This is a genomic window from Paraburkholderia phymatum (genome assembly GCF_040965635.1).
GTDB lineage: Bacteria > Pseudomonadota > Gammaproteobacteria > Burkholderiales > Burkholderiaceae > Paraburkholderia > Paraburkholderia phymatum_B.
This window is the reverse complement of record NZ_JBFRCH010000009.1, coordinates 57305-114975: the sequence shown is the minus strand read 5'-3', so window position 1 is coordinate 114975 and position 57671 is coordinate 57305. Positions and strand designations below refer to the sequence as shown.

Below are 57671 nucleotides of genomic sequence, written 5' to 3'. Positions count from 1 at the left end.
AGCGGCGAGCGCTGCATCGACTGCGGCCAGGTAGTGCCGAAAGCCAGCCTGCAGCAGCACGGTTCGCACACGCCCAAGCTCGCATCGCACGGCTTCGTCCGCGGGCTCCTGCAGGGTACGCGCGAGCGCGCGGCCGCGCGCCGCGAACAGCTCGGCCCAGGGCAGCGGTTCGCGCCGCGTGTAGTCCTCTAGTGCCGTCACGTAGCGCAGCACGCCGGCGGGATCGTGGGCCGACAACATCGCTTCGATGGCGTCGCGGTAGAACCAGAGGTGGTTGTGGCCGACCGCGCCGAGGCGCAGCAGGTCCTCGCCTTCCGCCAGGAGCCGCGCACGCTCGTCGTTCTCGTCGACCACGCGGGAGAGGGCGCCCAGGACCTTCGGCGCGCAGAACTGCGTGCCCACTTCGCGCGAGATCGCGAGCGCCTCGTGAAGCGCTTTCACCGCTTCGCCGCGGCATCCGTCGTCCAGCCATACACGTCCCTGCATTTCCATGTTCTGCGCTTCGAACCGGCGCGCGCCCAACTGCCGGATCACCTGCATTTCATGCTCCAGATGGACCCGCGCAGCCTGTACATCGCCTAGCTCGTAGCAGGCGAACACGCCGAGCGTCTCACCCAGCAATTGCGCGCGCGGCTGCCCGATCAACCCGGCGGCGCGCGCGGCGGCAACGGCGTCTTCGCGAGCTTGCCGCGCATCGTTCAGATAGATGCGGCTGAAGCCCTGCATCGGACGATTGGCGACTTCGATGCGGCTGAACCCGTGCTGGCGGCTCAACGCCACGCAATCGCTGAAATGGCGGAACGCCGTCCGCATCCGCCCCTGCGCGTACGCGGCATCGGCGAGGCCGCCGAGCGCGCGGGCCTCTGCCTCCGGCGAGCCGAGGCGCCGCGCATAGGCGAGCCCGCGTTCGTGTTCGGCGCTGCAGGCATCGATCTTCCCGAGCGGAAAAAGGATGTTGCCGCGCAGATAGTGAAGACTCGCGAGCTCGGTCAACCGGTCGTCGCGCTCCGCGATCCGCTGCGCGGCCGCGAGCAGGTCTAGCGCTTCGTCGAGACCTTCGCTCACGCGCAGGCCTTCCGCAAGCCCGAGCTGGCAGCGGCACAGACTGGCGTCGTCGGGGGCGGCCGCCAGCGCCGCGCGATAAGTGGCGGTCGATCCCGCGATGTCGCCGAGGTCGCGCTGGAGTTCGCCCTTGCAACAGCTCAGGGCGTGGCGGTCCGCGTCTGTCCGCGCGATCTCGAGGCCCCGCTCGGCAAGGCGCAGCGCGGCCTCGGCCAGGTGGGACGTGTACTGCGCGCCCGCGGCGGCCAGGTAGGCCTGCGGCGCGCGTTCGTCCTCGGCGCGGTCGAGATGCTGGGCGTGCAGCGTGGGGTCGCCGTGCGCGAACCAGTCGGCCGCGCAGCGGTGCAGTTCGCGTCGGCGCGCGCGCAGCAGCGTCGAATATGCGCTCTCCTGGATCAGTGCATGGGCGAACAGGAAGTCCTCGCCCTCCGGCAGCACGAGCGCATTGGCGAGCAGGCCGTCGCAGACATAGCCGGGATCGTCGATGAGCCGCCGAAGCAACGCAATGTCGAAACGCTTGCCGATCACGGCGGCCGCCTGGAAGGCGAGGCGGTCGCGGGGCGCAAGCCGGTCCATCCGCGCGAGCACGAGGCTGCGGATCGAACTGGGTACGGCGCTGCCGCTGCCTTCCTCGGCGTTGCGCAATAGCTGCTCGAGGAACAGCGGGTTGCCGCCCGCGCGCTCGATGCAGGCGAGCGCGACACGCTGTGTCGCGTCGATGAAGTTGCCCGCGAGGGTCAGGGCCTCGTCAGTTCGCAGCGGCCCGAGATCGATTGTCGTGAACGGCGTGTCCCTGCAGCACGCGCGCCACGTCGCATCGATGGGATCACCTTCCACGCGCGAGGTCGTCACGAGGACGCCCGGGCCGTTCGCGATGCCCGAGGCGAAGGCCGAGAGATAGCCGAGGACTTCTGGGTCAGCCCAATGCAGGTCTTCGACGATGATGAGAGTCGCCGCCTGCCTGCACACAGCGTCGGTCACTCTCGCGGCGAGCGCCTGCTTGCCGCGCTTGCGCGCTCCGTGGTCCATCGCGTCGTAGAGGGCTCGCCATTCGCCCGCAAGCGGCAGATCGAGGAGGTCGTGGAGAAAGGCGTGCTGCTCGGCCTCGACGACGCCCTCTGCGGCGAGACGTGCGGCGGCGGCCTGCCGCGCCTCGCTCGACGCGACGGCCGGCAGGCCGAGAAGGCTGCCGACGATCGCGTGTACGGGGTCCTGCCCCTTGCCCACGCCGAAATCGAGCACGAGGCCCCGATGGATTGCGAAGCCCTGCGACTGCACGTAGCGGCGCATCTCGTCGACGAGACGCGTCTTGCCGATGCCCGCTTCGCCGCGCACATGGACGACGTGGCCGGCCCGTCTCGCGACGCATGTGTGGACGATACCGTGAAACTGCTCGAGCTCGGCCTGGCGTCCGACGAACAGGCTCTGACTCGCCTTCGCCGATTCGCTCGCGATGGCGCGCAGCCGCCATGTCCGCACCGGCGTGTCGATGCCCTTGAAGCACTGCTCACCGTTCGCGTCGCAGACGGCGGCGTCGCCGAGCGCGCGCGCCACGTCATCGGAAAGCCAGGTCTCACCGGCCGCTGCCGCGACCTGGAGCCGTGCGGCCAGGTTCACCGGATTGCCGGTCACGGTGTAGTCCCGCGCATCGACACAGCCGAGCGCGCCCGCGACCACCTCGCCGCTCGCGATGCCGATATGCGCCTGCAACGTCCGCGCCGCCTGCGCGCTCAACTGCGTCAGCGCGTCGTGGATGTCGAGCGCCGCGCGGGCCGCGCGCAGCGTGTCCGTTTCGTGCGCGCGGGGTGCGCCGAACAGCGCCATCACTGCATCGCCGATGTGCCTGTCGGTCGTGCCACCATAGGCAAGCACGATGCCGTCGACGAGCGCCGTGAAGCGGCCGATCAGCGCACGCAGTTCCTCCGGATCGAGCGTGCGCGACAGCGCCGTGAAGCCGCAGAGATCGGCAAAGAGGATCGTGACCTGCCTGCGCTCGTCGGTAGGGGTGTCCACGGCGAACGTCGCCTGCGCCGCCGGCGCCGAGTCTCGCGCGGCCGCGGCGAGAATGCGTTTGCGGTGGCCGAGCGACTGCACCCCGAGCTCCTTCAGGTCCACTTCGGTCAGCTGCGCGAGCAGCGACAGATCGATATCGTTCGCCGCGAACGCTTGCGCGTACTGCTCAAGACCCAGGACGTGCAGCCATTGCTCAATATTCATGTTCGCCGCCTGCATCCAATGCCGGGCGGCGCGCGCCATTCTGCCGCCCGGGTCCGCTTCCTTCCCATGGACTCAAAGCGCAGACGAAAAGCGCGCGCCCGTTGCCGATGCGAACGGCACCAACCCCGTCCGGGATCGTGCCGATGAACCCAGTGTAGGCGTGAGCCGCGGACCGCGCATAGCCCGCGTATGGCGTTTGACAGGATTCCGATCGAGGACGGATAAGGGCTCTATACTGGCCCATACTGGCTCTCCATCGCGCCTTCGCATTTCACCTGGAATTCACGTGAAGCCGGGCAAGACCGTTTCCGTTTCCGACGTCCCGCCGCGCTCGCGCGTCGCGGAGCTGCCCAGCGATCTGGCGGCCGGGGCGATATCTTCGCTCATCATGCTGTGTTACGCGATGAGCCTCGGCACGATGATCTTCAGCGCCGATCTCGCCCGCTACGCGATGCTCGGCGTGCCCACAGCGCTCGTCAGTTGTGTCGTCACGGCGCTCGTTATTTCTTTGACGAGCTCGATGCGCCTGAACATCGGCGGCCCCGACAGCAACGCGGCGGCGTTTCTCGCGGGCGTGGCGGCAGGCGTCGCGAGCAGCGTGCGCGCGGACGGCGGCTCCCCGCAGACCCTCCTGCTGACCGTGCTGATCGCAATCGCGCTCTGTTCGCTCGTGACCGGCATCGTGCTCTACGCGATCGGTTCGTCCCGGCGCGGCCGCTCGCTGCAGTTCCTGCCTTACCCGGTCCTCGGCGGATTCCTCGCCGGCACGGGCTATCTGCTCCTCGCCGGCGCGTTCCGCGTGATGACGGGCGAATCCCTGCAATGGCGGACGCTCGCGCTGTTGACACATCTTCACTGGTTCGCGTGGCTTCCCGCGCTCGTCGTAGGCGTGCTGGCGACCATCCTGATGCGCACCTGGAAGCACGTCGCGGCACTGCCGCTCACGCTGGCCTTCGGGGTCGTGCTCTTCTACGTCCTGCTGCGCGCCGCGGGCCTGTCGATCGACGAAGCGCGCGGCATGGGGCTGCTGCTGCCGCGCGGGGCGCTGCGGCTCGCGATGCTTCCTGAGCTGCACCTGAGCGCGCAGCTCACGCAGGGCGGCATCGACTGGTCGGCGATTACCGCACACCTTCCGGAAAGCCTCGTGGTTACATCGGCCTCGGCTGTCACGATCCTGATGAATTCGACGGCGATTGGCGCGGCGACGGGCGAGGATGTCGATCTCAATCGCGAGATGCGGGCCGCAGGCCTCGCCAATCTCGCGAGCGGGCTTTTGGGCGGAATGGTCGGCTATCAGTCGTTCAATCGCTCGATGCTCAACGCGCGCGTTGGCGCGACGAGTCGGATGGCGGGCGTCTTTGCGTCGCTCGCGTGCCTCGTCGCGCTTGCCGCATCGCCCGGTCTCGTCGCGCTCTTTCCCGTGCCGGTGCTCGTCGGCCTCCAGCTTTTCATGGGGCTGCGCCTGCTCGAGCAGTGGGTTGTCGGCGCTTGGGCGAAGCTCAATTGGTACGAGTACCTGCTCGTGCTCGTCATTCTCGGCACGATCGCGGCCTGGGGCGTGATCATCGGCGTGGTCGCAGGCGTCGTCGCCGCGTGCGTGATGTTCACGCTGCTGTACGGCCGGGTCAGTTGCATACGCATGGAGTTCGACCTCCGCACCCGGACATCGAATGTCGAGCGCAACATCGAGGAGACCGAATCGCTGCGCGGACTCGGCACACAGGTGTGCGGCATGTGCCTGCAAGGATTTCTCTTCTTCGGCACGGCCAATTCGATCCTCCAGCGCATACGCGAGCGGCTCGCCGCGCGCGATCCGGCGTCGGTGCGCTTCGTCGTGCTCGACTTCGCGTCGACCCAAGGCATAGACGCGTCGGTATCGAACAGCTTCGTGAAGCTGCGGCAACTCTGCGCGGCGACGGACGCGGACTTGATCTTGACCGCACTGCCGCCGCGCTCGCGCGATCTGCTGACTAAAACCGGCACGCTCAATTTGCGGATTCGTGAATTCGACACGCTCGATGCGGGCCTGGAATGGGTCGAAGACACATTGCTCGCGTCACGCGCGCTCGCGCCGAAACGCGGTGACGACCTCCACGCGATGCTTGCGCCGCATTTCACGGCCGGAGCGCTGAACACACTGTCCGCCCGGCTCGAAGTGCATGAGCTGCTAGCAGGCCAGCCACTGTTTCTTTGCGGAGAGCCGGGCGATGCACTGTATATCATCGAGCGCGGGCGGGTCGCGGTTTCGCTGCCGCTCGGAAACGGGCGCTCGGTGAGGCTGCGCGCTTGCCGCCCCGGCACGGTGGTTGGGGAAATGGCCGTGTATACGCAGCAGCCACGCAGCGCCGACGCGTTCGCGGAGGTGCCGACGCGCGTGCGCAGGCTTTCACTGGCCGCGCTCATCACTCTCGAACAGGACAACCCCGCAGTTGCTCAGCAGTTTCATCGCTTTCTGGTGAAGGTCATCGCGTCGCGGCTCGCCCTCGCCAGTGAGGCCCTGCGCGCGGCCTACTGAGCGGTGGCGGGGTAACGTTCGGGGCAACTACCGTGGCGCTTGGGAGGCGGTCGCGTCAAGTAATATCGGATAGCGGACTCGCCGCTTAAGCACGTCCGTATTGCCGCATCAGCGCGGGATTGGGGATGTGCCTCATAAGGTGACGATCGGTGCCGCGGCTCCTGGTGCGAACCGAACCTTGAACTCAACCTTTCCCACTCATCTGATCCATCATCGCGATCAGATCGGCAAGAGCCACCTTGCACCTGGCCTGTTCCGGCGACTTCTCGCGCAGCGCTTCGAGCGCGTTGTCGATGGCCTTGTCGAGCTTATGCCAGTCAGCGGCGGCGCGCGGCTTGAGCGAAGGCTCCGCTTCATCCCATGATGTTTCGAGATCCTTGATCCGCTTTTTCGCGCCGGCCAGATCATTCGCGTCGACGAGCTTCGACGTGTCGGTCGCAATCGTGCGAAACGCCGACAGATCGCCGAGCTTCGATTGTGCAGTAGTGGCATGTGCCATCGAAATCGGCGAGAGCGCAGACAGACGTTGCGACATTGAAGCCATATGCGAATCTTCCATCGTATAAGCTGCGAATGCGGCAACTGCGAGTACAGGAACTACCATGCGTCGGTTCATAACCGATCCTCCGTTTGAAGATTCGATAACTTCGTCAGTTCCGGGCGACGCGGACTGAAATTCGATGTGTGCTACGTGGCCTGACTCTGGCGCGTTCTGACCGAAGCGTGAATGCCCACGAGCACGACAATGACGGCGAGGAACACTACGCTGGTCATGACGGTGCCCATGCCCAGCCCGCCATAATTTCTCGACTGGGACAGCAGATCGCCAAGCGACGCGCCGAAGGGCCGCGTCAGAATGTAGGCGAACCAGAAGATCAGTACATGGTTCGCGCCGAGGTATACTGCGCAGCCCATGAGCAGGAGCAAGATGCCGAACACAACGACGCCGAGGCTAAAGCCGAGGCCGATTGCTTCCGTCGCGAGATCGCCGGCTGCAGTACCCAATGCAAACGTGACAAGAATCGCGGTCCAGTAGAACAGCTCGCGTTTGCGTGTCACGATCGTGTTAATGGAGAGTGTTCGTTCGTTCCGATACCAGGTAGCGAAAACGCCGCAGAGCAGAAGGGTAAAGACCGCGGTACTAATGTATAGACTGACACCGAGCACGTCGCTCAGCACATCGGTCAATTGCGTGCCCACGACACTCACGAGCACCACAGTGAGCCAATAAAACCACGGCACGTAAGTGCGTTTGCGCAATTGCGTGACCAGCGAAACCGCAAGCAACGACAACGTGATAGCGATCGCGACGGTGGTGCCGAGCCCCACGTGTACGGCAAGATAATCGGCGCCTGTCTCGCCGACCGTCGTGGACAGGATCTTGATCGTCCAGAAGGCGGCCGTAACTTCAGGCACCTTGTTTTGCATTGGTGTGACGTTCGCGCCAGACATTCTTTCTCCACTCCTTATTCAAAGGCGTTGAATAGACACGTTCAGCATCAACGTATTCGATTCGAAGTTCGTACTGTTGCGCCACACTATGGCGGTGTGAACCTTATCGAATGCTTAGGTTGCGATACGCTTTTGATGTGTTGCGTGGTTGCCTCAGCCAAATCGTCAAATGGCGCTCGATGGCGTGTGGAGAAGGGAGAGTCGCGCACATCGTTGAGCACAATGCGCAAGTGCCTGACAGAGGGCAAATCCGATGCAAGCACATCGTGTGAAAGCGATTCATCGAGCGTCCAAATAAGCTAGCGGCGCCTGTATGCCACTACATCACCATCGACGGATAGCTGAAGACACATCGCCGATACGCGACGCCCGATGCCCCGGCACACTGGAGTGGATCGACGCGAGGTGAGGGCCCGTGTGAAGCGTGACGCTCGCGTCCGGGCCGTTACGGGTCGGGCAGCCTCAATGAACAACCGGGAAATCCTTGCCCTCTGAAATCCATAGGGAAAAGCCCCAGTCTTATTGACCTGAGCGTGAAAGCGGGAGGAAGGTTTCACCCACTTAAGATGCCGCATCGATACAGAGGTAGCCATTCGCGCTGCCGCCAACAAAGGAGACACCACGATGCGTCACACCTTCCGTAAGCTGAAGCAGATCGCGCTCTGCGCATCAGTGCTATCCGTCGGCCTCGCTCAACACGCCTATGCAGCAGACGACGGCAAACTCAGCATCATGGTGGGCGGCGCGACGAAGATTATCTATCTCCCGGCGAAACTGACCGAACAGCTCGGCTATTTCAAGGACGAAGGGCTCGACGTCGAGATCCTCTCGCAACCCGCCGGCGTCGACGCGGAAAACGAGCTGCTGGCTGGCGCGGTTCAGGCGGTCGTCGGCTTCTACGATCACACGATCGACTTGCAAAGCAAAGGCAAGCAGGTCAAGGCGATCGTGGTCTTCGGGCAGGTGCCGGGGGAAGCGGAAGTGGTCGCCACGAAGGCAGCCGACGGCATCAAGAGCATGGCCGATGTAAAAGGCAGGACGCTTGGCGTGACAGGTCTGGGTTCCTCGACCAGCTTTCTGACGCAATACCTCGCCGAGCGTAACGGTGTGCACGCCGACCAGTTCACGATGCTCCCGGTCGGTGCCGATGCGAGCTTCATTGCGGCCATCAAGCAAGGCCGCATCGATACCGGGATGACGACCGAGCCCACCATCTCGGCACTCGAGAAGTCCGGCGACGCAAAGGTGCTCGTCGACATGCGTACGCTGGCGGGGACGAAGGCAGCGCTCGGCGGCACGTATCCGGCGGCGAGCCTGTATGTGCAATCCGCCTGGGCGGACACGCACAAGGCGCAGGCAGCGAAGCTTGCGCATGCCTTCGTGAAGACCATGCAGTTTATCCACACGCACAGCGCGGAAGAAATCGCGGCGAAGATGCCGACGGACTATCAGAAAGACAAGACGCTGTATGTCAACGCCCTGCGGGCGTCGATGCCGATGTTCACCGCGGACGGCAAGATGCCGGCGGACGGCCCGCAAACCGTGCTGAAGGTGCTCTCCGCATTCAGTCCCTCGGTGAAAGGCAAGCACATCGATCTCACCAAAACCTACACGGACGAGTTCGTGGAGGCGAAGTAAAGGTAGGGCCGGCGATCGCCTGAGCCGGGTTGTTTGTCGTTTTCATCCATCTCCTCCTCAGGGGGTGCCGGGGTCCGCATCCGGGCACCGGCCCCCCATTTTTCTGGTGAGTTCCTGATGAACAGAAGTATTGCCGGGCACGCACCTGCCATCGAGTTTAGCGATGTCAGCTGCCGTTTCGTGAGCCCGGATGGCAAAGCGACGATCGCGTTGCGCGACTTCAGCATGTCGGTGGCCAAGGGCGAGTTCGTCGCCATCGTTGGTCCCACGGGCTGCGGCAAGTCCACGACGCTCAGCATGATTACGGGCCTGCTCAAACCGACGACGGGCGAAGTGCGGGTGATGGGCGCGCCCGTCGATGGCATCGACCCGCGCATCGGTTTCGTGTTCCAGGCCGATGCGGTGTTTCCGTGGCGCTCGGTGCTCGATAACGTGGCGGCCGGCCCGCTCTATCGCGGCCGCGAGAGAGCGGCCGCGTATGACGAAGCGAACGAATGGCTGCGCCGCGTCGGGCTCGACAAGTTCGGCAAGCACTATCCGCATCAACTGTCGGGCGGCATGCGCAAGCGGGTCGCGCTCGCGCAGACCTTCATCAACAAGCCGGAAATCCTGCTGATGGACGAGCCGTTCTCGGCGCTCGACATGCAGACCCGCACGCTGATGCAGGACGAGTTGCTGCAGCTGTGGTCGGGCAATGCGGGCTCTGTGGTGTTCGTCACGCACGATCTCGAAGAAGCGATCGCGCTCGCGGACCGCGTCTTCGTGCTGACCGCACGCCCGGCGACGCTGAAGGAGGTCTACGAGATCGATCTGCCGCGTCCGCGCATCACTTCCGAAATCCGCTATGACCCGCGCTTTATCGAAATCTCGCGCGATATCTGGCACGACCTGCGCGAAGAAGTGCAGATCGGGTAATCGACGTCTGGAAATCACATGACAACCCCACAACACGCGCTGGCCGCGCGCATGAGCCGGCAAACGTCCATCTCGCCAACGCCGGACGAAGCGATCGGGCGACGCAAAGTCCGCTATCGTGATCTGCTCGTCCTCACGTTGCGCGTGCTGGTGCTCGTCGTCGCGCTCGGCGGCTGGGAGCTCGCTGCGCGCCTCAGGTGGATCGATCCATTCTTCTTCTCGATGCCGTCGTCGATCTTTGCGCAGATCGTCGACTGGTTCGAGCACGGCACGGCCCAAGGGCCACTTCTCTTGCAGGTCTGGGTCACGCTCGAAGAGACGGGCCTGGGTTTCATCATCGGCTCGGTGGCAGGTGTGTTCTGCGGCATCGTGCTGGGCCGCAACAAGCTGCTTTCCGATGTCTTCAGCCTCTACATCAAGATCGCGAACTCGATACCGCGTGTCGTGCTCGGTTCGGTGTTCGTGATCGCGCTCGGCCTGGGCATGGCGTCGAAAGTTGCGCTGGCCGTCGTGATGGTCTTCTTCGTCGTGTTCGCGAACGCGTTTCAGGGCGTGCGCGAAGCCGACCGTTACATGATCGCCAACGCACAAATTCTCGGTGCCTCGCGTCGTCAGGTGATGACGTCCGTGGTGATTCCGTCGGCATTGAGCTGGATTCTCGCCAGCCTGCACGTCAGCTTTGGCTTCGCACTCGTAGGCGCAGTGGTGGGCGAATTCCTCGGCTCGAAGCAGGGCATCGGCCTGTTGATCTCGACGGCACAAGGTGCGTTCAATGCGAGCGGCGTATTCGCGGCAATGATCGTGCTCGCAGTCGTCGCGCTTGCTGCCGATTTCCTGATGACGTCGCTGGAGAAGCGTCTGATGGGTTGGAAACCGTCTCGGCAATAGGTTCAAAGCAGGGTCGACGTTCTGTGGTTATGGCATGGCAGCGCGTGTGCGCTACTGCACGCCGGTGGGTTGAGGTTCCGTCCACGGCGGCACAACAAATTGTTCAACGCAGTGAAGAGGAGACGATAGTGACGAAGAAGCATTTCGCAATGGCCGCGACGGTAGCGGCCATTGCAGTCGTGGCGGGCGGCGCGCATGCGCAATCAAGTGTCCAGCTCTATGGCCTGATGGATCTGAGTGTGCCGACCTACCAGTCGCATGCCGATGCGAACGGCAACCACGTCATTGGCATGGGCATCGGCGGCGAGCCGTGGTTCAGCGGCAGCCGTTTCGGGATGAAGGGTGCGGAAGACATCGGTGGTGGCACCAAAGTGATCTTCCGGCTCGAAGCGGAATACCGCGTGGCCGATGGCCAGATGGAAGACCCGGGCCAGCTTTTCGACCGCGACGCATGGGTCGGCATCGAGAACGATTCCCTGGGCAAGCTCACCGCGGGCTTCCAGAACTCGATTGCGCGCGATGCGGCCGCGATCTACGGCGACCCGTACGGCAATGCGAAGCTGACTACGGAAGAAGGTGGTTGGACCAACTCCAACAACTTCAAGCAGATGATCTTCTACGCGGCTGGCTCGACCGGCACGCGTTATTCGAATGGCCTGGCGTGGAAGAAGCTGTTCAACAACGGCATCTTTGCAGCTGCCGGCTACGCATTCGGCAACCAGACGAGCTTTGGCCTGAACTCGGTCTATCAGGCTGCGCTCGGGTACAACGGCAATTCGTTTGCCGCGTCGACTTTCTACAGCCATGTGAATAAAAACGGCTTTGCGAACCAGTCGTTTTCGGTCGGTGGCAACTACACGTTTGGCATCGTGCGCGCGAATGCCGGCTATTTCCGCTACTGGGGCGACCAGGGTTCGCTCGGCCAGCGTCAGGACAACGCGTGGACCGTGTCGCTCAAGCTCGCGCCGAAGGGACCGCTCGACTATGAACTCGGCTATCAGCAGATGCGCGTGCACAACGCGGCGTACAACGCAGACGGTGACATTCCGAACGCCAACCTGGGCACGTTCGATCCGACCTCGGGCCTGCACAACGGCTTCAAGGAAACGCTGTACGGCTCGGTGTTCTATCACCTCTCCAAGCGCACAGAAGTCTACGTGGCGGGCGACTACATGAGGCTGCACGGCGGCTATACGGTCGGCAGCACGTTCGGCGCATCCAATCAGCTCGAACTGACAGGCGGCATTCGCACGCGCTTCTGAAGCCAGCACGCCGGCAGGGCGTTCACGTGATGTCGAGCGTGGACGCCCGGCGCGAGCTTTTTTTGGCCATCCGTGGCAGTGACGCAGATTTGCGCTCGCTGCCTTTTTTATGTGGTCGACTCGCGAGACTCGAGACGATGAGCATTCGCAGAATTCTGTCCGTATTGATTGCCTGCTACACGATCGCGCTGGCCGTCGTGGTGGGCATCTCCGTCGTTTCGCTGCGTTCGGCGAATGCATCGCTCGAAGCAACGTATCGCAACGAAACCGCTGCGCTGCGCAAGCTGGCGGCGAGTACCGAATGGCTGCTTCAGGTGCAGGTCGATCTCGGTGGGTACGAAGCGCTGGTCATGCAGGGCAAGCCGACGGATGCGCTGCTTGCGCGCATTCACGCGGAACTCGCGAGCAGCGACCGCGAGCTTGCTGGCTATCTTGGCCAGCCCGTTTCCGGGCCCATCGAGCAGGCGCTTGTCGATGCTTTCACGGCGAAGCGCGCTGCGCTGATGAGCCAGGCGATGACGCCCGAGATCGCCGCGCTGGATCAGAACGATTTTGCATCATACCGTTCCGTGCACCGTCAGGCCCCCGATTCGTTATTCACCGACTACCGGCATGCGGCGCTCGCGCTGGAGGATTTTCAGTTCCAGCAGCAGAAGATGCACTTCGAGTCCGCCGAGGCACGCTTCTATCGATTGCTGCAAGTGTTCGGCGTGGTGCTTGCCGTCGCATTGCTGGCGGGCGCATGGGCGAGATCGCTACTCATCCGTTCCATCGTCCGGCCTATCGATCGCGCTATCCGTCACTTCGACCGGATCGCGTCGGGCGATCTAACGGTGGCTGTCGATGCGCACGGAAAGAACGAAATGGGTCGCCTGATGCATGCGCTTTCGCGGATGCAACAGGCACTCGCGGCGTCCGTCGCACAGATTCGCGGTGCAACCGCGGTCATCTCGCTGGGCGTCGCCGAGATCGCGCAAGGCAATGCGGATCTGTCGAGCCGGACTGAACAGCAGGCGGTGGCGCTACAGCAGAGCGCATCGAGTACCGGGCAGTTGACCGACGCCGTGCTCCGCAACGCGGACAATGCACGCGTGGCGAGTACGCTTGCCATTGACGCTTCGGGCATAGCCGGCCAGGGTCGCGAAGCGGTGAGACGCGTGGTCGGTACTATCGAGGATTTGTCGTCGAGTGCGGACAGGATCGTCGACATCATCGGCGTCATTGAAGGGATCGCGTTCCAGACCAACGTGCTTGCGCTCAATGCGGCCGTTGAAGCGGCACGTGCTGGTGACGCGGGCCGCGGCTTTGCCGTGGTGGCGGGCGACGTGCGGACGCTCGCACAGCGCTCGGCGGGCGCCGCCAAGGAGATCAAGGTGCTGATTGCCGAGTCCCACGGCAGGGTTGGGAAAGGGCGTGAGCTCGCGGCAGCGGCCGGCGAGACGATGACGCAGGTGGTCGATGCGGCGCGCAAAGTGGCGGACATCATCGGCGAGATCAGCGAGGCGTCGGGTCAACAGTCGCGTGGCATCGAACACGTCAATGGCGCGGTCGCGCAGATCGAGCAGACGACGCAGCAGAACGCGGCCCTCGTCGAGCAACTCGCCGCGGCAGCGGCATCGCTCGACGAACAGGCGCGCGGACTGGACGAAGCGGTGTCGTCGTTCCGGCTCGACGGGGCGCACACAACCAGAACCGAACTTCATCATCTTGCACCGGACCAGCCGGTGGCTTTGCTGCGTTCTGCAGGGACAGGTGCTGCATGACGCATTATCTGATCAGCGGAAACACTCGCGCTCGTGGGCCGTTTCGCCCGAACGATTGGGCCGAACGCCTTGCGGGTGTCGTATCGATTTTCGTGAGGGAGCGGGCTGACGCGTCGCACGTTTGTGCTGTCAGCTATGCGATGCCTTGCGTGGACGGCGATGTAAAATGCCTTAGAGTTGCGGGCGCGCTGCAGGAAATCTGCCCCGATGCATTCCGGTTTGTCCTTCAGTTTGCTGACGAAAACGATCTGCCGGTGAGAGCGCTTGATGTATCGCGATCTGCCGGAAAAAGCTGAGCTTTTGAGAGAGGATTATCGCGCCGCTATCGCTCGCCGATCCTTACCGGTTCCGCAGATTCGCCCACAGGCGTACCGGCCAAATCGTCTTCGGCATGTGCGGCGCAAAGCGAAATAGCTACAAGTAGCAACGCCACGATAGTATTGCGCATCGCAATCTCCACCATCACGCCGGGTAAACACGCTTCTAAAATATGAAAGCATTGTCAATGTAAGTGAAGTGCATCACGAATTGTATTGTGGAGTCCGAACTATTAAGTAATTCGAAAGCAAATGGAACGGAGCCAGACTGGTTAATAGGGCAATCCCCGAGCCTCTTTTAGGACGGGTGCCTTATTCATGCGCATGTGACCAGCGCATACAGTCGTCAATGCCGACGTGCCACGTCGGCAATGTCAATGCACCATGCTGGAGAACGCCATGAAAGCCATGATTCTGATTCCCGTCGCAGCATTGTCACTGTATGCGATGCAGGTCCATGCCGAAGACGCTACTACGTCCACTGCTGGTTCCGACAGCAATGCCGCGATGACAACCGACTCCGTCGGCGGAACGACGGCAGGCACCACCAGCGGAGCGAGTGCAGGAAAGACGCGCGCCCAGGTCTATCAGGAGCTGATCCGGGCGAAGCAGGATGGGACACTGGATCGGATTAACGAATTTTATGGCGGAGGAAACTGACGCCTGATCCGAAAGACATCTTGTCAATCTCTGCCACAAGTGCGCGCGCCCTCGCAGCGTTGGTTCCTTGATGTCCAATTGGCGTCGATGCAGACATGAGTCACTTCGATTCTCTCGGTCCCTGTCAGAAGGCGAGAAAACTGAATCGACGCCTGATTGCAAGAACAGCACGGTGCGCGTTTTGAGCCAGCGCTTCCCGGGCGCGGCCCGGCGTGTTCGACGATCCTGGATGCGCAATCACATGCCGCCAGACTGAAATCGATACCCATATTGATCGTTCTTCAATGAAAGCGCTCTCCGGTGCGTCCGGCAGGCGCGCCATGCGGAGCGCTGACATGAATCTTTCATTGCGCAATACGCGACCCAACGAAGTTGTAAGCGGCGACGTCGGGGTCGTATGCACCTTCGCGACATTGATTGCATTCCAAGGCATCGGCGAACTGCTCGCGCGCATCCTGCGCGTGCCAGTTCCCGGACCTGTCATCGGCATGGTGCTGCTCACTGCCGTATTGGCGACCGCGCCGTCGGTCGGACATCGCCTGGAAAAACCCGCGCTTGGACTTTTGAATCATCTGTCGCTTCTGTTCATCCCAGCCGGTGTGGGTGTCGTCGGGCTGTCAGGGGCTTTGAACGGTCAACTGATCGCCATCCTGCTGGCGATCGTCGTTAGCACGGCCCTCTCGGTCGCGGTTACCGGAATCGTGACGTGTGCGCTTTTGCAAAGGCGCAAGCGTGTCGAGCGCTCCGCTGTCCCGTCCGCCAAGGCGCAGCATTAGCAGACACGGCGCGTCATATCATCCGCAAAAGGGGCGGTCATGTCCACGCCAGAGATCACCTCGCTCGCCCGCACGTACCTGAGCGAGTCTCCCGTACCGGCGCTCGCCCTGACGATCGGAGCGTATCTGTTTGCGCGCTGGCTTCATGCCCGGTGCCGGAATCATCCGTTCGCGAACCCCGTCGCCATCGCGGTGATGATGTTGATCATCGTGCTGAAGCTGACCCACACCGACTATCGCGTCTATTTCGCACAGGCGCAGTTCATTCATTTCCTGCTGGGCCCGGCGATTGTCGCGCTGGCGGTTCCGCTGTACCGGCAGATTCACAAACTGCGAAGCGCGTGTTTTCCGCTACTGTGTGGGCTGCTGGCGGGGTCATCCGTGGCCGTGTTGTCGGCGGTCGCAATCGCCTTGCTGTTTCACTGCCAGGCAACGACGGTCGTCTCGCTTGCACCCAAATCGGTCACGGCAGCCATCGCGATGCTGATTTCAGTCAGGGTCGGCGGCATCCCCTCGTTGACTGCGGCGATTGTGATCGCCACTGGCATTACGGGAGCCGTGATATCCACACTCATGCTCGGCCTGGTGGGCGTTCGCCGCGACGACGCGCGAGGCTTCGCGATTGGCGTGGCCTCGCACGGCATAGGCACGGCTCGGGCGTTCCAGATTAGCGAGGAGGCCGGTGCATTCGCGGGTCTCGGCATGGCCATGAATGGAATCGTATCGGCAGTCGTGTTGCCATTTGTACTTCCTGCGCTCATCGCCATGCTGGGCCGGCTGATGGCATGAATAGCCGCGACCATTTGTGGCTACGCGTCATTGGAATAACAGTATGAAGACCCCGGTCGCAGTGAGCGTCCGCAGCCGGATACCACGTCTTGTTGAACCAAGGTGCCTCAGCACCGGCCGGTCCGCCGCCGGTGCGTCTGCCGAAACGGTGCGACGGGTGCAGCAGATGGGGACCCGACGCGACACGCTGAAGGAACGATCATGCGCGCACTCGATATCATGACTACGTCCGTCGTTACCGCCACGCCAGACATGACGATTTACGACGCCGCAAGACTGTTCATCGACAACGGTATCAGCGGCATGCCCGTCGTCGACGAGAACGGAAAGGTCGTCGGCATCGTCAGCCAGGACGACCTGCTGCATCGCGTGGAGAATGGCACCGGCCACGGGAAGCGTCGGTGGTGGCTCGAATTCCTGTTGTCGTCGCCGCGCGAGCAGGCCGCGAGGTACGTGAAGGAGCACGGTCATGTCGTCGGCGACGTGATGTGCGACCAGGTGGTCTCGATTTCAGAGGACTTGCCGCTCGACAAGATCGCCGACCTCATGGAGCGTCGGCACCTCAAGCGGGTGCCGGTGCTCAGGGACGACAAGCTGGTCGGCATTGTGAGCCGTTCGAACCTGATCCGCGCGCTGGCGACCGTCGCGCCAGCCGTTAATTCAGCTTCACACGACGATGCGAGCTTGCGCGACGCGATCATTCTGGAAATGCATGGAAGCCCTGGAGACTCCCGAAACAGGGTGTGCTCGTCAGGGACGGTGTCGCGCATCTATGGGGCGTCATTGAATCCGAAGAGGAAAAGCGCGCGATCCGCATCGCCGCCGAGGGGGTGCCCGGTATCAAGCGCGTGGAACATCACCTGGACGTGCCGAGCATAATTCCAACGCTGTAGGTTCGTTTGCCGGCGATGGCTTCGCGCCGGAGCACGCTGACAACCGCCAAATGTCCACCAGACGCAGGCCTGCGAGCAGGCGGAAAAGTTCGGCCCTCGCTTCGAGAATGCGGGCACTCGTATGTCCGGGTGCCCGGCGAATTGATCGCCTGCGAGCGGCCGTGAACGCCGATGGTCTCTAGCATGATTGCCGCGATAAGGCGCGGGCTATCGCGGCAATCACGCTGACGCCAATGCGTCATCGGGCTGGTATCGGGGCGCAACGGCCGTTCAACTGAACATCCGGTACGGCAGGTCATCGGCCTTCGCTGGTCTTCGGCAACCCAGAGCCAGGCGGCCGCTGCAGGTCGCTTTGCTGAGGTTCGCAAACCGCCGTCGGCGGATGGCCGCTCTAGGTATCGGGTGAATGAGTCTTAGCGACCCGTTACCGACGTTCAGCTCTTTTCCTCGAGTGTCTCAATTGCGCTCCAAAGCCGGCTCCCGGTCATGCATTCGATCATGTGTCGACACTCGGGCGCTGCCGGCATTCCTCTACCGCCTTCAGCGTATCGCTGCAACAACCAAGCAGAGCGGTACACCTCACTCGCCCCGCGACGCCTTTGCCGCACCGGACGCCCCCTAAAGAGAGACCCATCGAGACTGTCTGCGCATTGATAATCTTCGCGCATCAATTCTTCAAAAGATCGCACTTCTACTATTGACGTTCCTGCGCAATCATCTGTTACCGGAAGCCCTAGCAATCGGTTCAAAAGAACAGCGCGCAGGAGAAGAGCCACAAGGGCTTGAAGCCGTTCATATCGACGCATCCGACCGCGAACTCGCCGCAAGCAAGCGCTCGACGGCAATGGCTGAGCTTGCACCTGCTGCCAGCGAAGCGCAGCTCTGATCACACGCCGGACGCAAAGCCGCTTTCAGTTCATATCGCAACGAGATTCAGGAGACTTTTACATGCAAATTACTGGAATGCTGCACGGCGCGCGCCTGCTGCAATTCGTCGGATTCCAGGCCAGCGAAGTGCTGGGCCCCGGTGCCAGCGAAGAGGAGATAAAGTCGCTGATCGATCGTCACAAGCAGATCTTTATCAAGCCCGTATTCAAGGGCGGCGTAGGCAAAAAGGGCAAGGCCGGGCTGCTCGGACGCGCGACCGACCTCAAGACTGCGCTCGCCGAGAAAGAGCGGCTCTACTTCGCCGAGCATGTCGTGGGGCACGTGAGAGCCAAGGCGAACGGCGTGACGTTCGAAGCCGGTGTACCCGCCAAACACGAAGTCTACTTCTCGATCACCGATTCCACTCGCTTTCGCGCTCCCACCATGACGCTCTCGCACATGGGCGGCATGGACATCGAGGAGGTCGATCCCCGGTACGTCGCAATGGTGCCCTTCGATGCGTTGACCGGGCTGAAGGCATTCGTCGTCGCAAATGCGCTGAGCGAGATAGGCGCGCCGCGAGAGATCATTTCCCCGCTCGTGCAGCAGTTGCCGAAGCTCTGGGAACTCTTTCACGACTTCGGCATGACGACGCTCGAGTTGAATCCGATCCGCATGCGCGAGGACAACAAGGGTCGCCTCACGCCCGTCGCCTGCGACTTCAAATGCGGATTCGATCGCGACGACCCCCGTTTCTCACGCCTGAGCCTGCCCGCTCATCTATTCGCCGCGGACTACTCGGACTTCGAGCAGGAGATCAATCTGCTTCGCACCCACCAGGGTCAAAGCGATGTCTACGTGATCAACGACAATGGAACGATCCTCGCGCCCACGTTCGGCGGCGGCGCCAACTCGCTCGTTACGGAGATGCTGGGCGATGCAGCCATCATCTCGTCGGATTTCGGTGGCAATCCACCTTACGAAAAGATGAAGGAAGTGGCGCGCATCTGCTTCCGACATTGGCTGAAGCAGTCCAACGTACTGTTCATCATCGGCGGCAAGTCCAACAACACCGATATATACGAAACACTGCGCGCGATGGCCGATGCGCTGCGCGAGCACTTCAGCGAGCACGGTCCGACGCCGCTCTATGTCGTCCTCGGGCGCGGCGGTCCGAACCTCGTGCGTGGCATGTCCGCACTGCGCGACACCTGTGATTCGCTCGGCCTGCCCTATCGCCTCTTCGGCTTCGACTCCGACATCAGCGAAGTGATCCAGTACGCACGCAAGGCCGATGCGTGGATGCAATCGGGCGGACGCGCGCAGGTCGCAGCGCGCATCGGCGCACGCGAGGCGCACCCGCAAGCAGAAACGCAAGAGGCATAAGGAGATCGACGTGGTCAAGCAAGGAAACAATCAATTCAGGTACTTCGTAGGCGTCCAGTCGCTCGCACATATCGCCACGCGCGAAGACCGCGTATGCGTACTCAACATTCTGGGTGGCGAGTCGTCGGAAGTGACGCCGGTGAGCCACGCGTTTTCGGGCGCGAACGTCGTGTTCGGCACGGCTCCCGGCAAGGGAGGACAGGTTCTTGCGACGTCCGTCGGCGACATCCCCGTCTACAACAACGTGCGCGAAGGGCTCGAAGCCGGTCACCGGTTCAATTGCGGCGTCGTGTACCTGCCGCCGTCAGCTGCGCGCGACGGCGTGGCCGAGCTGATCCGCGTGAATCCCGATCTGCGCAAGATCTTCATCATCACGGAGAAGATCTCCGTGCATGACGCCCGGGAGATTCGCGCAATGGGCCAGCAGGCCGGCATCGACATCTTCGGTGCCAACGGACTGGGCGTCGCGGATTCGTGGCAGCGCGTGCGCATCGGCGGCGCGCTCGGCGGCGATGATCCCGGCGCGACTTTGCGGCAGGGCTCGATCGCGATCTTTTCCAATTCGGGCGGGTTCAGCACCACCATCGCGCAATATCTGCGCATGAGCGGTTGGGGCACGTCGACCGTCATCTCCAGCGGCAAGGACGTCTACATCCACTATGCGGCCCCGGAATTTGCATTCGCCCTCGCTAACGACGTGCGCAGCAAGGCCGCCGTGCTGTACTGCGAGCCGGGCGGCTACTACGAGTCCGACGCCACTTTTACGAAACCGGTAGTCGCGTGCGTGGTGGGCCGCTGGAAGAGCCGTCTCACGCGCGCGGTGGGGCATGCGGGCGCAATGGCGGGCGGCGCAGATGATGCGCTCGCAAAGGAACGCTGGTTCATGGAGAAGTTTGGCGTCGAGCGGCTCTTCACGCCAGACGATCCGTGCTGCTCGGCCAAGGGCGCGGTGGTGACGAACATCGCGCATATTCCGGCGGCACTCACGGCGGTGATGCGCGAGAACGCGACGATGCCCGACTTCGAGCCCGAAGGCAGCCTTGAGCTCAAGCCCTGGTTTGGCTCGGATCAGGGTCTCACACTGCCCGACGAACTCGCCCTGCCGGTGGTGGAAGCCGTCGCGCCCTACAACGAGCAGGTGGCGCGGGTGAACAGCCAGATTGGCGCGGTCCCGCCGCGCCAGCCGTTGAAGGACGCCTCGGGCGCCTCGCAGATGGACGCGAGATCGCAAGTGAGCAGCCTGCACGGCGTGTCGATGCTTGAAGCGGCGACGCACCCGCTCGAAGCGAACCTGTGCCTCGCGCTGTTGCATGAGTTCGGCGGAGCGAACGACGCGAAGCTCATCGACGTGGCGGTTGGCGCTGCCGTGAACCTGCACGGCACGCCGGAACTGGCGGCCGCGCAGGCCTCGCGGGAGGCGGGCAATGCGCCCAACGCGGTGCTCGCGGCCGCGGCGGCGATCATCGGGCCGAATCGTCAGCGTGCCGCGCGCGAGGCGGCCAGGCTGATGATCGACCGCTTCGCGGCAGCCAGGCTTGCAGACGCATTCGACGAGGCTTTCGATGCCGATGCCGTCGATAGCACCGGCAGCGCCGCGCTCTTCTGCGATGAACCCGACCCGAAGGCCGAAGCGATGCTCGCGGGGCTCGCTACGCGCGGCGTGCGTTCGGCATTCGTGCGATGGCTTGCCAACGGCCCGGGGCATCCGCGTTCGGAAGCCGTACTCGCGGCCATCACGACGACGCTCGCCTGGGGTCCGCTCATGCGCAAGCGCATCTCCCGCCTGACGGCGGAAAGTCTGCCGTGGTGGACGAAGCTCTTCGGCACCATGATCGGCGCCTCGGCGGACGCCTCGCGCCACAGCCCCGAGGGCTTTTGCGGCTTCGCCACCGAAGCGTTGCTCGGCGAACGCACCCTGACCGAGATCGCCTTCGCGGCACTCCTCAACCTGAAACCCTCGGCCGATGACCTGTTCGCCTTCAAGACCCTCGTCGGCTTGTTGCTGACAAACGGACCGGGTGCAATTTCGGCACAAGGCGCAAAGGGCGCGGTATCCGCCGATGGCCCCGAGAGTCCCGAGCGCGTCCAACTGAATAAGGCGCTGGTGGGGTTCCTCACACACACCGGCTATACGCATGGCGGCAACGGCTACGAGGGCACCGCGTTCCTCAACGAGGCATTCCGCGGCAGCGGCCTCGATGATCCTTCCGATGCGCACCACACCGTCGACCTCGAAGCGCTCGCGCGCCGCTCCGTTGAGCGCTACGCGCAGTACAAGGCGCGCCAGAAGCATGCGGGCAGCCTCGATATTGCCAAACTTCCTGGTGTTAATCACCCCGTCTTCAAAGACAAGCCGGTGAATCATGATCCGCGCGAAATCTTCATCGCCGATCTCTATGAAGCCCGCGGCGAGTACAACGTGTTCCATGCTTACTACCGCGTATTGGTGCAGGCACTCTTCGACGCCGGAGTATCGCGTAACGTCTATTGCGTCAATGTCGACGCAGTGATCGCCGCTCTGCTGCTCAAAATGCTGTGGAAGCCGATCAGGCGCGGAAAGTTCAGCGAGGCGGATCTCGAAACCGCCGCCTTCACGATCTTTCTTTATCCGCGCATGCTCGGCTGCGCCGCGGAAATCGACGATCACTTGAACCGTGGACGCAATATGGATACACGCACCGCCGCTTCGCAGTGCCACTTCGTGGCGTGACCAAAGGTCTGTGACGGGCCGCCGCCGCGTGCTCGCGTTGCAAGACGCGGCGGTGTCAGCGGGGCCTCGATTGATAACGATCAAACATCAATCGTTCCGAAAATTGCACTTATCGTTTTGCCGGCCCTGGGCGAACATTGCCAAAACCACAATCGACCGGATCACCGCGTATTTTCTGGATCTCAGGAGACACCTCGATGCACCCATCGTCTAGCCTTTCTACCGGACGTTCGAAGGCCGCTGCGGTTTTCCGCGTAACGGCCGGGAATTTCCTTGAGCAGTTCGACTTCTTCCTCTTCGGCTTCTACGCCACGCAGATCGCCAACGTTTTCTTTCCGGCCGTGAGCGAGTTCGCCTCGCTGATGATGACGTTCGCGGTCTTCGGCGCCGGCTTTCTGATGCGGCCGCTAGGCGCGATCGTGCTTGGCGCGTACATCGACGACGTCGGCCGCCGCAAGGGCCTCATCGTCACGCTCTCCATCATGGCAAGCGGCACCATCCTGATCGCGTTCGTACCGGGCTACACCACGATCGGACTTCTGGCACCCGCGCTCGTGCTGCTCGGGCGGCTGCTGCAAGGCTTCTCGGCGGGCGCCGAGCTGGGCGGCGTGTCGGTGTATCTCGCCGAGATGGCCACGCCCGGCCGCAAGGGCTTCTTCACGAGCTGGCAGTCCGCGAGCCAGCAGGTGGCGATCGTCGTGGCTGCGGGCCTCGGCTTCGCGCTCAATCAATCGCTGAACGCAGCGGCTATCGCGGCGTGGGGATGGCGGGTACCGTTTTTCGTCGGCTGCATGATCGTGCCGTTCATCTTCATGCTGCGCCGTAATCTGGAGGAAACGCAGGAGTTCAAGACACGCCAGCATCGTCCGGGCATGAAGGAAGTGTTCGGCACGCTGGTCCAAAACTGGACCGTCGTTGTCGCCGGCATGATGCTGGTGGCGATGACCACGGCGAGCTTCTACCTCATCACGGTCTACGCGCCGACCTTCGGCAAGTCGGTCCTGCACCTGAGCACCGCCGATAGTCTGCTCGTGACGCTGTGCGTCGGCGTGTCGAACTTTGTGTGGCTGCCGGTTGGCGGGGCGCTCTCCGACAAGATCGGCCGCCGGCCGATCCTCGTCGGCATGACGGTGCTCGCCATCGCGACCGCATACCCGGCACTGTCGCTGCTCGCTCACGCGCCGAGCTTCGTCAACATGCTGCTCGTCCTCCTTTGGCTCTCGTTCATGTACGGCATCTATAACGGCGCGATGGTCGTCGCGCTCACGGAGGTGATGCCGGTGCAGGTACGCGTTGCTGGGTTCTCGCTCGCCTACAGCCTCGCTACGGCCGTGTTCGGAGGCTTCACGCCCGCGATCTCGACGGCTCTCATTCACATGACGGGCGACAAGGCCGCGCCCGGCTACTGGATGAGCCTGGCCGCAACGTGCGCCCTTTTGGCGACGTTCGCACTCTATCGCCGCCGCGCAGTGACGCTGACGCCGGCACACTGATGCCCATCTCGTTGCGCAAGCGTCTATCACCGCAATCTGACACGACTCCAATCATGAGAAACCTGCTTCTGAAACTCTGCGCGGCAGCGCTCGTCGCAACCTCGGCCGCTGCGGCGAACGTGCAGGCCGCCGACCTGCACGTCATGAGCTCGGGCGGCTTCACCGCCGCGTACAAGGTGCTCGGTCCCAGGTTCGCGTCCCAGACGGGCAACACGCTCGACACCGCGCTCGGGCCCTCGATGGGCAAATCGCCCGAAGCGATCCCCAACAGGCTCGCGCGTGGCGAGCCTGCGGACGCCGTCATCATGGTCGGCTACGCACTTGATGAGCTGATCGAGCAAGGCAAGGTCATCCCCGGATCGCGGGTCGAGCTGGCCGATTCGCGCATCGGCATGGTCGTGCGCGAAGGTACGGCGAAGCCCGACATCGGCTCTGCCGAAGGCCTCAGGCAGACCCTGCTGCATGCGAAGTCGATCGCCTACTCGGATAGCGCGAGCGGCGTCTACATCGAGCGAGAGTTATTCAAGAAGCTCGGCATCGAGGATCAGGTCAGGTCGAAGGCGAAGATGATTCCGAGGATTCCGGTGGCGTCGGTGGTGGCGAACGGCGACTACGAAATCGGCTTCCAGCAGGTGAGCGAGCTGCTGCCCGTCCGGGGCGCGACCTTCGTCGGAAAGATTCCCGAGTCTCTGCAGTCCGTCACGCGCTTCGCCGCCGGCATCCCCGTCGGCGCGCAGCATCCGAAGGAAGCGAAGGCGCTCCTCGACTACCTCGCATCACCCGACGTACAGGCAGAAGTGAAATCGACCGGGCTCGATTCCGTTTCCGCACATTGAGGCGGCAACATGCGAAGGCTTGCCGCAGACAGCCTTCCCGTCACGCCGGGGTGTCTGTCGCGGCGTCATTGGCACCGTCCGGGCAGCCCGGCGCGGCCGCCCTGAGCATCTGCGCGAGACGCGCGCGATCGCACGCGCCTTCCCACAGCGAAACGAAGATCACTGCGCAGGCGTTGCTGATCACGCTCGTCAGGGCGCGCGCCTCGGACATGAAGCGGTCGATGCCCACCAGTAGCGCCACCCCGGCAACGGGCAGATCGGGAATCGCGGTGAGCGTAGCGACGAGCGCGACCAGCCCGCTGCCGGACACGCCGGCCGCGCCCTTGGAAGTGAGCAACATGACGGCGAGCATCGTCGCGATCTGCGGCGCGGAAAGCGGCACATCGCACGCCTGCGCGATGAACAGCGAGGCAAGCGTCAGATAGATCGCGGTGCCGTCCAGATTGAACGAATAGCCCGCAGGCAGCACGAGCCCCACGACCCCTTTGTCGCAGCCGAGCGCCTCCAGCTTCGCGATCAGGCGCGGCAGTACGGGCTCCGTCGACGATGTCGCGAGGACGATGAGCAATTCCTCGCGCATGTATCGCAAGAGCCGCCAAAGCGCGAAGCCGTGCAGCCGCGCGAGGGGCGCGAGCACCAGTGCAACGAACAACAGGCATGCCACATAGAAGGACACCATCAGCATGCCGAGCGAGCCGACCGAGCGGATTCCGAAGCGGCCCACCGTGAAAGCCATCGCACCGAATGCCCCGAGCGGCGCGAGTCGCATGATCATCGCGAGGATGCGAAAGAGCATCTGGGCGACGCCGTCAATGAGCGCCAGCACTGGCCGCCCCGCCCGCGGATACGAATTGAGCGAGAAGCCGAAGAGCAGCGAGAGCAGCAGCACCGGCAGCACCTCGCCCTTCTCGAAGGCGCCGAGCATCGTCTCCGGGATCATGCTGAGCCCGAACGCCACAAGCCCGCGCTCCTGCGCGTGCTTCGCATATTGCGCGAGGATGCTCGAATCCAGATGCTGCACGTCGACGTGCATGCCGGCGCCAGGTCGCAGTGCGAACGCTGTGACGAGTCCGAGCGCGAGCGCGATAGCCGTCAGGAGATAGAAAAGCGCCAGCGCCTGGATGATCGTGCGCCCGATGGCCTTGCCGCTGGCAAGCGACGTGATGCCCGAGACGATCGTGCAAAAGACGATCGGCGCGATCATCATCCGCACGAGTCCAACGAACGCGTCGCTGAGGGGCTTGAGCAGCGCGCCCGCTGGCGGCCAGAAATGGCCGAGCGTCATGCCGAGCACCATGGCCAGCAGGACCTGCACATAGAGCAAACGAAGCGGTCTTGCCAACCTCACGATGCGGTATTCCTTCTTGTCTTCGCTGTCGTCACGTTATTGACCATGGCATCGCTGCCTGCAACGCCGCCGCGCTTCGTCTCGATGATCGTCCGGTGAAACTCCTGTGCGGCCGGTGTGAGCGGCCGTCCGCGCCGTCTTACGATTCCCACGCGTCGTTTCACCACCGGTTCGACGAGCGGCACGCTCGTGAGGATCGGGTGGTCACGTCCGGGCATGGCCATCGATGGCACCGCGGCGACGCCAAGCCCCGCTTCGATCAACCCGAGCATGGTCGTGACGTGCCGCGTCTCGCAGACGCTCGGTGCACGCGGCGCCACGGCCGAGAGCGCCTGGTCGAGCAACAGGCGGTTACCGGAAGTCTTGTCCACCGAAACGTATTCGTGCTCGTAAAGCTCGTTCCAGGTCACGCGCTTCTTGCGCGCGAGGGGATGGTCGCGGCGGCAGGCAGCAACAAACCGCTCCTGCAGCAGCAGCTTGAACTCGACCTCGGACTCCTGGCTGCCCATAAAGCTCACGCCGAAATCAGCCTCGCCGCTGATGACGGCGCCAAGCACCTCGTTCGCGCTCGAATCCAGCAGCTTGACCCTGATGCGTGGGAAGCGGCGATGATAGTTCGCGATGACGTTCGGCAGAAAGTAATACGCCACCGAAGGCACGCATGCGATGGTCACATGGCCCAGGCGGCTCGATGAAACATCGCGGATGCCGAGCAGCGCGACGTCGAGGTCATCGAGAAGTTGCTCCGCGCTCGGGGCGAACACGCGGCCGACGGTGGTGAGCGTGACGCTACGCGTGGTGCGCTCGAAGAGACGCACGCCGAGCGCTTCCTCGAGCTTGTCGATCCGACGACTCAAGGCAGGCTGGGAGATGCTGACCGCCTCGGCGGCCTTTCGAAAGCTCCCGAGCTCAACCACCGCGCGAAACGCCTGCAAATCATTCAAATCGAAGTTAACGCCCACGGACCGGCCTCCGCATCTTGGATGCCGAGTATTTTGCATGATTCAGCAGAGAGCGCCCATCGGGACCCCGCCCGTCTGCGCAGCCTTTGATGGGAGCCACGGACGTGACGTGCGACGGGCCGGTTTTATAGAGTCAGCCGTCATCGCGTTGGGGACGCAGCTGTCTCTTCATGGCCGGGAGTACGCATTCACCCAACCTGCCGGGTGGGACGACCACGAATTTTCCGACGACTGTTGGCAAGATCACCAGGTCTACACGAACGCGGAAACGCAGGAGACACAGCGCCGCCGCAACGCCAGCCGCGCGTGGGCCGAGTGTATGCCGGTGGACTGGGGCGACGTTCGCTTCGAGCCGCACAATCCGTCATACACCAACATTCGTATCTACCGCGAATTTCGCTTCGGCATGCTGGTGCATCTCGTGATGACGGACGAGCGGCTGTATCGCGACGACCACGTCGTGAGCGAGGCGGCTGTCGCCCGCGCGCATGGGCACGACCCGGTCCATGGCCGGCTCGCGCTACTTTGCAGACGCAATGGTGGAAGACCACGATGAAGGGTTCGCCTGCGACTTGGAAGGTGTGGGGGAACGAGGTGATGCTAAACCGTCTGTGGGCCGTGATGCCGGGCGCGCCAGAGACCCCGGCGGCGCGCCTCGTGATCGATTGCGATGCATGGGACGGCTATCCGGCGCACAAGCATGAACTGCTCTCATACCTGAAGGAGCAGGGCATCCATAACGTCGTCGCCATCAGCGGGGACCTGCATGCGTTTCAGTGCGGCGTCGTGCGGGACAACCCGGCCCCCGCATCGGGTACACCCGTGATCGTCGATTTCGTCTGCGCCGGCATCAGCAGCACGTCCCCTTCTATTCCTACATGAAAGCCGCATGGGGCGGCACACCGCTCGCGTCGCTGGTGGCTACTCCCGCCAAATTCGATACCTTCCTGTTGACGCCATGCGTCAGCCACCGTTACGCGGGAGAGCTTTTCCGTGGTGTTCAACAGCATGCTGCTCACGGCGATGACCACCACCACGTTCTATCTGATCACTGTCTATACGCCGACCTTCGGCAAGACCGTGCTGAAGCTCTCGACCAGCGACAGCCTGATGGTGACGCTGCTCGTCGCCCTGTCGAACTTCGTGTGGCTGCTGATCGGCGGGGCGATCTCCGACCGCATCGGCGGGAAGCCGATTCTGACGATGATCGCGATTCTCGCAATCTGCACGGCGTATCCGGCGCTGTCGTGGCTCGCGAGTGGGCCGAGCTTCGGCCGCATGCTGATCGTGCTGCTGTGGTTTTCGTTCTTCTTCGGCATGAACAACGGAGCGATGGTCGCGGCGCTGATGGAAGTGATGCCGGTTGAGGTGCGCGTCGCTGGCTTCTCGCTCGCGTTTAGCCTCGCGACGGCGCTGTTCGGCGGTTTCACGCCCGCCGTATCGACGTACCTGATCGAAGTCACGCACGACAAGGCCGCGCCAGGTTATTGGCTCAGCTTCGCGGCGCTGTGCGGACTGTGCGCGACGCTCGGGTTGTATCGACGCGGCGTGGGACGCAATGCGTCGGCGGCTTCGTCGGCGTAGCGTCGTCAGCGTGATTGCCGCGATAGCCCGCGCCTTATCGCGGCAAGCATCCTGGCGTCGGGCGCCGCGTTTGCAAGAGGGAAGGGGCGCGGAATTCGGCGGCTGATCGGCCAATGCCGACATTCAGGTGTCGCGTCCGTCAGGCTGATATTAGGCATTGTGCCGAGATTCGCACTGCGGTGGCGGCGAACGTCAGCTTTCGCTGCGAGCGAACCCACACTCTCGACCCGTTGCCGCGTCCGCTCATGGACGCTACTGTCCACTTCCCACGCGAGAGCCGTCGCTCATCGCAGACCTTCCCCGGCGCTTGCGGGGCCGCTCGCTGGCCTCTGCAAGCGCCTGCCGGACCAAGGCCTGCGCGGCCCAGCCACTGGCAGCCAGCGCCTCGTCGGTGCTTGCACCGGCGACATCGCGAAGCGACAGGATGGCCTCCGTTCCCATCAGCATGGCCAACGCATGGGCGAGCCGTCGACGCGCAGCCGGTGTCAACTCCTTCTTCAATGCCTCCACGATCGGACCGACATACTGCATGCGCCGCGCAGGCCGCGGCGGTCGCGATTCCGGCCGGTTGTCCAGCCACGCCGACATGAATGAACGCTCCACCGCGTGCAGGCCCACCTCGTCGTCGAGCAACAGCTTGTTCATGGTGCGCGCCGCGCGGGCCGCCACCTCTGCCGGATCGTCGTGTCCGGGACGGCAGAAGCTTTCCAGCGGCGGCACCGCCCGCTCGAACATCGCGTCGCTGATCAGGTCCTCGACCGAGGAGTAATAGCGATAGGCCGTGGCGCGGGACACCATCGCGCGCTCCGCCACCTCCGGGAAGCTGGGCTTGCGGCCGCCTTCGCAGAGCGCGAGCGCCGCCTCGATGAGCGCGCGCCGCGTGCGACGGCGTTGATTGGCGCGGCCTTCGCCGGCCGACGCGGGGCGTGCGTCCCCGCTTGACGAATTGGTCTTCATGGTCTATTAATGAGACATCTGTCTCAACAAAAGATACTGCCTTAGTATAAGTCATTGTCGCACGATAGAGGAGCATCATGGAGCCGATCCAGAAGGAGCAGTTCGATCGCATGATCGATCGTCATTTCCGTTTCGAGGCAGAAGACGACGTCGAGGGTGTGCTGAGCACGATGGTCCCGAATGTCGAACATGACGTGGTGGGCTCGCCCGCCGGCCCGCTGCACGGCAGGCAGCAGGCGCGCGCCTTCTACGATGCGCTGTTCGCGGACCTTTCCGGCGAGAAGGTGACCTCGCTGCGCCGCTATTACGGGCCGGACTTCGTCGTTGACGAGAGCCTGTGGGAGGGCACCGCACCGGGCACGCCCTTCGGGATTTCGGGCGGCGGCCGGCGCCTGAGCTTTCGCCTGCTGCACGTGTTCGACATGGCGCCCGACGGACTGATCCGGCGCGAGAACGTGTGGATCGATCTCGCTTCGATCATGCAGCAATTGGGCACCGTCCCGGCCGCTTCGTGACGGCCGCTGACCATCACGGTGCAATGCCATGACCGACAATGCTCGCAGCCGCGCCTGGTTCCGCGTGGCCGTCGTCTATTTCGCCGCCGCAGTGGCGCTGGGCATCGTGATGGCGCGAATGCCGCTCGCCGCGAGCCGTGACTGCGCGGACAGATAGTTGAAACAGCCGGACCGTATTTGTACCGGCCGTCGGAAAGACTAAGCCGGGCCGTCGACTTGCGCTAGTCGCCGTCGGCCTGGTTGATTAGGGGATGTTCGCAAACTGCGAGGTAAAAACGGATAATGCATTGACTGTCTCCGGCGCACTTGCGGCAATGCGCAATCTTTGTATAAGGGCAGAAGCGTTGACTTCCCGGGTGCGGACGCGGGGGTTGAATCCCCGGAAGCTCGAACCGAAGGCGCTTGCAGTCAGGATGGCAGCGACAGCCACATGCGAGCAATGCAGGTCCGTTCAACTGCACCTGAAAAAATTTCCCCTATGCGCATCCCACCACTAAAGGCAATCATCGCCTTCGAATGCATCGCCAGAACCAAGAGCGTCAACCGGGCAGCAGAGGAGCTTGGCCTCACAGCGTCAGCAGTGAGCCATCAGTTGAGCAATCTCGAGTCGATCATCGGTCAACCGTTGTTTCAGCGAACCGGGCGCGGCCTCGTCCTCACGCCCACAGGCGAGCGCTACCTGTCTGATGTAACGGGTTCGCTGGCAGATCTCAGCCGTGCGACGGAGCGGGCGTCGAGCCGCAAGGAGGTCGACATCCTGCGAGTGCATTCAAGCCCGAGCTTTGGCCTCATGTGGCTGATGCCGCGACTGGCTTCATTCCAGGAGGCGAATGGCGACATCCAGTTGAACCTCGCATGCTCTTACGAGAACGTCTCGTTTTCGAACGGCTACTACGACATCGACATTCGTCACGGATACGGCGAGTGGAGCAATGTCGAAGTGAAAACCGTCAGGGGCGAGTTCATCGCGCCGCTGGCCTCGCCGAAGTATCTGGAACAACACCCGGTAAAGACACCCGAAGACCTTCTTGCGCACCGGCTCATTTATTCCGAGACGCCGCTCGTCCAGTGGCGTCAATGGTTTGGACGCCTCGGCGTGACGGGCGCACAAAAGACCTTTGATTTCTCATTCGACCGTTCATATATGTCTATCGAAACGGCGGCGCTGGGACTCGGCATCGCACTGGAGAGCTTGATGCTGGCGTCGGTCAAGGTTCGGGAAGGCGCGCTGGTTCCAGTCTTCGACGATGCGCATTCAGTCGAGGTCGGTGCTCATCATCTTGTTTACCCGAGCCAGAACGCGGACTTGCCAAGGGTCGCCAGGTTCCTTGCGTGGATTGAGCAGGAGATTGAACGCAGCACGCCCAGCGTGTCAGGGAAATCCCGGGCTAGCTGAAAATTTCTCAGCACGAGTTGAGGAAAACTGCGTTGATGGGCAGGTCGCAGACGGAGAAACTTCCGCCTACACCTAGTTCATCAACGGAGACATCAGCATGTTGCTCGAGAATCAAGTGGTCGTCATCACGGGCGCGGCATCGGCGCGCGGCATCGGCAAAGCGACGGCAAAAGCGATGGCCGCGCAGGGCGCCCGCGTCGCCATCCTGGACCTGAAACAAGCCGACGCGGAAAGCGCGGCGCGCGATCTGGGTGACGGACACCTTGGTCTGGCGTGCGATGTCACCGACAAGGAGGCATGCGTGAACGCCGCGAATGCCGTCGCGCAGAAGTATGGCCGCATCGATGCGCTCGTGAACAATGCAGGCATCACCCAACCGATCAAGACACTCGAAATTGGACGCGAAAATTTCGACGCAGTGATCGGTGTCAGTTTGCTCGGCACCCTGTACATGTCGCAAGCGGTGATTCCACAAATGAAGAAGCAGCGAAGCGGCAGTATCGTGTGCATGTCGTCTGTCTCCGCGCAACGCGGCGGCGGCATCTTCGGCGGTCCACACTACAGCGCGGCAAAAGCAGGCGTGCTCGGGCTTGCCAAGGCAATGGCGCGCGAGTTCGGCGCCGATCATATTCGCGTGAACTCAATCACGCCGGGTCTCATTCAGACGGACATCACGGGCGACAAGCTGACGCCGGAAATGCGCGCCGACATTATCAAGGGCATTCCGCTTGGACGCCTCGGTGAAGCCAACGATATCGCCAACGCGTGCCTGTTCCTGGCAAGCAGTCTGTCGACGTATCTCACGGGCATCACACTCGATGTCAACGGCGGCATGCTGATTCATTAATCTTGAAGTCGCGTGCGCTTCGCAACGACGCGCACGCTCCCGGCGCACCCGAAACACGCGGGGCGTCGCGCCGCTGAGACGGCCCACAAGCTTGCGGTCGGGCGAACCAGCGATGGCATGCGTCTGATCAACAGGAGACAACCCATGAAATCCAAAATGGCCTCGCCCACGATCGGCGCAGACCTGTCCGCGTCTGACGACGTCGTCAGCTTCGAAGCAAGAACCTATGCCAAAGTGGCGCGCCGACTGATTCCTTTTCTGATGCTGTGCTACCTCGGCGCGTATCTCGACCGCGTCAACGTAGGTTTCGCGAAGCTTCAGATGCTCAATGATCTGCGCTTTTCGGAAACGGTGTACGGCATCGGCGCGGGCATCTTCTTTCTCGGCTATTTCCTCTTCGAAGTGCCGAGCAATGTCATCCTGCACAAGGTCGGCGCGCGCAACTGGCTCGCGCGCATCATGCTGACCTGGGCGCTGATTTCGGCGAGCTTCGTGTTCGTCAAATCGCCGACGTTGTTCTATATCTTGCGTTTCCTCCTTGGCGTCGCGGAAGCGGGCTTCGCTCCCGGCGTGATCCTGTATCTCACGTACTGGTTTCCCGCGGCACGGCGCGCCAAGGCGCTCTCGATGTTCTTCATGGCGATTCCGCTTGCGGGCATCGTAGGCGGGCCGCTTTCGGGATGGATCATGCATTCGTTCCAGGGTATGCACGGCCTCGCAGGATGGAAATGGCTCTTCATGCTCGAAGCGCTGCCGTCGCTTGTCCTTGGCTTTGCCATCATCCTCTATCTCGACAACGGCATCGCGGGCGCGAAGTGGCTTACCGACGAGGAGAAGGCCCTGCTCAAGCGCAACGTTGAGAAGGACCGCACCCAGACCACTGAGCACATGTCGATTCGTGCGTTCATCGCCGACCGCCGCCTGTGGCTGATGGCTGCAATCTACTTCTGCGTCGTGCTGGGTCAATACGGACTCACGTTCTGGTTGCCGACCATCATCCGGCGCACAGGCGTGGCAGACCCGCTTTGGGTGGGCATCTTGACCGCGATTCCGTACATCTGCGCCATCATTGCGCTGCCACTGCTAGGAAGCAGCGCCGATAAACGCCGCGAGCGTCGACTGCACCTCGCCATTCCGTTGCTCGTCTCTGCCGCGGGCTTCGCTACCTTGCCGATGCTCGGCAGCGTGGGCGCGTCGATTGTCTGCGTGAGCGTTGCGGCTGCGGGCATTCTTGCATCGTCATCGCTCTTCTGGGCGCTGCCTACTGCAGTCCTCGGCGGCATGTCGGCCGCGGCGGGCATCGCCGCCGTCAACTGCTTCGCCAATCTTGCAGGGTTCTTCTCGCCTGCGATCGTGGGCTGGTTGAACGACTTCACAGGCAAGTCCACTGCAGGCCTCATCTTTATCTCAGCGTCTGTAGTGCTTGGCGCGGTGCTGGTGTTCTTCGTTCCCGCCAAGACCGTCAATCGCTGAACCAGGTTCTTTTCTGGAGACACGCAAATGAGTACTCCCGTCATCGAGGATGTGACGCTCGCCGAGCGCGCGTATCGCATCCGACGCAATGCCCTTCTGATGGGCGAAGTGCAAGGTCAAGGCTATGTCGGGCAAGCGCTCGACATCGCCGACGTGCTGGCCGTCTCGTACTTCGGCGCAATGAACTACCGTCCCGCCGATCCAGATTGGGAAGACCGCGACCGCTTCCTGCTATCGAACGGCCACTACGCGATCGCGCTCTACGCGGCGTTGTTCGAAGCCGGCATTCTTCCTCAGGAAGAACTCGAGACCTATGGCAGCGACGACAGCCGCCTGCCGATGTCCGGCATGGCGAGCTACACGCCCGGCATGGAGATGTCCGGCGGCTCTCTGGGCCAGGGATTGACGATCGCGGTGGGCCGTTGCCTAGGCCTGAAGCGAAAAGGCTCGAAGTCATTCGTCTACACGCTGTTCTCCGATGGCGAACTCGACGAAGGGGCAATCTGGGAAGGCCTGATGTCGGCGGCCCACTGGAAGCTCGACAATCTCATTGCAATGATCGACGTGAACAATCAGCAAGCCGATGGCCCGTCGACGCAAATCATGGCCTTTGAGCCATTGGTGCCGAAGCTCGAAGCATTCGGCTGGTATGTGCAGCGGGTGAACGGCAACGACATCGATGCGGTGAAGCAGGCGTTCGACAACGCACGAAACCTGAAGGACGCGAAGCCGCGCATCATCGTCTGCGACACGAAGATGGGATGTGGCGTGCCGTTCCTCGAGGAGCGCGAGAAGAATCACTTTATTCGCGTCGACCCACACGAGTGGAAGCTGGCGCTCGAAGCACTTGATGAGACTTTCTCAGGGAGAAAAGCATGAGCTCGGTCATCGATAAAAAGCCTCGCCTGAAGACATCGGCGATGATTGCGTCCATCGCAGGTGAAGGGCAGGTTACCCGGTCCGCACCATTCGGCCATGCACTGGTTGAGCTGGCTCGCACGAAAGCGAACGTCGTCGGCATGACGGCTGACCTCGGCAAGTACACCGACCTTCACGTCTTCGCGAAAGAGTTTCCGGAGCGCTACTATCAGATGGGAATGGCCGAGCAGTTGTTGATGGGAGCGGCGGCTGGCTTCGCTCATGAAGGCGCGCAGCCGTTTGTCACCACCTATGCGGTGTTCGCGACGCGCCGTGCTTACGACTTCATTCACCAGACCATCGCTGAAGACGATCTGGATGTCAAAATCGTCTGCGCGCTGCCTGGGCTGACGACTGGTTACGGCCCAAGCCATCAGGCTGCCGAAGATCTGGCGCTGATGCGCGCAATGCCGAACATGACTGTCATCGACCCGTGCGATGCGCTGGAGATCGAGCAGATGGTCCCCGCCATCGCTGCTCACAAGGGCCCGGTTTACGCGCGGTTGTTGCGCGGTAACGTACCTGCCGTGCTGGACGAGTACAACTATCGATTCGAACTCGGCAAGGCCAGGATGCTCCGCGATGGCTCCGACGTACTTATCATTTCGTCCGGAATTATGACGATGCGCGCGCTCGAAACCGCGAAGGCACTCGAAGCGGATAAGGTCGACGTCGCCGTGCTGCACGTACCGACCATCAAGCCGCTGGACAGGGAGACCATCATTCGCGAAGCGAAGCGAACGGGTCGGATGGTCGTTGTCGCGGAGAATCATACGGTCATTGGCGGGCTCGGCGAGGCCGTGGCGACGACCTTGTTGAGTGAAGGCGTCGCTTGCGCATACAGGCAAATTGCACTGCCCGACGCGTTCCTCGATGCGGGTGCGCTGCCGACGCTGCATGACCGCTATGGCATTTCCACAAACGTGATGGCTAGCAACATCAAGAAGTGGCTGGCATAGCAGGCGCAGCTTGCGCGCGAGAAGGAGCCCGGTTGCCGCATAGTCGGGGTCCTTTCAGACCCCGACTCGATTTACCTTGTTCCCGGCCGGGTCCGTGATCCGTTTGCTGACGGCGGCAGCCGCCATGGATATCCGCTCGCTCACCCGCACGATATGGGTCCACCCGTTTTTTCGCCGTCTTTGGCTCACTGCCTCGCAGCTATCCGCACGCGCGCGCCCGATCCGCTGCGCGCCGAGGCGATAGACATGCCCAGGCCGAGCAATGTCAGGCAGACCACGGGCACCAGCATAGGGGCGCTCGCGTTGCCCGCGACCTTACCGACGTAAGGCATCAGGTTCTGCCCGAAGAAGCCGCCGAGATTGCCGATCGAATTGATCGCCGCGATACTCGCCGCAGCGCGGGCACCCGTGAAGTAACGCGGAGGCAGCGACCAGAAGCACGGATACAGCAGCGGAATGCATGCGCCGCCCAGTACAAGCGCGGCGAACCGCAGCGGCAGGCCCGGCAGCACGAGACTTAGCGCGAAGCCGATTACGCCGATGCCCGCCACCGTCGCCATTGCCTTGAGCACCACGCCCTCGTGTTTGAGTTTCGCTGGCAGCCACAGCAGAAGCAGCGCGGAGAGCATCCACGGAATCATGTTGAGCAGGCCGTTGAGCGACGAATGCGAGACGCCGCCGCTTTTGAGCAGTGTCGGCAGCCAGTACGTCACGCCATAGAGCGACGTGGACATCAGCATATAGCCGCACGCGAACATCAGTACGCGCCTGTCGACCAGCGCCCGCCACGGATGCTCAGCGATGGCTTGCGTGGGCGCCTCGCGACGCAGCGCCGTGATTATCAGGTTCTTCTCCTCGCTCGACAGGAACGGCGCGCGTTCGACTGACTCAGGCAGGAAACGCAACGCCACCAGTGCAACGACGATCGCGGGCGCTCCCGTCGCCATGAATACCCACTGCCAGCCGGCGAGGCCAAGGCTGCCGTCGAGTGAGAGCAGCAAGCCGCCCGCGAGCGATCCGAGCATGTTGGCGAGCGCACTGCCGAGTGTGAAGAAGCCGAGCATGCGGGTGCGATGACTCTGCGGAAACCACAGCGTCAGATAGAAGATCACGCCCGGATAGAAGCCGGCTTCCGCGACACCCAGCGCGAACCGGAAAACATAGAACAGTTCCATCGAACGCGTGAATGCCATCGCTACCGTGATGGCGCCCCACGTCACCATGATGCGCGCGAGCCACAGGCGCGCGCCGAAGCGATGCAGCGCGAGCGTGCTCGGCACTTCGAACAGCAGATAGCCGATGAAGAAAAGCGACGCGCCCAGGCCATACGACGCTTCCGACATTCCCAGTGCATGCACCATCTGCAGCTTGGCGAATCCGACGTTCTGCCTGTCGATGAACGCGATAAGGAACATTACGATCAACAGCGGCATGAGCCGCCAGGCGATTTTCTTCACGACAGCCTGCTCAGCGGTCTGGATTTGGCTCACGACAGATCTCCGTTATCAATTCATATATATGTTTAGTTGAATGCGACCTGTCAGCAATGGGTAGAAACCCCGTCATTGAGGGTGGTGTGGGACTTCAAGGGTTATCCCCGATCTATTCGAAACGTGATTCATGAAATCATATAGATGAATGTGATGGAGAAAATGATGCGTGCCGATGACCGGTTGCCGCGCTACCAGCGTTTGCGCGATGAAATGGTTGCCCTGATCGCAGCACGCCACTGGAAGCCCGGCGAAGCGATTCCCACCGAGCAGGCGCTCGCGAAGAGCTATGACGTGGCCGTCGGCACGGTCCGCAAGGCCGTGGACCTGCTTGTCGCGGAAGGCCTGCTCGAGCGCTTCCAGGGCAGAGGGACCTTCGTGCGTCGCGCGAGCTTCGACAGTTCGCTGTTTCGCTTCTTCCGCTTCCAGACGCGGCAGGGCGAACGGCGCATTCCTGAGAGCCGCATCTTGCGTCGCGAGGTTGTCGATGCGCCGTCCGCAGTCGCCGCCACGTTGCAGATTTCGAGTAGCGCGCGTGTGATCCAGATGTCGCGCCTGCGTCTGATCGACGATGTGCCGATGCTGGCCGAAGAAATCTGGCTGCCGTACGTCCGTTTTGCCGCGTTTGCGCAGATGGATCTCAACGAAGTCGGTGACCTGCTGTATCCCGTGTACGAGGCACAGTGCAATCAGGTCGTGGCCTCTGCCACGGAAACACTGACCGTCGAAGCGATCGACCCGCTGCATGCACGGCTGTTGCGCATCGAACCGGGCACGCCCGCTGTCGTGATCGAGCGACTCGCGTATGGCTACGACAGGCAGCCGCTGGAATGGCGCCGCTCGCGCGGGCCCGCCAGCGAATTCATCTACCAGGCCGAGATCCGATAACTGTCGGCGGCCATCAGGAGCACGTCGTTTTCCATGCAGGAGCGGCGACCCAGGGAGACGGCAATGTTCAAGTGGTTCAGCGAGATTTCAGGCAACGAACGCCGGACGTTTTGGGCGTGTTTCGGCGGATGGGCGCTTGATTCGCTCGACGTGCAGATGTTCAGCCTCGTGATTCCGGCGATCATCACGGAATGGTCGATCAGCCGCACGCAAGCGGGACTCGTCAGCGGCGTCACGCTCGTGGCGTCGGCGCTGGGCGGCTGGATCGCGGGCATGCTGTCGGACCGGCTGGGTCGCGTAAAGACGCTGCAATGGACGGTCGCGTTCTTTTCCGTGTTCACATTCCTGTGCGCGTTCGCGCAAAACTATCCGCAGTTCCTCGTGCTCAAGACGCTGCAGGGGTTCGGCTTCGGCGGGGAATGGGCGGCCGGCGCAGTGCTGATGGCGGAGACGATCCGCAACGAGCATCGCGGCAAGGCAATGGGCAGCGTGCAGAGCGCATGGGCCGTCGGCTGGGGCGCAGCGGTGCTGCTCTATGCGGTGATGTTCTCGCTGCTGCCCGGGGAAACCGCGTGGCGCGCGATGTTCGGGATCGGCATCGTTCCCGCGCTGCTGATCCTTTACGTTCGACGCGGCGTGCACGAACCCGCCGTGCCGGGTCGCACGGCGCGCGATGCGCGAGTGCGCGAGGACAAAGCGGCACCTGGTGCGATCGTCGGCATCTTTTCTCCGCAAGTGCTGCGTATGACGCTGATCGGCGCGTTGCTCGGCGTCGGCGCGCATGGCGGCTACTATGCGCTGATGACCTGGCTGCCCACGTTTCTGAAGAGCGAGCGCCACCTGTCGGTGCTGGGCACGGGAGGCTACCTCGCTGTCGTGATCGTCGCGTTCTTTTGCGGGTGCATCGCGAGCGCGCAACTGCTGGACCGCATCGGACGCCGCAAAACCATTCTCACGTTTGCAATCTGCTGCGTGATAACGGTGATCGCCTATCTGTTTCTTCCGCTCGGCAATACCGCAATGCTGTTCTTCGGCTTTCCACTAGGCTTTTTTGCGGCCGGTATTCCCGCGAGCATGGGCGCGCTGTTCAACGAACTGTATCCGCGCGGGATGCGTGGCACGGGTGTCGGGTTCTGCTACAACTTCGGCCGTGTTGCATCGGCGGGCTTTCCGGTGCTTGTCGGACAGATGTCCGCGAATATGTCGCTCGGAACGGCGATCGGCATCGATGCAGGACTCGCGTACACGATCGTCGTGCTGTCCGTGCTGATGCTGCCGGAGACGCGCGGCCGCGCACTAGGCGATGCCGCTCTCGATACGCAACATCCGGGCGCGCTCTCTCACGCGCAAAGGCGTTGAGGCACGGCGCATTCGCGCGTAGCCGTGCAAGACTGGTAATGAAGGAATGTTCATGATGGAGAAGTCGGGGACAGACGCGAGCCGTCGGCAGGATGCGCGTCGTCCCGCCCGCATTGGATCTGTCGATACGCATGCGCATGTATTCGAGCGCGGCCTGCCGCTCACCCGGCAGCGGCGCTATGCGCCCAACTACGACGCGCCGCTCGACGCGTACCTTGCCCAGCTGGATGCGTACGGCGTATCGCACGGCGTGCTCGTACAGCCCAGCTTTCTTGGCACGGATTGCAGCTATCTGCTCGATGCGTTGCGCCGCGCCCCCGAAAGACTACGCGGCGTCGCCGTGATCGGGCGCGAGTGCGCGAGAGACACACTGACGGAGATGGCGGACGCGGGCATCGCTGGAATTCGCCTGAACCTGATCGGCCATGCCGACCTGCCGCTCGATAACTGGGTGAGCGGACAAACGCTCGCGCATGTTCGAGAACTGGGATGGCATGTCGAGGTGCATGCGGAAGCGGCGCGGCTGCAGGGCATCGTCGAGCCGCTTCTGGAAGCCGGCCTGAACGTCGTCGTCGATCATTTCGGCAGGCCCGATCCTGATCTCGGTGTCCGTGACCCGGGCTTTCGCCGTCTTCTCGAACTGGGTCATACGCAGCGCGTGTGGGTGAAGATATCAGCGGCGTACAGGAGCTGGCGCTACCTTCGCACGGGTGACGATGACATGCACGAAGCGGTTCGTCTTTTGAAGGCGGCGTTCGGACTGGGTCGCCTGATGTGGGGCAGCGACTGGCCGCACACACAGTACGAAGCCCAAGAGGATTTTGCCTACACGCTCGAGCTGTTTCGCGCGCTGCTTCCGGATGGCGAAGAGCGCAGTGCGGTCCTCGCGGATACGGCCACGAGACTTTACATGTTCGACGATGCGTGATCCTGTCCTGGCACCGGACTGTAGCGGACGGCGTGAAGCAGCGAAGCGCTGGTTGATTTTATGGTTCGAACGACGAGTGGTATTTAGTATGTGGCGTCACTCGTCGTTCGGTCTTGCCGCATGCATGGCGGCAGACGATGCACAACGTCCGCTGCATCACTCGGACGGCACCCGCACCCAACCCTCCATCAGGACACGCGCGCTGCGGCTCATGACGGCCTTCTTCACCGTCCACTCTCCGTTCGCCTGAGTCGCCTGGGCGCCGACCCGCAGCGTCCCCGACGGATGGCCGAAACGCACGGCGTTGCGCTCGCCGCCGCCCGCCGCGAGATTCACGAGCGTGCCCGGAATCGCCGCTGCCGTGGCGATCGCGACGGCAGCCGTGCCCATCATCGCGTGATGCAGCTTGCCCATCGACATCGCGCGCACGAGCACATCGACATCGCCCGCTTCCACACGCTTGCCGCTCGACGCCGTATAACCCGTGGGCCGCGCGACGAACGCGACTTTCGGCGTGTGCTGGCGCTTCGCGATTTCATCGAGGCTCTTGATGAGGCCCATGCGCAGCGCGCCATGCGCGCGAATGGTCTCGAACTTCTTGAGCGCCGCGTCGTCGCTGTTGATCGCCTCCTGTAGCTCCGTGCCCGTGTAGCCGATCGCGTCCGCGTTCACGAAGATCGTCGGAATGCCCGCGTTGATCATCGTCGCCTTCAGCGTGCCGACGCCGGGCACGTCCAGATCGTCGACGACATTGCCCGTCGGGAACATCGCGCCTTCCGCGCCTTCTTCCTCGGCGGCGGGGTCCATGAATTCGAGCTGGACTTCGGCGGCGGGGAACGTCACGCCGTCTAGCTCGAAGTCGCCCGTTTCCTGCACGGCGCCGTTGGTCATCGGCACGTGCGCGATGATCGTCTTGCCGATGTTCGCCTGCCAGATGCGCACGATCGCGATGCCGTTGTCCGGCACGCGGTCCGGATCGATGAGGCCGCCGCTGATCGCAAACGGCCCGACAGCCGCCGACAGGTTGCCGCAATTGCCGCTCCAGTCGACAAACGCCTTGTCGATCGACACCTGACCGAAGAGATAGTCGACGTCGTGATCCGGCCTGCTGCTCTTCGCGACGATCACCGTCTTGCTGGTGCTCGACGTTGCGCCGCCCATGCCGTCGATCTGCTTGCCATACGGATCGGGGCTGCCGATCACGCGCATCAGCAACGCGTCGCGTGCCGCGCCGGGCACCTGCGCGGCTTCGGGCAAGTCCTTCAGGCGAAAGAACACGCCTTTGCTGGTGCCGCCGCGCATGTAGGTCGCGGGAATCCTGATCTGGGGTGCGTGTGCCATGTGTTGTGGTCCTGATGAGACGAGGGCGGTGCAACGCGCACCGCCCATGCGTGAACGAACAGTGTGTGTCAGGCCGCTGCCTTCGACGACTCCAGGAAGTCTTGCGCGAAGCGTTGCAGCACGCCGCCCGCTTCGTAGATCGACACTTCTTCGGCCGTGTCGAGACGGCAAGTGACGGGCACTTCGACGCGCTCGCCGTTCGCGCGATGAATCACGAGCGTGAGGTCAGCGCGCGGCTTGCGTTCGCCGATCACGTCATACGTTTCAGTACCGTCGATGCTCAACGCGAGCCGGTTGACACCCGGCTTGAATTCGAGCGGCAGCACGCCCATGCCGATCAGGTTCGTGCGGTGAATGCGCTCGAAGCCTTCGGCGACGATCGCTTCGACGCCCGCGAGCCGCACGCCCTTCGCGGCCCAGTCGCGCGACGAGCCCTGGCCATAATCCGCGCCCGCGACGATGATGAGCGGCTGCTTGCGGTCCATGTAGGTTTCGATGGCTTCCCACATGCGCGTGACCTTGCCTTCGGGCTCGATGCGTGCGAGCGATCCCTTCTTCACCTGACCGTCGACGACAGCCATTTCGTTGATCAGCGTCGGGTTCGCGAAGGTCGCGCGCTGCGCGGTGAGGTGATCGCCGCGATGCGTCGCGTACGAGTTGAAGTCCTCTTCGGGGAGGCCCATCTTCGCGAGGTATTCGCCTGCTGCGCTGTTCGCGAGAATCGCGTTCGACGGCGACAGGTGATCGGTCGTGATGTTGTCGCCGAGCACGGCGAGCGGTCGCATGCCCTTCAGCGTGCGCTCGCCCGCGAGCGCGCCTTCCCAATACGGCGGACGGCGAATGTACGTGCTTTGCGCGCGCCAGTCGTACAGCGGGCTGATCGGCTCGCCGCTCGCGGCCGTGACGGCGAACATTGGCTCATACACCTTGCGGAACTGCTCGGGCTTTACGCTCTCTTTGACGATTGCGTCGATCTCTTCGTCGCTCGGCCAGATGTCCTTCAGATAAACAGGCTTGCCGTCCTTGTCGGTGCCGAGCGCATCGCGTTCGATGTCGAAGCGGATCGTGCCCGCAATCGCATACGCGACGACGAGCGGCGGCGACGCGAGAAACGCCTGCTTCGCATACGGATGAATGCGGCCATCGAAGTTGCGATTGCCCGACAGCACGGCCGTCGCATACAGATCGCGATCGACGATCTCCTGCTGGATCTTCGGATCGAGCGCGCCCGACATGCCATTGCAGGTCGTGCAAGCAAACGCGACGATGCCGAAGCCGAGCTTCTCCAGATCGGGCAGCAGATCGGCTTCCTGCAAATACAGCTCGACGGCCTTCGACCCCGGCGCAAGCGACGACTTGACCCACGGCTTGCGCGTGAGGCCGCGCGCATTCGCATTGCGCGCGAGCAGGGCCGCTGCGATCACGTTGCGCGGATTGCTCGTGTTCGTGCAGCTCGTGATCGCGGCGATGATGACGGCGCCATCGGGCATCTGGCCGGGCACGTCCTCCCACTTGCCCGCGATGCCGCGTTCGGCGAGATCGGATGTGGGCAGGCGCTTGTGCGGATTCGACGGACCCGCCATGTTGCGTACGACCGTCGACAGGTCGAATCTGAGCACGCGCTCATATTCGGCGTCTTTCAGCGAATCGGCCCACAGGCCCGCCGTTTTCGCGTACGTTTCGACGAGCTTCACTTGCGCGTCGTCGCGCCCCGTGAGGCGCAGATAGTCGATGGTCTGTTCGTCGATGAAGAACATCGCGGCCGTCGCGCCGTATTCGGGCGCCATGTTGGAGATCGTCGCGCGGTCGCCGAGCGTGAGGCTCGACGCACCAGCGCCGCGAAACTCCAGATACGCGCCAACCACTTTTTCCTTGCGCAGGAATTCCGTCAGCGCGAGCACGATGTCGGTCGCCGTGATGCCCGGCTGACGCTTGCCTGAAAGCTCGACGCCGACGATATCGGGCAGGCGCATCCACGACGCGCGGCCTAGCATTACGTTCTCCGCCTCCAGCCCGCCGACGCCGACGGCGATCACGCCGAGCGCATCGACGTGCGGCGTGTGGCTGTCTGTGCCGACGAGCGTATCGGGATACGCGACGCCATCGACGGCATGAATCACGGGCGACATCCGCTCCAGATTGATCTGGTGCATGATGCCGTTGCCCGGCGGAATCACATCGACGTTCTTGAACGCCTTCTTGGTCCAGTTGATGAAATCGAAGCGGTCCTCGTTGCGCCGGTCTTCGATCGCGCGGTTCTTCACAAACGCTTCAGGGTCGAAGCCACCGCATTCGACGGCCAGCGAGTGATCGACGATCAGCTGCACGGGGACGACGGGGTTCACCTTGGCGGGGTCGCCGCCCTGATCGGCGATGGCATCGCGCAGGCCCGCGAGATCGACGAGCGCCGTCTGCCCCAGAATGTCATGGCACACGACGCGCGCCGGAAACCACGGAAAATCCAGCTCGCGCTTGCGCTCGATGAGCTGCTTGAGCGATGCGGCGAGCGTCGCCGGATTGCAGCGTCGCACGAGATTTTCAGCGTGCACGCGCGACGTGTACGGCAGCTTGTCGTAGGCGCCCGGCTGGATCGCGTCGATGGCGGCGCGCGTGTCGAAGTAATCCAGCGCGGTGCCGGGCAGCGGTTTGCGGTATTCGGTATTCATGACGTAGGGACAGTGCGGTAGTAATCGTGAGCGTCGGGAGCTGAGCGCTCCTTTGAGGGCTTCTCGCGAAGTTTAGCGCGTCAGTGGACGGCTTGCGCAGTAAAGCAAGCTGCGTAAAAAGCAGCCTTGGCTCGCGGGTATCACGAGCCAAGGCCCAAGTGCATCGCAGCTCTCGCGCAGCGATACAGAAGTCAGCTCATCTATCAGGCGCGCTTCGCGAGCGGCACGAACGGCAGATCATCCGGACCCGTGTAATTCGCGCTCGGCCGAATGATCTTGTTGTCGATGCGCTGTTCGATGATGTGTGCGGCCCAGCCGGACGTGCGCGAAATCACGAACAGCGGCGTGAACATTGCCGTCGGCACGCCCATCATGTGATACGACACCGCGCTGAACCAGTCGAGGTTCGGGAACATCTTCTTGACGTCCCACATCACTGTTTCGAGCCGCTCGGCGATGTCGAACATCTTCATGTTCGACGCTTCCTTCGACAGCTTCTTCGCCACGTCCTTGATCACCTTGTTGCGCGGATCGGAGATCGTGTACACCGGGTGCCCGAAGCCGATCACGACTTCCTTGTTCTCGACGCGGCGGCGGATGTCGGCTTCCGCTTCGTCGGGCGTCTGGTAGCGCGACTGGATCTCGAACGCGGCCTCGTTCGCGCCGCCGTGCTTCGGCCCGCGCAGCGCGCCGATCGCGCCCGTGATGGCCGAATGGATGTCCGAGCCCGTGCCCGCGATCACGCGGCCCGTGAACGTCGACGCGTTGAATTCGTGCTCCGCGTACAGGTTCAGCGACACATGCATCGCGTCGACCCACGACTTCGACGGCTCCACGCCGTGCAGCAGATGCAGGAAGTGGCCGCCGATCGAATCGTCGTCGGTTTCGACTTCGATCCGCTTGCCGTTGTGCGAGTAGTGATACCAGTACAGCAGCATCGAGCCGAGCGAGGCCATCAGCTTGTCGGCGATGTCGCGCGCGCCCGCGAGGTTGTGATCGTCCTTCTCCGGCAGCACCGTGCCCAGCGCCGAGACGCCCGTGCGCATCACGTCCATCGGATGCGCGGCGGCGGGAATCCATTCGAGCACGGCCTTCACGTTCGCGGGCAGCCCGCGCAACGCCTTGAGCTTCGTCTTGTACGCAGCGAGTTCGGCGACGTTCGGCAGCTTGCCGTGCACGAGCAGATACGCGACTTCTTCGAATTCACAGGCGCCCGCGATGTCGAGAATGTCGTAGCCGCGATAGTGCAGGTCGTTGCCCGTCTTGCCGACCGTGCACAACGCGGTGTTGCCCGCCGTCACGCCCGACAGGGCCACGGATTTCTTTGGCTTGAACGCACCTGCGTTCGGTGTGTTGTTGTCTGCTTCGCTCATGTGTCTTCCTCCAGATGCCATTACTTGTTCGCGGCGAACAGCGCGTCGAGCTTGTCCTCGTACGCGTGATAGCCAAGGTACTTGTAGAGATCGTCGCGCGTCTGCATCGTCGGCACGGCCGCTTTTTGCGTGCCGTCGCGCATCACCGTCTCGTAGAAATTGAGCGCCGCCGCGTTCATCGCGCGATACGCGCCGCAGCAATACAGCGCGATGTCGACGTTCGCTTCGCGCAGTTCCGTCGTCGTGAAGAACGGCGTCGAGCCGAACTCGGTCAGGTTCGCGAGAATCGGCACCTTCACGGCGGCCTTGAAGCGGCGGTAGTCGTCGAGCGTCTTCATCGCTTCGGGGAAGATCATGTCCGCACCCGCTTCGACATAGGCGACGGCGCGCTCGATCGCGGAGTCGATGCCTTCGGCGCCGGCTGCGTCGGTGCGTGCCATGATGACGAACTGATCGTCGGTGCGCGCATCGACGGCGGCCTTCACGCGGTCCACCATCTCATCCTTCGCGACGACTTCCTTGTTCGGCCGGTGGCCGCAGCGCTTCTGGCCGACCTGGTCTTCCAGGTGAACGGCCGCGACGCCCGCCTTGATGAACGAGCGGACAGTGCGCGCGATGTTGAATGCGCCGCCCCAGCCCGTGTCGATATCGACGAGCAGCGGCAGGTTCGTGGCGTCGGTGATGCGGCGCGCGTCCGTCAGCACGTCGTCCATCGTGCTGATGCCCAGATCGGGAATGCCGAGCGAGTTCGCGGCCACGCCGCCGCCCGACAGATACACGGCCTTGAAGCCGACGGCCTCGGCCATCTTCGCGGCATACGCGGTGATCGCGCCGACGACCTGCAGCGGTTGTCCTTCCGCGACGGCCTGGCGGAACGCGGCGCCGGCGCTAGCGGGTTGTTTGGCTGAATTCATTTGGGGCTCCGTTGATTGCGGGCCTCTATCTGCAAACAGCGTGCCAACCTGCATCGCGCTACTAAGTCTCTGATTTTGCGGGGCGCGCGTTCGAGCGGAATTTCGCATCTATTTCAGAAATGGAATGCTCCGTTTCTGTTGTGAAACTTATAATGGATGGACGCCACGATCCGTACCGAGCCCCGTCCATGAGCACGCCTTCCGCCGCCTCCCATTCCCGTCCGCGCATCTGGGCGATGGGCATCAGCCGTCTGCGCGATCTGTTCGTCGATATCGCGAGCGAGTATGCGGGGCGCGCCGACGTGCGCATCGTCGCGCGCGGTTTCGACGATGCCATGCAGGAGATCGACGCGGCGGGCGCCGAGCGTCCCGACGTGATCGTGGCAGGCGGCTCGAATGGCGCGTATCTGAAGGCGCGCGTCGACGTGCCCGTGGTGGTCATCACGCCGACGGGCTTTGATGTGATGCAGGCGCTCGCGCGCGCGAGACGCGACGGCGATTCGGTGGCGCTCGTCACGCACGGCGAGACGCCCGACGAGGTCAAGCGCTTCACGGCCGCGTACGGCGTCGACGTGATCTTCGCGTCGTACCGTTCGACGGAAGACGCGGAGCGCTGCGTGCGCGAACTGCGCGAGCGCGGCGTCGATGCTGTCGTCGGGCCGGGCCACGTGACCGATCTCGCGGAGCGCGCGGGCATGGGTGCCGTGTTCCTCTATTCGCGCACGTCGGTTCGCGCGGCGTTCGATACGGCGCTCGAAGTCGCGCAGGCGACGCGCGCCGAAGGCGTACGCCGTCAGCGTCTGGACAACCTGTTGCAGCACTTGCGCGACGGCGTCGTCGCGCTCGATGCGCAAGGGCGCGTCGAAGCGATCAATCAGCGGCTCGCGGGCGTGCTCGGCATCGATACCGCCAGCGCTGCGGGCGTTCCGCTGCAACAGCTCGCCCCCGATCTGGCCAGCGCACTGCCCGACACGGACGGCGACACGCTCGTGACCGTGCGCGGCGCGAGCTACGTCGTGCATCGCGGGCCGCTCGCGGGCGCGGGTCCCGCAGCGGGCACGGTGCTGACGTTTCAGGAGTCGCGCGCGGTCGAGCGGCTCGACCGCACGCTGCGTTCGCGCCAGCGCGCGCAGCAGTTCACTGCGCGTTACCGGCTCGACGATCTGGTCGGCGAGTGCGCGTCGATCGAACGCGTGCGCACGCTGGTCCGACGTTACGCGAGGTCCGACGCGACCGTGCTGATACTCGGCGAAAGCGGCACGGGGAAGGAAATGGTCGCGCAGAGCATGCATCATCTGAGCGCGCGGCGCGACTTCGCGTTCGTCGCGATCAATTGCGGCGCGTTTCCCGAAGCGTTGCTGGAAAGCGAGCTGTTCGGCTACGACGAGGGTGCGTTCACGGGCGCGCGCAAGGGCGGCAAGGCGGGGCTCATAGAAGCGGCGCATCGCGGGACGCTGTTTCTCGACGAGATCGGCGAGATGCCGTTGCCGCTGCAAAGCCGGCTGCTGCGCGTGCTGCAGGAGCGCGAGGTGGTGCGGCTCGGTTCGACGGAGCCGACGCGCGTCGACATACGCGTGGTGGCCGCGACGCATCGCGCGCTGACGGAAGGGATCGAGGCTGGCACGTTCCGCGCGGATCTCTACTATCGGCTGAACATCCTGAGCATTGCGCTGCCGCCGCTGCGCGAGCGCGCCGCCGATGTGATGCCGCTTGCCGCCGAGCTGCTGTTGCAGTCAGCAGCACGCGAGCCGCGTCTGGCGGCGCGCGTGCCCGGCTTGCAGGCCGCGGCGCATGTGCTCGCGCCCATCAGCGAGCCCTTGTGCCGCTACGCGTGGCCGGGCAACGTGCGCGAGTTGCAGAACGTGATCGAGCGGATCGCCGTCGAGCTGGCCGACGCGGACGGCGACGCGGGCGCTGCGTTCACACGCGAGATGCTGGAGGTGGTTGCGCCTGAACTCTTCGTGCAATCGGGCCGGCAGAAGAAGAGCGCATTGACGCTGCGCGAACGCAGCCGCCACGTCGAGGCCGACGAAATACGCGCGATGCTGGCTGCGTGCGGCGGCGATCGCGATGCCGCCTGCAAGGCGCTCGGCATCAGCAAGACTACGTTGTGGCGCAAGCTCAGCACGACGCAATGAGCGTTTGCGAAGCGTTCACACGCCGAGCAACGCAGTGATGAAAAGCCCGACTGCCACGACGGCCATGCCGATCGTGAGCTTTTGAAGCCAGCGCTTTTTCGTGAGCAGCGTAATGGCGGCGAGTGCGATCGATATCTGGATCAGCGTCGTGGCCTGCGCCCAGCGATGATGCTGATGTTGCAGCGACTCGCTGACATCGTTGTCCTTTTTCACCTGCTTTTCGAGCGATTCCGCCTGCTGTCGAATCGGCTCTTTTTCGGTCTTGTAGCGCTGCACGTCGGTGGCGAATTTCGCGTGCGCCGCCGATGCGGGATCGCTCAGCGCCGCGCCCAGTTCGGCGAGGTTCTGTTTTTCTCCCTTCGCCTGATAGTAGGCCCACTGGTTCGCGGCTTCCGTCTTGAGTATCGCGGCCTCGTTCTTGTAGAAGAGCGCAAGGTTTTCGTTAGCGCCGCTTTGGTACGAGGCGATTGCGCCTACGCTCGCGAGGATCGCCGTCATGACGGCAATTCGCGAAGCGCTCGTGTCGCTTTCATGGGAACCGGCGTGCTCGATCGCGTGATCGTGCGGGCCGTGCACTTCGTATTCGTCGGACATCGTGATCGTGGCTGGAGAGAAACGCGAAGTCGCAAGCATACCGCAGCGTATCACCCGCAAAGAAAGCGTCCAGCCTTTTCTTTTCCATGCGCCATGCGATCGATGTCGTTCCGCGCTCGCCGCTCGCCGCTCAGCATTGCAGCTTGCGCTGCGCGCGATACTCGGTCGGAGAAGTCTTCATGTGTCGCCGGAAACTGCGCGCGAGATGATCGCCGCTCGTCATGCCCGCGCGTTTCGCGACCTTGTCGACGGGCAGATCGGTTTCGATCAGCAGATTGCAGACCACCTGAAGCCGCGCGTTCATCAGATAGTCGGACGGCGTCATGCCGAGCTCGCTTCTGAAGTGACGCAGCAGGCTGCGCTCGCTCATCGCGGCCACTTGCGCCGCGTCTTCGATCGTGACCTGGCGGCGGCAATTGTCCTGCAGCCAGTGCGCGGCCGCGCGCACCTTTTCGGCGGGCGTGCTGCCGACGACATCTTCGAATATCGCATTCAGCGCGTCTTGCGAGCAGATCGACAGATGCTCGGCGACGCGCCGCGCCATCGTGTCGCCCATGTCGCGGCGGATCAGTTTAAGCGCGCCCGTGAGCGCTTCGTGAAGGCTTTGGGATTTCCTCTTGCAGTCGTTTGCGTGCCCCGCCGCGTTGCAGGACGATTCGCCATGCGTCGCACGCGGCCCATCGCGAATGGGACTGTCGGGCCCCGGCAGCGGCGCGCCCACCAGCCGCACATCGGCCGCTTTCGCGCGGGCGCGGCTGATCCAGGCGGTCAGCGGCTCCGAGCGGTCGTCGAGATCCGTGTCCGCGCCGACGATCGCGAAGATCGCGTCGAATTCATCGTTCCTGTGTGCGTCGAATGCTTCCGTGGAAACGAGCAGCGTCGCCGAACTGCCGACGTATCCATCGTGCGCCGCGAGAACGGCGACCCGATACGCCCACTGGATCGAATTGCGCGACGACAGCTCGCTCGCCAGCTCGAGCGTATTCGCGATGACGCTCGCGCTCAGCAGGTCGAACCCCTCGAACAGCACGACGGCGACATGACGCGTTCGCAGCGCTTTCCCGTCCGGCCCCTCCGATTCGTTGGTATCGAGTCTTTGACGCGGACGCGTTGACATGTTCTTCCCCGACCTCAATGAACTGGACCAGAACCCCGGATACCTCGACGTCGACGGGAAGCATTCCAGACGATGCGCGCGTCACCGAATGTATGGAAGGCTCCAGTTCTCCCGCTAACTCCCAATCCTGCCTTGATAAATCGCAAAGTGAATGTGGGCGGGCGCACGCAGCGCGACAAGTAGTGTCAAAGAACTTCACGCGCATCGGCCGATGCGTTTGATTCGGCACGAGGGGCACTGCATCCGGTTGCAGGAATCAGCGTGAGCGCAAGAGCAAAACGATTGGCGGGCCGATATTGTTCCCGCGTAGATGGTTGATTGTCACGTCGACTGGTTTCTATTCCAGTTCGACATCGACGAGATGCCGCTCGATTCGAAAATGGCCTGCGCGACTTTCAGGTAGCTCTCGGCGGTGTCGCGCAGCGTATAGCCGTCCAGTGGGCGATATGCGCGAGGCGTGTGCATTGCGTGAATCAGCGCGCGCGCATACGCGGAAGGATTCATCGTGTCGACGAGCGAGACGCCCGGAAATTCGCGGGCGAATTCGAATGCTGCAATGCGGCTTGCGACGACGGGGATTCCCGATGCCAGCGCTTCGAGAAAGCCGATGCTGTGCGCCTCCCTGTGAGAAGGCATCGCAAACACACGCGACGCTTGCAGGATCGCGGCGACATTCGTCTCGGGGCCGCACAACGTGACACGCTCGTTCAGGTTCATGCGGTCCACGAGATTCATCGCTGTCTCGTGATAGGCCTTGTCCTCGATGACGCCGCACAGCAGCAGGCGCGCTTCCGGTTCCTGTTGCAGCACGCCATCGAAGGCCTGAATCGTTTCGAGCTGTCCTTTGTCGCGGACATAGCGTCCCAGCTGCACGATCTGTTTTGCCGTGCTGCGGTCGGCCAGGTTCAATGCGGATGCCACGAACTGGAAGCGCGACAGGTCGACGCCGTTAGGGATTACGGTCACGAGCGGATGCGGTCCGAACTCGCGAAGGTAGTCGTGCGTATTCTGCTGGGACACGCCGACGACGGCTCTTGCACGACGCGACAGAAAACGCTCGGCCCATTTCAGCTTGGGGTCCTCGAAATCGTTGGAGCCGGAGTGCATCACGTAGACGACGGGCGCGGCATACGGAAGCAGACGCACGTAGAGTGCGGCGAGCGTCGCATGAGCGATGATGATGTCCGGCCGGAACCGCTTGATGCAGCGCCACAGATGCATCAGACGCCCGAACCTGCTCAGATACGCATTGGGAAAATCGCACAGCACATCCGCAGCCGCCAGCTCGCTGCGGCTGTGATCGAAGTCTGCGAGTTGAGGCAGCATCGATGCGATGCAGACTTCGTGGCCACTCTCCCTATGCTGGATTGCGAGACCCTTCGCGAGGACCTCGGCACCAGACAGACGTGGCGCATGTACGACCTGTAGTATCCGCACTTGTCACCGTTTCGAATAAGGCTTGTGTACGAAGGGAACAGGCCGCGATGGCGAATCGTCAATTGCATTCTGTTCTCTGTGCAGCGTACGGTTCCGTTGATCGACCGTCAATTGGTGTGTTCAATGACGGTTCTAACATACTCAATCGCACCGACAATCATCAGCCAACGACTAGTCATTACTCGACACCTAAGTACTTACCTGTACCGCTGCTTTTTCTGCGATCATCGATGCAGGCAGCGCGAACAGTGATGCAATTTCTTTGCCCGTTCACGCCTATTCCCATCTATTGAGTAAGCCGTTCGAGCCAAAGCGTTTCAGAGTACGTCGCGGGAAGCTGGAGCGTGCCTGCTGGTACAGCCTGCACACTGTTTCCGTTGATCGAGTATTGGATGAGCGCCGCGTTTCCAGCGGTAAAGAGCGTGTTGTCGAGTATCGCGTCGGTGCGCTGGTAAAAGGCGAGCGTCGTGTGCTTGCCGTCGCCGGGCAGCGCGGGTGTCGTGTCCTGCCACCGGATGCCGCCCAATGAGGCCAGCAGAACGGGCGCCGAATCGGGATGAGCGGCGTCCAGCTTCCATACGTCGACGCCGCCTGGGTTCGCGAAATGAGGTACGGTCATCACGATCGACGCATCGGCATTGTTATCTGCGTGCGGATCGCTGGCAGCGAATTTCGTCATGTCGGGTTTGAACGGCGCGGGCAGCATAGCGGGTGCGCCAACCGACCAGCGCCCGCCTTCGACACCGAACGGGACGATGGCGATGCGCCCGTTGCCGTCGGCCGGTTGAATGGCGACAAACGATGCGGCATCCGCGCGATCGTTCCGCACTGCAAGCAGGCAAAGATTCGACTTGAGACGGCTGTCGTCGAGTACCAGAGTTTGCTGCATGTGTCGCGCCGGGTCCGCGCCCACTGTCCATAGTTCGGCGCCGTTGTCCGGCTTTTGAATTGCGATCAGTACTTTTGCTGGTTCCTTCTCTTTGATTGAAAACGGCGTGACCTGCTGCACGCGTCCGGCAGGCATCCGGCTATCGCTCTGGAACCAGAGAGCGGGTGCGCTAAAGCGGCTGCCCGTGCTGCGCAGCAGCCAGAATGCGGTGCCGCCGTTTCGCGGCGTGACGACCATCAGATCAGCGCGGCCGTCGCCGTCGAAATCGCCGAGCAGAAAGCGCGCGCTATCGAAGCACAAACTATCGGCGCGACACGTTGCCGTCGTCGCCCGGCTGTCGAACGGAATGGCGTTCGCGTACCAGCGCACGGGTTTATCGGCTTTGCTCAACGCCTGAACGTTGACGTCGAAGCCCGGACCGTCTACCCGTCGTTGAACGTACACCGCCGACGACTCGCCGCGACCCGACACATCGCCGTACATCGCGCCCGCGAGCCGCAGATCGGTTGCCCACGTAGGGCGTGCCGTCGACCATCGGTATTGCGTCGTCAGCGATGCGCAACCGCGGATGTTCAGACGTCCGCTTTCCTCGCCGAGGCACCGGCGCGACGGCGTAAAGATCAGACCAAAGTCCCACGGCGTCCAGCGCTGCGATTCGTCCCATGCTTCACAGGGCTCTTCCGTCAACGTGCCGTCGTGTTCGGCAACGCATTGCCGTGTCGACGCCGAAACGAGCGCCGCGTTGTGCTGATTGCCCGCATAGGTCGGCCTCGGCTCCCACGTCCACTGCTGGCTGACCGAGCCGTCGCACGGCGCCAGTTCCGGTTTGCGCTCGCTGCCCGTCGAAGTCAGGCATTCGCTGGATGCCGTGTTGAACAGCACCGTCGGCAGCGCGACGAAATCGGGCGTGGCGTGATCGGATGTGTCGAAGCGCGCGTATCGGCGCAGAATCCAGTTGCCGTCCCATTGGTACTCGCCGAACACGTGCGCGAAGTCCCCTCCGTCGATCGAGAAGTAGCTTGCCGAAACGTCACGCTTGCGTTGAGCTTCGTCGCCGAACAGCGTGGATGGCCATGTTCCCGTTGGATAGGTGATGTGGTACGCGATCGGAATCGATCGTCGCAGGGTTTGCGCGACGTGCCGCGTGACCCGCGCGGAGTAGATGTGATCGGGATGCTCGATGAACGGGACGGTGTCGGGGTTGAGCGTGTAAATGCGCGTCGCGTCTTGCAAAATCGCCTTGAGCACGGCGGACAGCGAATCGCGCGCATAACGTGCCGGCGCGATTTCGCCGTGCCCCATCGGATAGGTCGTGATCGTCGCGCCCTGATCCCAGAGCAACGCGAGCGGCACGCGGCCGCCGCGCACGGCGCCGCCGGGAAGACGCAGTTCGAGCAGCCGCACTTTTGGTTGCGCCTTCAATGTCAGCTGAAACACCGGCTTGCCAGCGATGCGCACTGTCGACTCGTCCCAGTCATTCGGCACGCCGGCCATGCGCGCGTAGGCGAGACGCGATCCCTGCTCGCGCTTTTGAACGTATGCGAAGTTCGCTCCGTTGGCCCCGCCGATCAGATGGACCGTCGTGACGCACCAGCCCGCCCGCAACTGCTCGCTGATGCCGGGTTCGACGAACAGCAGATCGTCGTCGAGATGGGCGACTACGGTAACGAGCGTGCCCGCGCTGCAATCGGCGGACGCGGCATGGCTCGCCTCGCAAAGGACAAATGACATGCAGAGAAGAAACAGGAAGCGAATGAAGCGGCGAGCATTGAAAAGCAACGTGTTCATGAAATTTCTTCGTGTTCTTCTCGCGACTCGTCACTGGATGAATGAAGTACCGCCCGTTCTCTTTTCTAACCTGTCGGCAATTCCATAACGCTTACGGGACGAAAGATTAACGAGTCTTTAAACCTCGCCTCTCATTCGTCATTGAAATGAACATTGCCAATTTCACCTCTTTCGCGGACGTCTTAGGGACATTGAATAGTATTTAATCGCCAGGTTTTCTATCATATCGGCACCACATGCATGCGCATGCCCGCGTTGTCGGCGCTTCACGAGCCGGTGCGCGGCGTGGCCTGGAACGTATCCACGATCTCGCGCATCAATGCCTTCCCCTCATCCGATGCGCGCTGCACCATGCCCACCGTTCGAAGGATCGGCGGACTGCCGATCGAAATCACGCGCAGCAACGGGTCGCTTTGCCAGTTGCCCCGATTGAGCAGCGGCAGCACCGCCACGCCGACTTTCTCGCGCACCAGAGCGACAATCGTTTCGATCGAATTGAGTTCGAGATACTCGTTGACCGTCAAGCCGGATTTCTGCAGGGCCTGTTCGACGACCTGCCCCGTGCGCACGCGCCGGTCGAAGCGCAGAAACCCATGGCTGCGCAAGATGCGCTGCGGATCGTTGTCGACGATCTCGCGGCTCACGATCAGCATCATCGGTTCGGTGTAGAGCGTGGTCCATTTCAGCGTGTCGGGCAGCGTCTGGTCCGCGCGCGCGACGACGGCGGCGACATCCACTTCGCCTGCTTCGACCATCCCCGCAAGCTCGTCCGAGCGCGCCGACAGCAGGCGCACGTCGAGCCGCGGATGCGCCGCCTTCAGCCGCGCGACGGCCAGCGACAGCGCGCCGATCACCGACACCACCGCGCCGATCGTCACCGGCCCCTCCATCGCATCCGAAGGCTTCGCTTCGAGCTCGGCGAGAAGCTCCAGAATCTGCTCGACCTTCGGCCAGATCGTATGGCCGTGCTGCGTCAGCGCGATCTGGCGGCCCCGGCGGTCGAACAGCTGGCGGCCCAGCGCCAGTTCGAGCCCGCGCATCTGCAGGCTGACGGCGGCCTGCGTCAGCGCAACCTTGTCGGCGGCGGCCGAAAACGACCCCGTGCGTGCCACGGCCTTGAAAGTCTTCAACATGCGAAGCGTCGGCATGGTATGTCCCGAGTGCGTCTCATGATCGAATCATGAGAAAAACTTAAGTGTCGAAAAGAAATATTAATATTTTTTGTGCGGCGCCGGCCAGATAATCGATTCGTAACGACATGAAAGGACGACGACACGATGCGGAGTGCCCAAGCATGACCGGTGCTGAACGCCGACCAGTACTGGATGTACGAGGCTTCTCGTTGAAATTTTCAAACGCGGCCGATGTACCCAATGTCGTCGATAACGTCTCCTTCCCGGTTCACGCGGGCGAAACCTTGTGCATGGTCGGCGAATCGGGCTGCGGCAAGAGCGTGACGTCGCTGGCGCTGATGGGGCTGCTCGCGAGTCCGCCCGCGCGGCGCGTCGCGGGCACCGCGCATTTCGAGGGCGCCGATCTCTTCGCGCTGACGGAGCGCGAACTCGCCGACATACGCGGCAACCGCATGTCGATGATCTTTCAGGAGCCGATGACGTCGCTGAACCCCGCGTACACGATCGGCGAGCAGATCGGCGAGAGCATCCGGCGGCATCGCGGCATCAAGCGCGCGCAAGCGCGTGAAGAAGCGCTGGAGATGCTGCGCCTCGTCCACATTCCCGCACCCGAAACGCGGCTCGACGCGTTTCCGCATCAGCTGTCGGGCGGCATGCGCCAGCGCGTGATGATCGCGATGGCGCTCGCGAACCGTCCACGTCTTTTGATCGCCGACGAACCCACGACGGCGCTCGACGTCACGATTCAGGCCCAGGTGCTGTCGCTCGTGCGCAACCTCCAGGTGGAGACGGGCACGGCGATGCTGTTGATCACGCACGATCTGGGCGTGGTCGCCGAAGTGGCGGATCACGTCGCCGTGATGTACGCGGGCAGGATCATCGAGTACGGCACCGTGGCCGATCTGTTCGACGATCCGCAGCATCCGTACACGATCGGCCTGATGGGCGCGATTCCGTCCGTCGGCAAGCGCGCGGGCCCGCTCGCGACGATACGCGGCTCGGTGCCGTCACCGGAGCAGATGCCGCGCGGCTGTCGCTTCGCGCCGCGCTGTCCGTTCGCGGAGCAGCGCTGCATCGACTCCGCGCCGCCCGACAGAACGCTTTCGGGCGAACATCGCGTCGCGTGCTGGCTCGCGCCCGTCGAGCAGATCGTGAAGCCCGCGCAGCAAAAGGAGCTGACGTGAGCGCCGGCATGAGTTCGGACATGACACCGCCCATCATCGAAGCCAGCGCGCTCACGAAACGCTTCGGCGGCGAGCGGCACATGTTCGCGCGCACGCCGATCGTTCATGCCGTCAACGACGTGTCGTTCGCCGTGAACACGGGCGAGACGTTCGCGATCGTCGGCGAATCGGGCTGCGGCAAGTCCACGCTCGGCCGGCTGCTGCTGCGCCTGATCGACGCGACGCAAGGGCGCGTGATCTATCAGGGCGAGAACATCACGCACTGGCAAGGCGCGAAGCTGCGGCGGCTGCGCCGCGAAATGCAGATCATCTTCCAGGACCCGTTCGCTTCGTTGAATCCGGGCATGACGGTGGGCCAGATCATCGGCGAGCCCGTGGGCGTGCATGGGCTCGCGCGCAACGCCGCCGAGCGCCGCGAGCGCGTCGCGCAACTGCTGACGAAAGTCGGCTTGCAGCCGGGCTACGCCGAGCGCTATCCGCATGAGTTCTCGGGCGGGCAGCGTCAGCGCATCGGCATCGCGCGAGCGCTCGCGGGCGAGCCGAAGCTGATCGTCGGCGACGAGCCGGTGTCGGCGCTCGATGTGTCGGTGCAGGCGCAGGTGATCAATCTGCTCGAATCGCTGAAAGCGGAACTCGGCCTCACGCTGATCATGGTCGCGCACGATCTGGCCGTGATCCGCCATATGAGCGACCGCGTCGCCGTGATGTACCTCGGCGAGATCGTCGAGCTGGCGCAAGTCGACGATCTGTTCGATACGCCACTGCATCCGTACACGCAAGCGCTGCTGCGCGCGATTCCCGCGAGCAGTCCGCACGAGCGCCGCACGAAGCCAGCGCTGCAAGGCGATCTGCCGAGCCCGACGGCGCCGCCGCCCGGCTGCCGCTTTCATACGCGCTGCCCGCACGCGAAGCCGCGCTGCTCGCAGGAGCGGCCGCTCGCCGAAGCACTGCCCGGCGGCCGGCAGGTCGCCTGCCACTTCTGGCGCGAAGTGCAGAACGCGGGCAGCGGCGCGCCACTTGCCGCGAGTGTCAGC

At 63.1% G+C, this 57671-nt stretch carries 47 protein-coding genes and 2 pseudogenes (2 of these 49 running past the window's edge); 32 read left to right on the top strand and 17 right to left on the bottom strand.

The features are described 5' to 3' along the window. Positions 1-3279, bottom strand: partial view of an adenylate/guanylate cyclase domain-containing protein gene (locus AB4Y32_RS18500; RefSeq protein WP_368722721.1) — the 5' portion only. It extends 3 nt beyond the left edge of the window; 3279 of the gene's 3282 nt are visible here — the first part of the coding sequence; its start codon is at positions 3277-3279; the stop codon falls past the left edge of the window. 286 nt (positions 3280-3565) lie between these two features. Here AB4Y32_RS18500 and AB4Y32_RS18495 point away from each other — a divergent pair, with 286 nt between their 5' ends. Then, positions 3566-5794, top strand: a complete 2229-nt coding sequence (locus tag AB4Y32_RS18495) for an SLC26A/SulP transporter family protein (protein ID WP_368722720.1) — start codon at positions 3566-3568, stop codon at positions 5792-5794. A 184-nt stretch (positions 5795-5978) separates the two neighbouring features. On the opposite strand, the gene AB4Y32_RS18490 is transcribed toward AB4Y32_RS18495, so the two are convergent. Continuing rightward, positions 5979-6338, bottom strand: coding sequence for a hypothetical protein (locus AB4Y32_RS18490; RefSeq protein ID WP_439899806.1), 360 nt, complete (start codon positions 6336-6338; stop codon positions 5979-5981). Between the two features lie 143 nt (positions 6339-6481). Further along, positions 6482-7222 (bottom strand): hypothetical protein, encoded by a 741-nt coding sequence (locus AB4Y32_RS18485; protein ID WP_368722805.1) that lies wholly within the window; start codon positions 7220-7222, stop codon positions 6482-6484. A gap of 648 nt (positions 7223-7870) precedes the next feature. On the opposite strand from AB4Y32_RS18485, the gene AB4Y32_RS18480 reads away from it, so the two are divergent. From AB4Y32_RS18480 to AB4Y32_RS18450, 7 genes are all read left to right on the top strand, one after another. Further along, complete coding sequence (locus tag AB4Y32_RS18480; RefSeq protein ID WP_368722719.1) at positions 7871-8884, top strand: ABC transporter substrate-binding protein; 1014 nt, start codon at positions 7871-7873, stop codon at positions 8882-8884. A 117-nt stretch (positions 8885-9001) separates the two neighbouring features. Next, the gene (locus AB4Y32_RS18475; RefSeq protein ID WP_368722718.1) at positions 9002-9799 is read left to right on the top strand and encodes an ABC transporter ATP-binding protein; all 798 of its coding nucleotides are present in this window, start codon (positions 9002-9004) and stop codon (positions 9797-9799) included. A 51-nt stretch (positions 9800-9850) separates the two neighbouring features. Beyond that, entirely contained in the window at positions 9851-10687 is an 837-nt protein-coding gene (locus AB4Y32_RS18470) for an ABC transporter permease (protein WP_368722804.1), read from the top strand. A gap of 149 nt (positions 10688-10836) precedes the next feature. Continuing rightward, positions 10837-11949 carry a porin gene (locus AB4Y32_RS18465; RefSeq protein ID WP_368722803.1) on the top strand — a complete coding sequence of 371 codons (1113 nt, stop codon included), beginning with the start codon at positions 10837-10839 and terminating at the stop codon, positions 11947-11949. A 137-nt stretch (positions 11950-12086) separates the two neighbouring features. After that, a complete protein-coding gene (locus AB4Y32_RS18460) occupies positions 12087-13712 on the top strand; it encodes a methyl-accepting chemotaxis protein (protein WP_368722717.1) in 1626 nt (541 codons plus the stop codon). Further along, the gene (locus AB4Y32_RS18455; protein ID WP_368722716.1) at positions 13709-14008 is read left to right on the top strand and encodes a DUF3579 domain-containing protein; all 300 of its coding nucleotides are present in this window, start codon (positions 13709-13711) and stop codon (positions 14006-14008) included. The genes AB4Y32_RS18460 and AB4Y32_RS18455 overlap by 4 nt, the downstream gene beginning before the upstream one ends. 420 nt (positions 14009-14428) lie before the next feature. Beyond that, on the top strand, positions 14429-14689 hold the full coding sequence (locus tag AB4Y32_RS18450) for a DUF4148 domain-containing protein (RefSeq protein WP_368722715.1): 261 nt from the start codon (positions 14429-14431) through the stop codon (positions 14687-14689). A gap of 124 nt (positions 14690-14813) precedes the next feature. Here AB4Y32_RS18450 and AB4Y32_RS18445 read toward each other — a convergent pair whose 3' ends face one another. Then, positions 14814-15026 carry a hypothetical protein gene (locus tag AB4Y32_RS18445; protein WP_368722714.1) on the bottom strand — a complete coding sequence of 71 codons (213 nt, stop codon included), beginning with the start codon at positions 15024-15026 and terminating at the stop codon, positions 14814-14816. Between AB4Y32_RS18445 and AB4Y32_RS18440 the strand changes: the two genes are divergently transcribed. From AB4Y32_RS18440 to AB4Y32_RS18405, 8 genes and pseudogenes are all read left to right on the top strand, one after another. Beyond that, complete coding sequence (locus AB4Y32_RS18440; RefSeq protein WP_368722713.1) at positions 15025-15465, top strand: CidA/LrgA family protein; 441 nt, start codon at positions 15025-15027, stop codon at positions 15463-15465. The two genes, AB4Y32_RS18445 and AB4Y32_RS18440, sit on opposite strands and share 2 nt — an antisense overlap. Positions 15466-15504: 39 nt before the next feature. Beyond that, the gene (locus tag AB4Y32_RS18435; RefSeq protein WP_368722712.1) at positions 15505-16254 is read left to right on the top strand and encodes an LrgB family protein; all 750 of its coding nucleotides are present in this window, start codon (positions 15505-15507) and stop codon (positions 16252-16254) included. Positions 16255-16455: 201 nt separating this feature from the next. Then, positions 16456-17147, top strand: a pseudogene (locus AB4Y32_RS18430) (CBS domain-containing protein). 697 nt (positions 17148-17844) lie between these two features. After that, positions 17845-18033 (top strand): hypothetical protein, encoded by a 189-nt coding sequence (locus AB4Y32_RS18425; protein WP_368722711.1) that lies wholly within the window; start codon positions 17845-17847, stop codon positions 18031-18033. 62 nt (positions 18034-18095) lie between these two features. After that, complete coding sequence (locus AB4Y32_RS18420; protein WP_368722710.1) at positions 18096-19400, top strand: ATP-grasp domain-containing protein; 1305 nt, start codon at positions 18096-18098, stop codon at positions 19398-19400. Positions 19401-19410: 10 nt separating this feature from the next. Further along, positions 19411-22110, top strand: coding sequence for a CoA-binding protein (locus tag AB4Y32_RS18415; protein ID WP_368722709.1), 2700 nt, complete (start codon positions 19411-19413; stop codon positions 22108-22110). A 197-nt stretch (positions 22111-22307) separates the two neighbouring features. After that, positions 22308-23603, top strand: a complete 1296-nt coding sequence (locus AB4Y32_RS18410; RefSeq protein WP_368722708.1) for an MFS transporter — start codon at positions 22308-22310, stop codon at positions 23601-23603. Positions 23604-23656: 53 nt separating this feature from the next. Continuing rightward, positions 23657-24439, top strand: coding sequence for a substrate-binding domain-containing protein (locus AB4Y32_RS18405; RefSeq protein WP_368722707.1), 783 nt, complete (start codon positions 23657-23659; stop codon positions 24437-24439). Positions 24440-24479: 40 nt separating this feature from the next. Here AB4Y32_RS18405 and dctA read toward each other — a convergent pair whose 3' ends face one another. Continuing rightward, entirely contained in the window at positions 24480-25787 is a 1308-nt protein-coding gene (gene dctA, locus AB4Y32_RS18400; RefSeq protein WP_368722706.1) for a C4-dicarboxylate transporter DctA, read from the bottom strand. After that, positions 25784-26749, bottom strand: coding sequence for a LysR family transcriptional regulator (locus AB4Y32_RS18395; RefSeq protein WP_368722705.1), 966 nt, complete (start codon positions 26747-26749; stop codon positions 25784-25786). Before AB4Y32_RS18395 ends, dctA begins: the two co-directional genes overlap by 4 nt. Positions 26750-26786: 37 nt before the next feature. Between AB4Y32_RS18395 and AB4Y32_RS18390 the strand changes: the two genes are divergently transcribed. The 3 genes and pseudogenes from AB4Y32_RS18390 to AB4Y32_RS18380 all read left to right on the top strand — a co-directional run. Then, a complete protein-coding gene (locus AB4Y32_RS18390) occupies positions 26787-27305 on the top strand; it encodes an alkaline phosphatase D family protein (protein WP_368722704.1) in 519 nt (172 codons plus the stop codon). Continuing rightward, complete coding sequence (locus AB4Y32_RS18385; RefSeq protein ID WP_368722703.1) at positions 27302-27631, top strand: alkaline phosphatase D family protein; 330 nt, start codon at positions 27302-27304, stop codon at positions 27629-27631. The genes AB4Y32_RS18390 and AB4Y32_RS18385 overlap by 4 nt, the downstream gene beginning before the upstream one ends. A 120-nt stretch (positions 27632-27751) precedes the next feature. Beyond that, positions 27752-28333, top strand: a pseudogene (locus tag AB4Y32_RS18380) (MFS transporter); the annotation flags it as partial. 252 nt (positions 28334-28585) lie between these two features. On the opposite strand, the gene AB4Y32_RS18375 reads toward AB4Y32_RS18380, so the two are convergent. Further along, positions 28586-29290: a TetR/AcrR family transcriptional regulator gene (locus AB4Y32_RS18375; RefSeq protein ID WP_368722702.1), complete on the bottom strand. Its 705-nt coding sequence runs from the start codon at positions 29288-29290 to the stop codon at positions 28586-28588. 77 nt (positions 29291-29367) lie between these two features. Between AB4Y32_RS18375 and AB4Y32_RS18370 the strand changes: the two genes are divergently transcribed. From AB4Y32_RS18370 to AB4Y32_RS18340, 7 genes are all read left to right on the top strand, one after another. Then, complete coding sequence (locus tag AB4Y32_RS18370; RefSeq protein WP_368722701.1) at positions 29368-29805, top strand: ester cyclase; 438 nt, start codon at positions 29368-29370, stop codon at positions 29803-29805. Between the two features lie 28 nt (positions 29806-29833). Continuing rightward, complete coding sequence (locus tag AB4Y32_RS18365) at positions 29834-29962, top strand: hypothetical protein (protein ID WP_368722700.1); 129 nt, start codon at positions 29834-29836, stop codon at positions 29960-29962. A gap of 321 nt (positions 29963-30283) precedes the next feature. Continuing rightward, complete coding sequence (locus AB4Y32_RS18360; protein ID WP_368722802.1) at positions 30284-31201, top strand: LysR substrate-binding domain-containing protein; 918 nt, start codon at positions 30284-30286, stop codon at positions 31199-31201. Between the two features lie 97 nt (positions 31202-31298). Further along, on the top strand, positions 31299-32048 hold the full coding sequence (locus AB4Y32_RS18355; protein WP_368722699.1) for an SDR family NAD(P)-dependent oxidoreductase: 750 nt from the start codon (positions 31299-31301) through the stop codon (positions 32046-32048). A 144-nt stretch (positions 32049-32192) separates the two neighbouring features. Next, a complete protein-coding gene (locus AB4Y32_RS18350; protein ID WP_368722698.1) occupies positions 32193-33521 on the top strand; it encodes an MFS transporter in 1329 nt (442 codons plus the stop codon). A gap of 27 nt (positions 33522-33548) precedes the next feature. Next, the gene (locus AB4Y32_RS18345) at positions 33549-34400 is read left to right on the top strand and encodes a transketolase (RefSeq protein ID WP_368722697.1); all 852 of its coding nucleotides are present in this window, start codon (positions 33549-33551) and stop codon (positions 34398-34400) included. Further along, entirely contained in the window at positions 34397-35398 is a 1002-nt protein-coding gene (locus AB4Y32_RS18340) for a transketolase family protein (protein ID WP_368722696.1), read from the top strand. Before AB4Y32_RS18345 ends, AB4Y32_RS18340 begins: the two co-directional genes overlap by 4 nt. A 185-nt stretch (positions 35399-35583) precedes the next feature. On the opposite strand, the gene AB4Y32_RS18335 is transcribed toward AB4Y32_RS18340, so the two are convergent. Continuing rightward, positions 35584-36831 carry an MFS transporter gene (locus AB4Y32_RS18335; RefSeq protein ID WP_439899807.1) on the bottom strand — a complete coding sequence of 416 codons (1248 nt, stop codon included), beginning with the start codon at positions 36829-36831 and terminating at the stop codon, positions 35584-35586. A 219-nt stretch (positions 36832-37050) separates the two neighbouring features. Between AB4Y32_RS18335 and AB4Y32_RS18330 the strand changes: the two genes are divergently transcribed. The 3 genes from AB4Y32_RS18330 (at position 37051) to AB4Y32_RS18320 (ending at position 40063) form a co-directional block, all read left to right on the top strand. Further along, positions 37051-37776, top strand: a complete 726-nt coding sequence (locus AB4Y32_RS18330; protein WP_368722694.1) for a GntR family transcriptional regulator — start codon at positions 37051-37053, stop codon at positions 37774-37776. A 63-nt stretch (positions 37777-37839) separates the two neighbouring features. Beyond that, positions 37840-39135, top strand: a complete 1296-nt coding sequence (locus AB4Y32_RS18325) for an MFS transporter (RefSeq protein WP_368722693.1) — start codon at positions 37840-37842, stop codon at positions 39133-39135. Positions 39136-39187: 52 nt separating this feature from the next. After that, positions 39188-40063, top strand: a complete 876-nt coding sequence (locus AB4Y32_RS18320; protein ID WP_368722692.1) for an amidohydrolase — start codon at positions 39188-39190, stop codon at positions 40061-40063. A gap of 156 nt (positions 40064-40219) precedes the next feature. Here AB4Y32_RS18320 and prpF read toward each other — a convergent pair whose 3' ends face one another. The 4 genes from prpF to prpB all read right to left on the bottom strand — a co-directional run bounded on the left by prpF (position 40220) and on the right by prpB (position 46357). Continuing rightward, a complete protein-coding gene (gene prpF, locus AB4Y32_RS18315; RefSeq protein WP_368722691.1) occupies positions 40220-41404 on the bottom strand; it encodes a 2-methylaconitate cis-trans isomerase PrpF in 1185 nt (394 codons plus the stop codon). A 68-nt stretch (positions 41405-41472) separates the two neighbouring features. Next, positions 41473-44070 (bottom strand): Fe/S-dependent 2-methylisocitrate dehydratase AcnD, encoded by a 2598-nt coding sequence (acnD, locus tag AB4Y32_RS18310; protein WP_368722690.1) that lies wholly within the window; start codon positions 44068-44070, stop codon positions 41473-41475. 203 nt (positions 44071-44273) lie between these two features. Next, positions 44274-45443 carry a bifunctional 2-methylcitrate synthase/citrate synthase gene (prpC, locus tag AB4Y32_RS18305; RefSeq protein WP_368722689.1) on the bottom strand — a complete coding sequence of 390 codons (1170 nt, stop codon included), beginning with the start codon at positions 45441-45443 and terminating at the stop codon, positions 44274-44276. 20 nt (positions 45444-45463) lie between these two features. Further along, a complete protein-coding gene (prpB, locus tag AB4Y32_RS18300) occupies positions 45464-46357 on the bottom strand; it encodes a methylisocitrate lyase (protein WP_368722688.1) in 894 nt (297 codons plus the stop codon). Between the two features lie 188 nt (positions 46358-46545). Here prpB and prpR point away from each other — a divergent pair, with 188 nt between their 5' ends. Beyond that, on the top strand, positions 46546-48495 hold the full coding sequence (prpR, locus tag AB4Y32_RS18295) for a propionate catabolism operon regulatory protein PrpR (RefSeq protein WP_368722687.1): 1950 nt from the start codon (positions 46546-46548) through the stop codon (positions 48493-48495). Positions 48496-48510: 15 nt separating this feature from the next. Here prpR and AB4Y32_RS18290 read toward each other — a convergent pair whose 3' ends face one another. The 5 genes from AB4Y32_RS18290 to AB4Y32_RS18270 form a co-directional block, all read right to left on the bottom strand. Beyond that, positions 48511-49089 carry a DUF4337 domain-containing protein gene (locus AB4Y32_RS18290; protein WP_368722686.1) on the bottom strand — a complete coding sequence of 193 codons (579 nt, stop codon included), beginning with the start codon at positions 49087-49089 and terminating at the stop codon, positions 48511-48513. Positions 49090-49219: 130 nt separating this feature from the next. Then, on the bottom strand, positions 49220-50206 hold the full coding sequence (locus AB4Y32_RS18285; protein WP_368722685.1) for a helix-turn-helix domain-containing protein: 987 nt from the start codon (positions 50204-50206) through the stop codon (positions 49220-49222). A 321-nt stretch (positions 50207-50527) separates the two neighbouring features. Next, positions 50528-51643 (bottom strand): glycosyltransferase, encoded by a 1116-nt coding sequence (locus AB4Y32_RS18280; protein ID WP_368722684.1) that lies wholly within the window; start codon positions 51641-51643, stop codon positions 50528-50530. A 286-nt stretch (positions 51644-51929) separates the two neighbouring features. Beyond that, positions 51930-54320, bottom strand: coding sequence for a hypothetical protein (locus AB4Y32_RS18275; protein WP_368722683.1), 2391 nt, complete (start codon positions 54318-54320; stop codon positions 51930-51932). A 266-nt stretch (positions 54321-54586) separates the two neighbouring features. Continuing rightward, positions 54587-55468 (bottom strand): LysR family transcriptional regulator, encoded by an 882-nt coding sequence (locus tag AB4Y32_RS18270; RefSeq protein WP_368722682.1) that lies wholly within the window; start codon positions 55466-55468, stop codon positions 54587-54589. Positions 55469-55614: 146 nt separating this feature from the next. Here AB4Y32_RS18270 and AB4Y32_RS18265 point away from each other — a divergent pair, with 146 nt between their 5' ends. Next, entirely contained in the window at positions 55615-56637 is a 1023-nt protein-coding gene (locus AB4Y32_RS18265; protein WP_368722681.1) for an ABC transporter ATP-binding protein, read from the top strand. A gap of 20 nt (positions 56638-56657) precedes the next feature. Next, on the top strand, positions 56658-57671 hold the 5' portion of the coding sequence (locus tag AB4Y32_RS18260) for an ABC transporter ATP-binding protein (RefSeq protein ID WP_368722680.1). Its footprint extends 72 nt past the window's final position; only the first 1014 of its 1086 coding nucleotides appear in the window; the start codon lies at positions 56658-56660; its stop codon lies beyond the right edge, outside the window.

Coding starts and splice junctions, on each gene's coding strand:
- AB4Y32_RS18490 (WP_439899806.1), bottom strand. CDS start 6,338: ATGGCTTCAATGTCGCAACGTCTGTCTGCGCTCTCGCCGATTTCGATG.
- AB4Y32_RS18485 (WP_368722805.1), bottom strand. CDS start 7,222: ATGCAAAACAAGGTGCCTGAAGTTACGGCCGCCTTCTGGACGATCAAG.
- AB4Y32_RS18480 (WP_368722719.1), top strand. CDS start 7,871: ATGCGTCACACCTTCCGTAAGCTGAAGCAGATCGCGCTCTGCGCATCA.
- AB4Y32_RS18475 (WP_368722718.1), top strand. CDS start 9,002: ATGAACAGAAGTATTGCCGGGCACGCACCTGCCATCGAGTTTAGCGAT.
- AB4Y32_RS18470 (WP_368722804.1), top strand. CDS start 9,851: ATGAGCCGGCAAACGTCCATCTCGCCAACGCCGGACGAAGCGATCGGG.
- AB4Y32_RS18465 (WP_368722803.1), top strand. CDS start 10,837: ATGGCCGCGACGGTAGCGGCCATTGCAGTCGTGGCGGGCGGCGCGCAT.
- AB4Y32_RS18460 (WP_368722717.1), top strand. CDS start 12,087: ATGAGCATTCGCAGAATTCTGTCCGTATTGATTGCCTGCTACACGATC.
- AB4Y32_RS18455 (WP_368722716.1), top strand. CDS start 13,709: ATGACGCATTATCTGATCAGCGGAAACACTCGCGCTCGTGGGCCGTTT.
- AB4Y32_RS18450 (WP_368722715.1), top strand. CDS start 14,429: ATGAAAGCCATGATTCTGATTCCCGTCGCAGCATTGTCACTGTATGCG.
- AB4Y32_RS18440 (WP_368722713.1), top strand. CDS start 15,025: ATGAATCTTTCATTGCGCAATACGCGACCCAACGAAGTTGTAAGCGGC.
- AB4Y32_RS18445 (WP_368722714.1), bottom strand. CDS start 15,026: ATGTCAGCGCTCCGCATGGCGCGCCTGCCGGACGCACCGGAGAGCGCT.
- AB4Y32_RS18435 (WP_368722712.1), top strand. CDS start 15,505: ATGTCCACGCCAGAGATCACCTCGCTCGCCCGCACGTACCTGAGCGAG.
- AB4Y32_RS18420 (WP_368722710.1), top strand. CDS start 18,096: ATGCAAATTACTGGAATGCTGCACGGCGCGCGCCTGCTGCAATTCGTC.
- AB4Y32_RS18410 (WP_368722708.1), top strand. CDS start 22,308: ATGCACCCATCGTCTAGCCTTTCTACCGGACGTTCGAAGGCCGCTGCG.
- AB4Y32_RS18405 (WP_368722707.1), top strand. CDS start 23,657: ATGAGAAACCTGCTTCTGAAACTCTGCGCGGCAGCGCTCGTCGCAACC.
- AB4Y32_RS18390 (WP_368722704.1), top strand. CDS start 26,787: ATGATTCAGCAGAGAGCGCCCATCGGGACCCCGCCCGTCTGCGCAGCC.
- AB4Y32_RS18385 (WP_368722703.1), top strand. CDS start 27,302: ATGAAGGGTTCGCCTGCGACTTGGAAGGTGTGGGGGAACGAGGTGATG.
- AB4Y32_RS18375 (WP_368722702.1), bottom strand. CDS start 29,290: ATGAAGACCAATTCGTCAAGCGGGGACGCACGCCCCGCGTCGGCCGGC.
- AB4Y32_RS18370 (WP_368722701.1), top strand. CDS start 29,368: ATGGAGCCGATCCAGAAGGAGCAGTTCGATCGCATGATCGATCGTCAT.
- AB4Y32_RS18365 (WP_368722700.1), top strand. CDS start 29,834: ATGACCGACAATGCTCGCAGCCGCGCCTGGTTCCGCGTGGCCGTCGTC.
- AB4Y32_RS18360 (WP_368722802.1), top strand. CDS start 30,284: ATGCGCATCCCACCACTAAAGGCAATCATCGCCTTCGAATGCATCGCC.
- AB4Y32_RS18355 (WP_368722699.1), top strand. CDS start 31,299: ATGTTGCTCGAGAATCAAGTGGTCGTCATCACGGGCGCGGCATCGGCG.
- AB4Y32_RS18350 (WP_368722698.1), top strand. CDS start 32,193: ATGAAATCCAAAATGGCCTCGCCCACGATCGGCGCAGACCTGTCCGCG.
- AB4Y32_RS18345 (WP_368722697.1), top strand. CDS start 33,549: ATGAGTACTCCCGTCATCGAGGATGTGACGCTCGCCGAGCGCGCGTAT.
- AB4Y32_RS18340 (WP_368722696.1), top strand. CDS start 34,397: ATGAGCTCGGTCATCGATAAAAAGCCTCGCCTGAAGACATCGGCGATG.
- AB4Y32_RS18335 (WP_439899807.1), bottom strand. CDS start 36,831: ATGCCGCTGTTGATCGTAATGTTCCTTATCGCGTTCATCGACAGGCAG.
- AB4Y32_RS18330 (WP_368722694.1), top strand. CDS start 37,051: ATGATGCGTGCCGATGACCGGTTGCCGCGCTACCAGCGTTTGCGCGAT.
- AB4Y32_RS18325 (WP_368722693.1), top strand. CDS start 37,840: ATGTTCAAGTGGTTCAGCGAGATTTCAGGCAACGAACGCCGGACGTTT.
- AB4Y32_RS18320 (WP_368722692.1), top strand. CDS start 39,188: ATGATGGAGAAGTCGGGGACAGACGCGAGCCGTCGGCAGGATGCGCGT.
- prpF (WP_368722691.1), bottom strand. CDS start 41,404: ATGGCACACGCACCCCAGATCAGGATTCCCGCGACCTACATGCGCGGC.
- acnD (WP_368722690.1), bottom strand. CDS start 44,070: ATGAATACCGAATACCGCAAACCGCTGCCCGGCACCGCGCTGGATTAC.
- prpC (WP_368722689.1), bottom strand. CDS start 45,443: ATGAGCGAAGCAGACAACAACACACCGAACGCAGGTGCGTTCAAGCCA.
- prpB (WP_368722688.1), bottom strand. CDS start 46,357: ATGAATTCAGCCAAACAACCCGCTAGCGCCGGCGCCGCGTTCCGCCAG.
- prpR (WP_368722687.1), top strand. CDS start 46,546: ATGAGCACGCCTTCCGCCGCCTCCCATTCCCGTCCGCGCATCTGGGCG.
- AB4Y32_RS18290 (WP_368722686.1), bottom strand. CDS start 49,089: ATGTCCGACGAATACGAAGTGCACGGCCCGCACGATCACGCGATCGAG.
- AB4Y32_RS18285 (WP_368722685.1), bottom strand. CDS start 50,206: ATGTCAACGCGTCCGCGTCAAAGACTCGATACCAACGAATCGGAGGGG.
- AB4Y32_RS18275 (WP_368722683.1), bottom strand. CDS start 54,320: ATGAACACGTTGCTTTTCAATGCTCGCCGCTTCATTCGCTTCCTGTTT.
- AB4Y32_RS18270 (WP_368722682.1), bottom strand. CDS start 55,468: ATGCCGACGCTTCGCATGTTGAAGACTTTCAAGGCCGTGGCACGCACG.
- AB4Y32_RS18265 (WP_368722681.1), top strand. CDS start 55,615: ATGACCGGTGCTGAACGCCGACCAGTACTGGATGTACGAGGCTTCTCG.